Here is a 57,671-nt window from a genome sequence, read left to right on the forward strand (position 1 = left end):
CGACCTTCCAGGCGGCCAGCTGCTCCTCGAGGATGAACCGGTTGGTCTCGTTGTCGTCGACGACCAGGACACGCAGCCCGGCCACCGCGGCGGTACCGGGCGCGGGGCGGCGGGGGAGCTCGGCGGCGGGGGCGAACGTCGCGGTGAACCAGAAGGTGCTGCCCGACCCCGGCTCGCTGTTGACGCCGATCTCACCGCCCATGGCCGTCACGATCTGCCGGGAGATGGCCAGGCCCAGGCCGGTGCCGCCGTACTCCCGGGTGGTCGAGGTGTCGCCCTGGGAGAAGGCGGTGAAGAGCCGGGCCTGCACCTCGGGACCCATCCCGCTGCCGGTGTCGCTGACCTCGACGCGCAGGACCACCTCGTCGAGGGTGGTGCTCTCGACGGAGGCGCGCACGACGACCTCACCCTGGGCGGTGAACTTCACCGCGTTGGACGTGAGGTTGGCGACCACCTGCCCGAACCGCACCGGGTCTCCGCTCACGGCCTGCGGCAGGTCCGGCTGGCATGAGATGGCCAGCTCCAGGCCCTTGGACCGGGCCTGCTCGGCGACGATGGTGCTGTTCTGCTCGATCACGGCCCGGGGGTCGAAGTCGACCCGCTCGAGCTCGAGGCGCCCGGCCTCGATCTTGGAGAGGTCGAGGATGTCGTTGACCAGCGCCAGCAGGTGGCGACCGGCGGCGTCGATGCCGTCGGCGAGGCGGCGCTGCCGCTCGGTCAGGTCGGTGCGCCCCAGCAGCTCGGACAGGCCGATGACGCCGTTGAGCGGGGTGCGGATCTCGTGGCTCATGGTGGCCAGGAACTCCGACTTGGCCACGGATGCGGCCATCGCGTCGTCGCGGGCACGCGCCAGGCGCTCGCGGGTCCACTCGCGCTCGGCGACCCGGGCGAACAGGGCCGAGGCCTGTCCCATCGTGACCCCGTCGCTGTCGGACAGCACGGTCGTCGCCCGGGTGTCCATGGAGATGACGCAGGCCGCGCGGTCCTCGGCGACCACCGGCACGGCCACGAGCATCGTGCCCTCGGTGGTCGTGGACACCTCCGGCTTGCGCGACTTCACCGCCAGCCGGGTCAGCCGCAGCGCCTCGAGCCGGTCGGCCTCGGGCGCCTCGCGGACGTCGCCCGCGACCGGGCGCAGCTCGTCGTCGTGCTCGACCATCCAGGCCGCGACGGGGCGCCAGCCGGTGTGGGTGGCGACGTCGACCAGGATCCTCGGCACCACCTCACGGAGGCTGGTCGCCTCGTTGGCAGCGGTGGCCATGGCCGACAGGAGGGCGAGCGCCTGCTCGGCGTCCTTGGTCGCGGTGATGTCCTGGGCGGTGCCGCCCATGCGGACGACCGTCCCGTCGGCGTCGCGTACGACCCGACCCCGCCCACGGATCCACATGAGCGTGCCGTCCACGCGCACCACCCGGGCGTCGAACTCGAAGACGTCGGTGCCGGCCATGGCCGCGCCGATCGCCTGCGTGACCGCCTGGCGGTCATCGGGGTGGAGGTGGTCGATGAAGGACTGGTAGTCGGGCACCGTGCTGCTGCTGGGGTCGACCTCGTAGATCCGGTAGAGCTCGTCGGACCACGTCACGACGTCATGGGTGACGTCCCACTCCCAGCTGCCGATCCGCGCGATGCGCTGGGCCTCGGCCAGCTGCTGCTCGCGCCGTTGGAGGGTGTCGATCAGCCGGCGCTGCTGGCTGTACTCGGTGACCCGGTGCAGCCAGCCGACGTGCTCGCCCTCGTCGTCCCGGATCGGGGTGTGGCTGACCAGTGCCCACAGGCGCGAGCCGTCCTTGCGCAGCAGGCTGCACTCGAGGTTGTCGCCCGGCTGACGGCTCGTCCGCAGCTCCCGGAGGTGGTGGCGGAAGTCCTCCTTGCCCTGGTCGTCGAGGGTCTCGAAGACCGACAGGCCCTCCATCTCCTCCGGCGTCCGCCCGAGCAGCTCCGCGAGCCGCGTGTTGGCCAGGACGGTGCGACCCTCGGCGTCGAACACCCACAGGCCGTCCGGGGAGGCCTGGACGAGCCAGCGGCTGAGGTCCCGGGGCTGCGGATTCCCGGAGGCGAGATCGTGCACAGGGTCGATCTTCACCGATCAACGCCACCCAAGCACGGTCAAACACCCGAAATCGAGACCATAGGTTTGCACGACGCGAGTCTTCCGAGGCGCGGACCGGCGCCGCTAGCGTGGCCACCGGCCGCACGTGGCGGCATCCGACAGCACCGGGGGCGCCGATGAGCACCGACCAGAGCCCACCACTGGCCGTCCCCGAGCCGCTCGGCCGGCCCGAGGCCTACCAGGCCCCTCCCGCGACCTGTGACGTCGTCATGAAGGGCGGCATCACCAGCGGCATCGTCTACCCGTGGGCGGTGTGCGACCTCGCGACCCGCTACCGGCTGGTCAACGTGGGTGGCACCTCGGCGGGAGCGATCGCCGCCGCAGCCGCCGCCGCGGCGGAGTACGGGCGGCACCGTGACGGCGCCGGGTACCCCGTGCTCGCCGGCCTCCCGGGGGCGCTCGGGGCGACGGAGCAGGGCCGGTCGCGCCTGTTCACGCTGTTTCAGCCACAGCGCCGTACGGCTCCGCTGCACACGCTGCTGGTCGCCTCGCTCGCAGGCGGGGGTGGGGGGTCGCGGACCGCCCTGGCCCTGCGTGGCCTGCGGTCGGCGGCGATGGTGACGGGCGGGTGGTGGCGCCTGCTGCTCGGAGCCCTGCCGGGGGTGGTCCTGCTCGCTGCCGCCGGCGCCTGCGGTCGTGCATGGGTCGCGTGGGTCGTCGGCGTCCTCGGCGCGCTGCTCGTGCTGGTCGGGCTGCTGGCCGGGACCGTCTGGGTCCTGGGGCGGGTGCTCCTGCGCGACGTGCCCGACAACCTCTACGGGATGTGCAGCGGCATGGACGGAGAGGGTTTCGGCGGCGCGCCCGCCCTGACCCCGTGGCTCACCGACCTCCTCGACCGCGCGGCGGGTCTCGCGGAAGGCACGGCCGGGCCCACCGGGGGAAGCGGGACCGGGCCCCTGACGTTCGGCCACCTCTGGGCCGGTCCGGGCGCCCCTCGGCTGGAGGGCTCGGCCCGGCCCGCGTCGCCGGCCATCAACCTGGAGGTGATGACGACCTGCGTGACCCGCAGCCGGCCCTACCGGATGCCGTTCGAGTCGGTCGGGTTCTACGTCGACGCCGACGAGCTGCGGCGGCTGTTCCCCGCAGCGGTGGTCGACTGGGTCCTGGCGCACCCCGCCCCGGTGGGCGGCTCGCCGACCGACCGCCGTCGCCGCCGCGTCGCTGACGAGCTGCTCGCCCCGCTGGTGCCCTTCCCCGCCGCGGCCGACGTGCCGGTCGTCGTGGCGGCCCGGATGAGCCTGTCGTTCCCCGTCCTCATCAGCGCCGTGCCGCTGCACGCGGTGGACCGGGCCACCAACACCGGGCCGCTCGACCGCATCAGCGCCGTCCTCGTCGCCGTCGCGGCCGAGCAGGGGAGTGGCCGGGCGGCCGGGCCCGAGGAGACCGAGGAGGGCGACATCGTCCGTGAGGCCGTGCGCCGCCTCAGGGCAGAGGGTGTCTCGCTGCACGCCGACCGGGTGTGGTTCTCCGACGGCGGGATCACGAGCAACTTCCCGATCCACTTCTTCGACAGCTTCGCGCCCACGCGGCCCACCTTCGGCGTCAACCTGCGCCCGCACCACCCGGCGCACCCACCGGTGCCCGGTGACGAGGCGAGCTCGGTCTACCTGCCCGTAGGGAACGGCGCCGGTCGCGCCCAGGCACCCAACCTGTTCGACGCGGCCGGGCCCACGCTGCCGGGGTTCGGCAAGGCGATCCTCGACACCATGCAGAACTGGAACGACCTGCTCCAGCTCCCGCTGCCCGGCTTCCGCGACCGCATCGCCCACGTCAGCCTCTCGCCTGACGAGGGCGGCATGAACCTCGCCATGCCCCCGGCGCGGATCGCGGCCCTCGCGCGGCGGGGACAGCTCGCCGGCCAGGTCCTGCGCGAGCGCTTCTCGATGCCGGGGGACAACGGGTGGACAGGCTGGGAGAACCACCGGTGGCTGCGGCTGCGCACGAACCTCTCGCTCGTGGAGGTCGCCGGCGGCCAGGTGGCCAAGGCCCTCGGGCCGGCCGGGAGCCACCCTGACGGGTCCCACTCGTTCAAGGACCTGCTCGACCTGCCCGTCGGCGGGGCGCCGTCGTACAACTGGGAGAACCAGGCCCAGCGCCGTCGCGCCCGCACCGCCGTCGCGGCGCTCGCAGGCGCCTCCCCGGCGGGCGTCCCGGAGACCCAGCGGCTGGGCCACAAGGCTCCCCAGCCCATGCCGGCGCTGCGCATCGTCCCGCGAGAGTGACCTCGAACCCCGCCTCGCGCCCCTGACCCGTACCCCTCCGTTGGCGACTCAGCGGCGGCGCAGGACCGACCGCAGCACCAGGAACAGCACCATCGCGAGGACCTGGCCGCCGATGGCCACGCGGGTCACGTCGAGCGCCGGCTGCCACGAGACGTCGGGTCCCTTGACCACGAAGACGCCGATGGGTCGGGCGTCGACGCCTCCGCCGCCACCCGACCCCTCGTTGGCCTCGGCGGTGCTCGCACCGCCGCCCGCCCCTCCGCGGACACGGGCCACCGGGATGATCAACGTCCCTTCGTGCTCTATGGGCTCGCCGAACACGCGCTTCACGGAGAGGTCACTGGTGACCTTCGACAGCAGCTCCTGGAGGTCCATGGGGGTCACGCTAGGTCGGCTGGTCGGCCCTGCTCAGGGCCGAAGGGCCCTGTCCGCGTCAGGTGGCCGGTGAGGTCTGGCGACGGCCCAGGGCATGGTCGATGGCCAGCATTCCCGCTCCGATGAGTCCGGCGTCCGCGCCTGCGCGAGCCTGGACGATCTGGAGGTGCTCCGTGGCCAGGGGCATGGAGCGGGAGTAGACGATCTCGCGCACCCCGGCGAGCAGGTGTTCCCCCACTGCCGCGATCGACCCGCCGATGGCGACGACCGCAGGGTTGATCAGGCTCACACAGGTCGCCAGCACCTCGCCGATGTCGCGCCCGGCCTGACGAACGGCCTGGATCGCGACGAGGTCGCCGGCCTTGACGAGCTCGATGACGTCGGCGCTGGTCGTGGCGGGCACCCCTGCCCTCGCCAGCGACGCGGCGATGGCGGGCCCCGAAGCCATGGCTTCCAGGCAGCCGTAGTTGCCACAGTGGCAGGGGACGTCGGCGCCACGCGCGATCTGGACGTGCCCGAGGTCGCCGGCGATGCCCTGCGCCCCGCGCTGCAGCCGGCCCCCGGAGATGATGCCCGAACCGATGCCGGTCGCGACCTTCACCAGCATGAAGTGCTCGACACCGGGCCAGCTGTGTGACTGCTCGCCCAGGGCCATGATGTTGACGTCGTTGTCGACGAGCACCGGGACCTCGAGGTGCTGGCGCACCCAGCCCGGAACGTCGAACCGGTCCCACCCGGGCATGATCGGCGGGTTGATGGGGCGCCCGGTCGAGAACTCGACCGGGCCGGGGAGGCCGATGCCGACCGCGACCAGGTCCCCGGCGTCCCGGCGCACCTCGTCGAGCAGGGACTGTGCTGCTTCCACCATCCACCCGAGCACGCGCTCGGGCCCGTCGGCGATCGCCATGCCCACGCGCTTCCGGGCGACGATCGATCCCGTCAGGTCCGTGAGTGCGACCGCCGCGTGGCTCGCGCCGAGGTCCGTGGCCAGGGCCAGTCGAGCGGTGGGGTTGAAGGCGAACTGGGACGGCGGTCGCCCTCCGCTGGAGGCGGCGCCCTCGACCGGCCCGATGAGCCCGAGCTCCATGAGCCGGTCGATGCGCATGGCCACCGTCGCCCGGGAGAGCCCGAGGTGGGAGGCGACCTGCGCCCGCGTCCGCGGCTGGGCGTCGCGCAGGAGCTGGAAGACCTGGTCGGTGCCCTCGCCGTCGAGCAGGGCGGGGCTGCTGCGGACCGTCGTCGTCATCCTCGAACCCCCCTTCCGGCTGTGCACCACCACCTGGACTGCGTACCGCCAGCATATCTGCACCCCGCCCTCACGCAAGATGTCACTGAGCGAGCAACTTTTGCCTAACCTATTGACAAAAGTATCCGGGCGACCGTTCACTGGTCACGTGACACCGACGACGACGTCCCCAGCCACCGACCACACGCCCCGGACGGGGCAGCGGGCGGTGGTGGCCGGCGTGGTCGGCGGCGGTTTCATGGGCGAGGTGCACACCCGTGCGATCCGTGCTGCCGGAGCCACGGTGGCCGGTGTCGCGTCCTCCTCGGCGGCGAGCTCGGGCCGGGCCTCCGCGAGGCTCGGGGTGCCTGCCTTCGCCTCCACGGAGCAGCTGCTCCTCGACCCCGACGTCGACGTGGTGCACATCTGCACCCCCAACACCACGCACGCCGAGCTGGCGCTCTCCGCCCTCGCGGCCGGCAAGCACGTGGTCTGCGAGAAGCCGATCGCCACGACGGTGGACGACGCGCGTCGTATCCAGCGGGTCGCCGCCGAGACCGGGCTGACCGTGGCGGTGCCGTTCGTGTACCGCTTCCACCCCATGGTCCGGGAGGCCGCGGACCGTGTGCGTCTCGGCGGCCTGGGCGCCGTCCACAGCGTCCAGGCCTGCTACCTCCAGGACTGGCTGCTGGAGCCGGGCGACGACGACTGGAGGGTGGACCAGCAGCTCGGCGGTCCCTCGCGGGCCTTCGCCGACATCGGCTCCCACCTGTGTGACCTCGTCGAGTTCGTCCTGGGGGAGCGGATCGGCAGGCTGTCCGCGCGCACCCGGACGGTCCTGCCGCAGCGAGGCGGGCAGCCGGTGCTGACCGAGGACCTGGTCGCGCTGCTCTTCGAGACCGCGTCGGGGACGTTGGGCACCGCGATGGTCTCCCAGATGGCGGCCGGCAGGAAGAACCGGCTGGCGCTGGAGGTCATGGGCACCGAGGCCTCGATCGCCTTCGACCAGGAGGCGCCCGACACCCTCTGGCTCGGCCAGCGCCGCGAGTCGCGCACCCTGGTCCGGGACGCCGCGACGCTCAGCGAGGACGCCGCCCGGCTGGCGATCGTGCCGGTGGGGCATCCCATGGGTTACCAGGACGCGTTCAACGCCTTCGTCCGTGACGCCTACCTGACCCTCGGCGGCGGTGAGGCCCACGGCCTTCCCACTGCTGCAGACGGCGTTCGCGCCGCAGTCCTCACCTCGGCCGTCCTCACGTCGGCGTCGGCCGGCGGGGAGTGGGCCGACGTCTCCTCGCCGGACACCACCGCGGTCGAGCCGACCGTCCACCGCGCCGCCTCACCGACCTGAGGGGCAACCCCGACCGCCACCACGTGAGGCCGCGCCGCGACCGCACCAACCAGTGAAAACCTAGATCGGAGCCAGAGCAATGTTCTCAACGACACAGCGGGCCGGCCGCCGCACGGGAGCCGCACTCGTCGGCCTCTCCGCAGTGGTGGCCGTGTCCCTCACCGGATGCGCCTCGGCCGAGCAGTCCGGAGCGGCAGCACAGAGCAAGGGTGCTGTCCCTGCCCGCCTCGACCCCGCCCTCTACGCAAAGGCCGTGGCCGCCGCCAAGCAGATCGCGGGTGGCCAGAAGCTCGACAAGTCCCTCGAGATGATCGGGGTCAACGGTGGCGCGGAAGGTGACGTGCTCAAGGGCGTGTACAAGGCCTTCACCGACGCCACGGGCACCACGGTCAACTACACGGGGACCCAGGACGAGAACAACATCGTCCAGTCGCGCGTCGCGGCCGGCAACCCGCCCGCCATCGTCGACCAGGCGGTCGGCGTGGCCACCCAGTACGCCAAGCAGGGCAAGCTCGTCGACGTCGGCTCCGTGGTCGGGGCCGACAAGCTCAAGAGCACCTTCGGCGAGAGCCTCGTCAACGGAGTCACGCTCGACGGCAAGACCTTCGGCCTCTACCAGGGGTTCAACAACTTCATGGTCTGGTACAACCCGCAGACCTACACCGGGCCCAAGGACCCCAAGTCGTGGGACGAGCTCGTGAAGTACACCGACGAGCAGGCTGCCGCCGGCAAGCAGACCTGGTGCATCGCCGAGGACGCCGGCGGTGGGAGCGGCTTCCCGGGCGCGCAGTTCATCGAGAACATCTTCGCCAAGAAGTACGGGCCGGAGCTCCTGCGCCAGTGGGGAGCGAGCGAGCTGTCCTGGACGAGCCCGCAGGTCAAGGACGCGTTCGAGGAGTTCGGCAAGATCGCGACCGACGACAAGAAGGTCGCCGGTGGCCGCGCCGGTGCGCTCGCCAGCCCCATCGCCACCGGGTACAACGGAATCGTCGCGGCGAAGCCGACGTGCCAGCTCGCACTCTGGGGCGCGTGGGTCCCGGGCCTGATCGGCAAGGACGTCAAGCCGACCGAGAACCTCGACTTCTTCCGCGTGCCGGGCTTCGGCAACGGCAAGGAGGGCACCGAGATCTTCCAGACCACCGTCACCACCGCGTTCAAGGACTCGCCCACGACCCGGGCCTTCCTCAAGTACGTCGCGTCCGACGAGGCGCAGGCCCTGCTGGCCTCGGCCGACCAGTGGCCCGTTGCCGACGTCAACGTGTCGGCAGACACCTACAAGAGCCCTCTGCTGAAAAAGGCCGCCACGACCTACTTCGCCGACGCCAAGGACGTGCAGCTGTCCACCGGCCCGAACGTCATGGCCAACTCCGCGGTGCAGACCGCCTTCTACAAGGGAGTCGTGTCCTACCTGCAGAAGCCCTCGAGCCTGGACCAGGTGCTCAAGGACATCCAGGCCGCGGCCACCGCTCAGTAACACCCTTCCCCATAACCCAAGGGCGGACACCATGGACCCACTGACCAGCGTCCCGGCACTCATCCTCATCGGTGCCGTGGCCATCCCCGCAGCGGTCTACCTCATGCTCGGTGCGGGGGAGTCGATCCTCACCCGTTCCGGCCTGCAGCGGCACCGTGGTGTCCGCCCCTGGCTCTGGCTGCTCGTCCCGCTGCTGATCATCGGCGTGATCCTCCTCTACCCGCTGGTCGCCACCGTCGTGTACTCCTTCCTCGACGCCAAGGCGCAGAGGGGGGTCGGTGGGCAGAACTTCGCCTGGGCGCTCGGCAGCGACATGCGCAGCGTCATCGGCAACAACCTGATCTGGCTCATCGCCTTCCCCGTCGTCACCCTCGTGCTGGCCCTCGTCGTCGCGGTGTTGTTCGACCGGGTCAGGTACGAGCGCGTGGCGATGACCCTGGTGCTGCTGCCGACGGCCATCTCCTTCACGGCCGGCTCCATCATCTGGCGCCAGATCTACACCTACAGCCCACCCGGGCAGGCCCAGCGCGGGCTGCTGAACGCCCTCTGGACGCTGGTCCCGGGGAACGAGCCGGTCGCCTGGCTGCAGACGCCCTTCGTCAACACCCTCGCGCTGATCTTCGTCGCCGTGTGGTCGTCGCTCGGGGTGGCCGCGCTGATCCTGTCGGCGGCGGTGAAGAACGTGCCGGTGGAGCTGGTCGAGGCAGCGCGCCTCGACGGGGCGGGTGAGTGGCGGATCTTCCGGTCCATCACCCTGCCGTCGATCCTGCCGGCCGTCCTCGTCGTCGTGACGACGGAGGTGATCTTCGCCCTGAAGATCTTCGACATCGTCTACGTGATGACCAACGGCAACTTCAACACCAACACGATCGCCAACCGCATGTACTACGAGCTCTTCGCGGCCAACAACCTCGGCCACGCCAGCGCCATCGCGGTGATCCTGCTCGTCGTCGCCCTGCCGGTGGTCCTGATCAACATCCGCGAGTTCCGCGCAGAGGAGGCCACGGTATGACCGCCACGCCCGTTCTCCAGTCACCCACCCTCGAGCAGGGCGAGGCCCGGCCCGCCACGGGTGTGGCCCGTCGCAGGTGGCGCAGCCCGGCTCGACTGGTCGTCCACGTCGTGGTCGGACTGCTCTCGGTCATCTGGTTCACGCCGGTGCTGGCCCTGTTCGTGTCCTCGATCCGCACCCAGGGCGACAACGCCGCCACCGGGTGGTGGACGGCCTTCGCCCGGCCGCTCTTCACCGGGTTCAACTACCAGCAGGCCTTCTCCGTCATCGGTGTTGGCAGGAGCATCGGGACGTCCCTGGCCATCGCCGTGCCGGTCACCGTCCTCACGACGACGATCTCGGCCCTCGGCGCGTACTCCCTGACCCGGATGTCGTTCCGGGGGAGAACCGCCCTGTCGCTGCTCCTGGTCGCGTTGCTGGTCGTGCCGCCGCAGGTGACCCTCGTCCCCCTGCTGAAGCTGTTCAACGTCCTCGGCCTCAGCGGGTCGATCCCGGCGGTGTGGATCTACCAGGTCGGGTTCACGGTGCCGTTCGGCATCTTCCTGCTTCGGGGCTTCATGGTCGGCATCCCCAAGGAGCTCTTCGAGTCGGCGAGCATCGACGGCGCCTCGCCACTGCGCGTCTTTCGCAGCATCGTGCTGCCCCTGTCCGTGCCGGTGATGATGTCGCTCGCGATCATGCAGTTCCTCTGGTCGTGGAACGACCTGCTCATCCCCCTGCTCTTCCTCGGTGGCTCGGACCTCCCACCGCCGATCACCGTGCAGGTGGCCGGTCTGGTCCAGACCACCGGCCAGGGTGAGGGCACCCTCATGGCGGCCACCTTCATCTCCGTCGTCATCCCGCTCGCCATCATCGTCGGCCTCCAGCGCTACTTCGTCCGGGGCATCCTCGGTGGAGCAGTCAAGGGCTGACGCCGGCCGCCCCCGTCCCTCCCTCACGACAGGAAACCCATGACAGTCACGCGGTCGCAGGTCGCCCTCAACCCCATCCAGTGGATCAACCTCAAGCCGGCTCCCGGCCAGCCGCGGCTCTGGCGCTACGCCGACCCGACCTGGCGCGACGAGCAGCTCGACGTCCACCGGACCATCCGCGACGCGGGCTTCGGGGCCGCGATGATGGAGGTGCTCGGCACCCAGACCCTGCAGGCCTACAAGCGGATGCTCGACGAGGCCGGCCTGCGCCCGGCGCCCGGCTACATCCAGGTGGCGCCGCCGGAAGCCAAGGGGATGTCCCTCGCGAAGGGGAGCGCCGAGTGGGTGCACTGGTTCGACGGCGTACGGCGTCGAGCCGAGGAGTCGAACTTCATGGGCCTCGACACAGTGTTCCTGGCTGCGGAGATGGACCTCACCGCCCCCCGCGTCGTGCAGGCCACGGCCGTCGGGGCGTTCTTCGACCAGGACCTGCTCGACCGACAGGTCGAGTACCTCGCGGAAGCGGCCACCGTCCTGCAGCAGGAGGGCATCCGCGCCGGGCTGCACAACCACGTGGGCTCCCTCGTCGAGACGGAGCAGGAGATCGAGTACGTGCTCGGGCAGGTCGACGCGTCCCTGCTCGGGGCGTCCTTCGACATCGGCCACCTCGAGTGGGCCGGGATCCCCAGCGCCGACTTCCTGGCCAAGCACCAGGACCGGCTCGTGGACGTGCACGTCAAGGACCTCGACCTGACCATCGCCGCGGCGAGCCGTGAGACGCCGACCCCCTACTACGAGGTCTCCGACCAGCGCTTCTTCCTCGAGCCCGGGCTCGGCGACATCGACCTCGACGGGGTGGTGAAGGCGCTCGGTGAGGACTTCGGTGGGTGGGTGGTCCTGGAGGTCGACAGGGCGAGCATGGAGCCCGACGCCAGTGCCCGCTTCAGCTGGGAGTGGGTCGAGCGGACCTTCCCGGCCTGACCGCGTACCCGCCCGCCCCAGCGACCCGACCAGACCAAGGAGATCCCCGTGCCAGAACGAAGCACCCACCCGGTCACCCTCTTCACCGGCCAGTGGGCGGACCTGCCGCTGGAGCAGGTCGCCGAGCGCGCGGCCGCATGGGGGTACGACGGGCTGGAGATCGCCTGCTCCGCCGAGCACCTCGACGTGTGGCGCGCGGCCGAGGACGACGCGTACCTCAAGGAGCGGGTCGAGGTCCTGGACCGGCACGGCCTGAAGGTGTGGGCGCTGTCCAACCACCTCGCCGGGCAGGCGGTCTGTGACGACCCGATCGACTTCCGGCACCAGGCGATCCTGCGTCCACGGGTCTGGGGCGACGGCGAGGGCGAGGGTGTCCGGCAGCGGGCCGCCGAGGAGCTGAAGCTCACCGCCAAGGTCGCGCGCAAGCTCGGGGTCGACGTCATCACCGGGTTCACGGGGTCGAAGATCTGGCCCTACGTCGCGATGTTCCCACCGGTGCCGGCCCACGTCATCGACGCCGGCTACGAGGACTTCGCCGCGCGGTGGAACCCCATCCTCGACGTCTTCGACGACGAGGGGGTCCGCTACGCGCACGAGGTGCACCCGGGCGAGATCGCCTACGACTACTGGACCTGCGTGCGGGCGCTCGAGGCCGTCGACGGCCGCGAGGCGTTCGGCTTCAACTGGGACCCCAGCCACATGATGTGGCAGGGCGTCGACCCGGTCGCCTTCATCGTCGACTTCGCCGACCGCATCGTCCACGTCGACTGCAAGGACACCCGCCTGCGCCCGGGCAACGGTCGCGCGGGTGTCCTCGGCTCCCACCTGCCGTGGGGTGACCCGCGCCGCGGCTGGGACTTCGTCTCGACCGGCCACGGCGACGTCCCCTGGGAGGACGCCTTCCGCGCCCTTCGCCACGTCGGCTACTCCGGCCCTATCTCGGTCGAGTGGGAGGACGCCGGTATGGAGCGCGAGCACGGTGCGCGCGAGGCGCAGGAGTTCGTGCGATCGCTCCTGTGGGAGCTGCCGACCGCCTCCTTCGACACCGCCTTCAGCAGCAACGCCGACTGACACCGACACGCCACCGCGGGCTCCGTAGGGCCTGCACACCGAAAGGCCAGTGATGACACACCACCTCGACGCCGACGTCCTCATCGTGGGGAGCGGGCTCATGGGGGCCGCCGTGGCCCGCCGCCTGCGGGGCGAGCAGCCGGATGCCCGGATCCTCATGGTCGACGGCGGCCCGGTGATCGGGACCCTGCCCGGGCAGCACCTGCACGACGTGCCGGAGGAGGACATCTGGCAGCGCTACAACCAACGGGTGTCCTCGGGCATCCAGGGGTTCTACACCGGCACCGCACCGACGTCCGACGTCGGCAGCTCGCTCGTCGGTGTCGAGCCGGGGATGTACCACCTCAGCTCCATCGGGCAGGAGGCACAAGAGATGCCTGCGGCCGCCGTGGCCTGGAACGTGGGGGGCATGGGCGTCCACTGGACCGCAGCCACCCCGACGCCCTGGGGCGAGGAGGTGCCGCAGTTCCTCGCAGGCAGCCAGTGGGACGCCGACCTCGAGTCAGCCTCCGAGCTCCTGCACGTGACCGAGGAGCCGTTCCCGCCCGCGGGACCGGGGGAGGCGACGCTGGAGGTGCTGCATCGCATCTTCGACGGCGTCAGCGCGCCGGGGCGCACCGCGCGGCACATGCCCATGGCGGTGCAGTTCGACCAGGACGGCGTCCGGCGCCGTACGGGTCCCAACACGATCTTCCCGCCCATCGGTGACGGCCGCCTCGACCCGCACTTCTCCCTGCTCGCCGGCACCCAGGCCGTCCGGCTCCTGCACGGGGGCGGCGAGGTGCGCGGCGTCGAGGTGCGAGAGGTCGCGACCGGTGCGCTCCAGGAGCTCCGGGCCGCGGTCACCATCGTGTGCGCAGATGCCATCCGCACGCCTCAGCTGCTGTTCGCCTCGCAGATCCGCCCCACGGCCCTCGGTCGCTACCTCAACGAGCACGCCTTCCTCACGGGCCGGGTCCTCACCGACCTCGACCGGCTCGGGTTCGAGCTGGCGGACCTCATCCCAATGGCCGACGACGAGTTCATGAGCGAGCACCTCTGGGTGCCCCACAGCGGCCCGGAGCAGCCGTTCCACCTCCAGATCGGCAACCAGGTCCACATCGACGAGGACCGCCGCCCGCTGGCCTACTCGGTGGGGCTCGGGTTCTACGTGCCGACGGAGATCCAGCCGGACAACCGGCTCGAGTTCTCCGAGGAGCACGTCGATGCTGCCGGCATGCCGCGCATCTCCGTGCGCTTCTCGTACAGCGACGACGACCTGCGCCTGATCCAGCGTGCTCGGGAGATGCAGCAGGTGACGGCCGAGGCGCTGGGACCCTTCGATCCCGGAACCGAGTCGGCACTGCTGCCCGCCGGGTCGTCCCTGCACTTCACCGGCACCGTGCGGATGGGGCAGACCGACGACGGCGCGAGCGTCTGTGACCCGGACGGACGGGTGTGGGGCTTCGACAACCTCTACGTGGCCGGCAACGGCGTCCTCCCCACAGCGCTCGCCTGCAACTCCACCCTCACCGGCATGGTGACGGCCGTCCGCGCGGCTCGGGCCGTCTCCCGCCAGCTCGGCAGCGTTGCCCACCGTGAAGGTTCGGAGGCGGTGGCCCTGTCCTGACCGGGTCGTCCCCGGACCTGCGCCCGGGGCGGCGGGTTATGCGGAGCGGGGCCCCGGTTATGCGCGCCGGTCCCGCACCGCCTCCGATCGCCCTTCCGGCCCGTGCCTGCGGCTACCGTCGCCCGCGTCCCGAGTACGAACCAAGGGGGAACCGGGTGGACGACCAGATTCTTGCGGCCCAGAGGTGGCTGAACACGACCTACGCCGCGGCGAACGGCTGGGTAGCCGTCCCCGAGACGGGGACCACCGGCTGGGACACCATCTACGGGCTCCGCAGGGGTCTGCAGTGGGAGCTGGGGATCTCGCCCGTCGCCTCCGGCTTCGGTGACCAGACGAAGGCCGCGTACACCGCGCAGATCGGGCGGATCAACGCCACCAGCGCCACCTCCGCCAACGTGCTGCGGATCCTCAGCGGCGCGTTGTGGTGCAAGGGATACCCGGGGCTCTACGACGGTGCGACCGTGGCCTTCTCGTCGATGTCGACCTCGGTGGGGCGGGTGCGAGAGGACCTGGGCCTGGGCTCGGCGAACCCCTACGTCGACGTCAAGCTCATGGCATCGCTGCTGTCGATGGACGCGTACGTCGTGCCGTTCTTCGGGGACGGCTCACAGTCGGTGCGTGAGGTGCAGCAGTGGCTCAACGGCACCTACTCCGGCCGGCGCGACTTCGCCCTCGTCCCGTGCGACGGCATCTTCTCGCGGCAGGTCCAGACGGCACTGCTGTTCGCGCTCCAGTACGAGTTCGGCATGGCCGACGGGGTGGCGAACGGCAACTTCGGCCCCGGCACGCGCGACGGCCTGCGCACCCAGGCGCCGGTCGGACCGGGGAGCGTCGACGGCAGCAAGCACTTCGTCCGGCTCTACCAGGGGTCGATGCGCTTCAACCGCCTCGACGCCCCGTTCAACGGGAGCTTCGACGGCGACACCGGCACCCAGACGTCCTCGTTCCAGCAGTTCATGGAGATTCCGCAGACCGCGAAGGGCGACTACACGACCTGGTGCAACCTGCTCGTCTCCAACGGGGACACCACGATCGCGACGAAGGGTTTCGACACCAACAAGCAGCTCAACGCGACCACGGCGGCGGGAGCCCGGGCTCGCGGCTACACCCACGTCGGTCGCTACACCGTCGGGGCCGGCAAGTTCATCACCTCCGCAGAGCTCGACGCGATCAAGGCGGCCGGCCTGAAGCTCTTCCCGCTGCACCAGCGCTACAACAACGACACCTCGGCGATGACCAAGGAGGCGGGTCGCACGCAGGGGCTGGAGGCCCTCGAGCGCGGCCGGACCCTCGGCCTCCCCTCGGACAGCGTCGTGTTCTTCAGCGTGGACTACGACCCGGTGGGGGAGACCATTCACGGCCCGGTGCTCGACTTCTTCGACGGCGTCAACGAAGTGCTGGACTCAGCGCTCAACGGCACCTTCAAGCCCGGCGTCTACGGCACCCGGAACGTCTGCCAGGTCATCCTCGACGAGGGCAAGGCAGAGGGTGCGTTCGTGGCCGGCATGTCGACCGGCTGGTCGGGCAACATGGGCTTCCCCATGCCGGACCAGTGGCACTACAACCAGATCGTGGAGGTCACCGAGAGCCTGGGCGGCACATCGATCGCCGTCGACCACGACGTCGTGTCGTCCCGGGCCAGGGGGATCGACCTGTCCGGTGTCGTCGGTCCGCCCGCCGAACAGGACAGCTCCTACACCGACACCGGGTTCGACGTGGTCTTCGAGTGGGTGTGCCGGGCCGAGGTCGCGTGCGAGCGGGCCATCAAGGAGGCGGACAGCTTCTTCAACCCCGTCAAGCAGTGGGTGGTCGCGGTCCCCGACTACATCCTCCACCACCTGCGGGTCCCCGAGTACTGGGGCGGCAACGACAGCGGGCTCTGGGGCCTCTACACGCCACAGCTCGACGCCGACGACAAGGCGGCCCAGGCCAGGGCTGTCAGCGAGCAGGCGCTCACGAACCTCTACCCCACCAAGCCGGGCAGCAGGCGGGACGTCGCCCACTGGGCCGCGACCATGCTCGGCTACCGGACCTGGGGGGTGGACAGCGCGCGCGACGACTACTGCCTCGGCGACCTCGGTGGCTGGCCGCTGGACCTCCTGCAGGCCTGGGGCGTCTACGACCGCCTCACCACCAAGCCCGACCTGATGACCTGGATGACGTCCAACCTGGGAGCGGTCGACAGCTCCGGCTTCGGCTACAGCGACGTCGTCGCGGACGTCGACGCCTGGCTCATCGCCACCGCCCTGAAGGCGAGCTCCGGTGGGACCCTCTCCGGTGCGAGCCGTAGCCTGCTGCGCATGACGCCGTCGCAGCGCATCGCGAAGTTCTACGCCGACCGCTTCGGGTCCTCCGAGGCCAACATCGGTGCCGCCTTCGCGAAGGTCGTCGACGGGATCGACGTCGGTCCGGTGACCAACTTCCCGCTCACGGGGGGCAAGCTGCAGGACGCGTCGGGCGCGCAGAACATGCCTTCGCCCAGCCAGGCCAACACGTGCGGGCAGGCCTTGGGCCGTGTCCTCGCCCGGCTCGGCGGATGACCAAGGGCGTGGAGTCCTCGACCATGGAGTCGCCGCCCGCCGCACCATCGGGCGCCGGTCCGCGCCACCGCGTACGGGGCCTGGTCGCCGTCCTGCTCGGGTTCGCGCTCACCTTCGTGGGGGCGTTCTGGACCGGGTTCGGGGGTGCGCAGCTCGGGCACGTGCTCACCAGGCAGCGAGACATCGTCACCATGACCCAGGCACCCTCGTGGACCTGGGCAGTCCTCACGGCCCTCACGACAGCCGGGCTCGGCCTCCTGTCGTGGTCATCGGGGATGCGGTCGTCCTCGTTGCGGTCGGCGTCGCCGGCGGACGCCGGGACCGGCAGGCCGGTGGTGGCCGCCGCCGGCTCCCTGTGGACCCTCGCGTGGCTGGGCGCGTTCAGCCTGGTCGGTGCCCAGTTCGAGGTGACCGGGCCGCGGGACCGCTGTGCCCGCTCCTCCTGCTGGCCCCACGGCTGGCAGGAGCTCGCCGTGGCGACGCCGTTGCTTGTGGCCTCCCTCGTGCTCCTCGGTGCCGGTCTGCTCGCCCGGCGGGCACCCCGCGCGGTGGCGCTCGTGGCGCCGCCCGCGACGTACCTCGTCCTCACCCTCGTCCAGGTCGCGGCCTGGGACGGCATGGTCGTGCCGTTCCTCACCGGACCCCCACCCTTCTCGTCCTGACCCAGGAGGCACCGTGACCCACCCCGCCCGCCCGTCCTCGCGCCCCGTACCCCGCCGCCTCGTCCTCGGGGGAGCAGGCGCGTCGCTCGGGCTGCTGTTCGTCGCACCCGCCGCGCAGGCCGCCGGACCTGGATCTGCTGCGGGAGCCGGAGCCGGCCTCCAGGTCCTGCCCCCCGGAGAGGAGACGTGGGTCGCGACGGGCTCCGCCACCCAGGCGCGGCTGCCCGCCGTGCTCGGCGCACGCCTGCGCACGGGCACGCGGCACGCGGCCGGCACCGTGGTCAGCGTGTCCTGGGACCGCAGGCTCTACGAGCAGACGGTGCCGCAGCTGGTGGGCGACGACGGGCGCGCGGTCCGCGTCCAGGTCGTCGGGAAGCCCATCACCGACGCCGCCGGGCAGACGACGACCCGGGTCAAGGTCACCGACGCGCTGGTGGCCGGCACGGAGTACCTGCTGTCGCTGGGCGCCCGGCGGACGCTGCTGTACCCGCACGACGTGGTCACCGCGCCGCTGCCCATCACCGTGGTGGTGGGCGACGGGGCCGCCGCCGGGAGCCGGCACGCCCTCGCCGCGGCCGGTACCGCGTCCAGCGACCTGTGGGGTGCGTGCGTCGGAGCCGGGTGGCAGCAGGTCTCCTGGGGTCGTGACTTCCACAGTTGGACCCCGAGCGTGGTCACGGTTCGCGCGACCGGCCCGGGCGCGGTGCCTGCGGGCTCGGTGGTCGAGGTGCGCCACGACGAGCGACTCGTCGGCTCGGCGACGGTCGAGGACCTGGACGGCACCGTCCTGACCCGTTCCCACCGGGGCGCCGGCGGCCTCCTCGTCGTCAGGTGGACGCTGGCCGCGCCGCTGCTGGCCGGTCACCGGGTGTCCTATCGCGTCCAGGCGCGGCCGTCCGCACCCGCGGGCGCACTGCCGGGGCTGCAGGCGCCGACGGTCTCGCTGCGGGCCGCCAAGGCCTCGCCGGGCCAGCGCACGACCGGGCTGGAGTCACTCACCCGCACGGACAGTGCCTTCGACGATGCGACGGTCGCCACGTACGGCTTGGCGGCGCTCGCCGGCTGACCCGAGGCGTCCGCGTCCCACACACGCACGAAGCCGCAGTGCCAGACGGGTCTGGCCTGCGGCTTCTGTGGTGGCCAGGGGCGGGGTCGAACCGCCGACCTTCCGATTTTCAGTCGGACGCTCGTACCAACTGAGCTACCTGGCCGTGGTGGTGCTGGTGGATGCCCGGTGGCCGGACATGCATTTCGCGGCGATCCTGGGCCGTAGCCCGTGGCGGACCGTCGCGACTGCAGGATCATAGCGGATCCGGGCGACCCTCCTCACATCGAGGCGTTGCCCCGGAATGACGGCACGCGCGGACAGGTTGTCGTCGACATGAAGGCCATCACCTACGCCGAGTACGGCGACCCCAGCGTCCTTTCCCTCAACGACGTCCCGGACCCGAAGGTCGGTCCCGGTGAGGTGCTGATCCGCGTCCGCAGCGCCTCGGTCAACCCGGTCGACTGGAAGGTCGTTGCCGGCTACCTCGACCCCATGATGAACGTCGAGCTCCCCGCCATCCCCGGCTGGGACGTCTCCGGTGTCGTGGAGGCCGTCGGCTTCGACACCCCGGAGTTCAAGGTGGGCGACGAGGTCATGGCCTACGCCCGCAAGGACTGGGTCAAGGGCGGCACCTACGCCGAGCTCGTCGCCGCGCCCGTGCGCACGGTGGCCAGGAAGCCCGAGTCGCTGGACTGGCACCAGGCCGCAGGCCTGCCGCTCGCCGGCCTCACGGCGTACCAGCTCCTCACCCGGCTCGGCGCCAAGTCCGGCGACACCGTGCTCGTCCACGCCGCGGCCGGCGGCGTGGGGATCCTCGCGGTACAGATCGCCAAGGCGCTCGGTGCGCGGGTCATCGGCACGGCGTCGGAGAAGAACCACGAGTTCCTGCGCGGCCTCGGTGCCGAGCCCGTGACGTACGGCGACGGGCTCGCCGAGCGGGTGCGTGCCCTGGCGCCCGAGGGCGTCGACGTCGTCCTCGACTTCATCGGCGGTGTGCTCGACGTGACGAAGGCCGTGCTCGCCGACGGCGGGCGCCACGGCTCCATCGTCGAGGCGGAGGTCGCCGACGAGGGCGGCCTCTACCTGTGGGTGCGTCCCGATGCCGAGGACCTGGCCGCACTCGCGGACCTGGCCGACCAGGGCAAGCTCACCGTGCCCGTCGCCGACGTCTTCCCCCTGGCGCAGACGGCCGATGCGTTCACCGTCAGCGCCGGCGGGCACGTCCGCGGCAAGGTCGTCATCTCCGTCAGCAGCTGACCGGGCTGGCGCCGCGCCCGGCGGGGCGGGTGCGGCGCCAGACCTCGACGCCCGTGCCCCGGCACATGCAGAAGAGCCCCACACTCTCGTGTGGGGCTCTTCTGGTCTGGGCGACCCCGACCGGGCTCGAACCGGCGACCTCCGCCGTGACAGGGCGGCGCGCTAACCAACTGCGCTACGGGGCCTTTGGGTGGTGCATGTCGTGCTGGTGGTGCGTATCCCCAACGGGATTCGAACCCGTGCTACCGCCGTGAAAGGGCGGGGTCCTAGGCCGCTAGACGATGGGGACCCGTTCAACGGTCCCCCGCCGTTAGCGCCAGGCGCGGATCCGTCGAGGACTCGGAAAGCATAGGGGGTGACTGCCGCGATCTCCAAAACGGGGTCCGTGACCATTCCGGACGCGGCCCACCCGTCACCGCCGGGGGTCGTACCGGGCGTCGTTTCGGGCGTCGTTTCGGGCGTCCCGCAGGGCCGCGCGTACGGCGTCCACCGCCGTCGCGTCGTCCGCGCCGCTCGCCACCGCCTGCGTCGCGAAGACCCGGGCGGCGGTCCGCAGGGCCACCTCGGCCGACTGCGCCTGCGGGGCGACGACGGTGCCCGCGCGGCTGCGTGTGGTGACCAGCCCCGCCGCCTCGAGCTCCTTGTAGGCGCGGGCGACGGTGCCGGGCGCGAGGCCCAGCTCGGTGGCCAGGCCCCTGACGGTGGGCAGCCGGTCGCCCTCGGCCAGGGCGCCTGCGGCGATGAGGTCGCCCAGCTGCTCGCGCACCTGCTCGAACGGCGCCAGCGGGGAGTCGGCGTCGACGTGCAGCGCGGGCCGGCTCACGCGTCACCTCGTGCCCAGGCCAGCAGCTTCTCGACGTCCCAAGTGGTGACGATGCGGTCCCAGGGCACGCCGAGCCGCTCGGCGCGCTCGCACCCGTAAGCCTTCATCTCCAGCTGGCCGGGGGCGTGGGCGTCGGAGTCGACGGCGAACAGGCAGCCGATGTCGAGGGCCAGGGCCAGCAGGTCGTCGGGTGGGTCCTGGCGCTCCGGGCGGCTGTTGATCTCGACGGCGGTGCCGTGCTCGGCGCACGCCTCGAACACCGACCGCGCGTCGAACTCGGACTGTGGCCGCTTGCCACGGCCGCCCTCGACGAGTCGGCCGGTGCAGTGCCCGAGGACGTTGACCCTCGGGTTCGAGACGGCCGCCACCATGCGCTTGGTCATGGGCGCGGCGTTCATGCGCAGCTTGGAGTGCACGCTCGCGGTGACCAGGTCGAGCCGCCCCAGCATCTCCTCGGTCTGGTCGAGGGAGCCGTCGTCGAGGATGTCGACCTCGATGCCCTTGAGCAGCCGGAAGCCGTCACCGAGCGAGGCGTTGACGGCGTCGACGACCTTGAGCTGCTTGGTCAACCGCTCGACCGACAGCCCGTTGGCCACCCGCAGCTGGGGGGAGTGGTCGGTGAGCACGAGCCACTCGTGGCCCAGCTCGACGGCCGTGAGGACCATCTCCTCGATGGGGCTGCCACCGTCCGACCAGCTCGAGTGCGAGTGGCAGTCGCCGCGCAGTGCTGCGAACAGCTCCTCGCCACCCTCGACGAGCGGTTTCGCCTTGTCCTGCAACGTGTCCAGGTAGTCCGGGAGTCGGCCGGCGACGGCTTCGGCGATGACGCCGGCGGTGGACTTCCCGATACCGGGAAGGTCCTGCAGCGTGCCCGCCTCCGCCCGCTGCGCCAGCTCCTCGTCAGGCGTCTCCCTGACCGTGGTGACGGCCTTGCGGAAGGCCTCGACACGGTAGGTGCCGGCTCGTTCCCGCTCCAGCAGGAAGGCGATCCGCCGCAGCGCCTCGTCGGGCTCGACAGGGGCCGACAGCGGGGTGACGGTGGCAACCACGGGTGGAACCCCTGCTCACCAGGACGTGTGCAGCGGTCGGCCCTCGGCGAACCCCGCAGTGCTCTGGAGCCCGACGATCGCGCGCTCGGCGTACTCCTCGACGGTGCGTGCCCCCGCATACGTGAAGCTCGAGCGGACGCCGGCCACGATCTGGTCGATGACGTCCTCCACGCTGGGCCGGGCCGGGTCGATGAACATGCGCGCCGAGGAGATGCCCTCCTCGAACAGCGACTTGCGGGCCCGCTCGTACGCGGTGTCGGTCGCGGTGCGGTTGCGGACGGCGCGGCTGGAGGCCATGCCGAACGACTCCTTGTAGCGGCGGCCCCGCTCGTCGGTGTAGAGGTCGCCGGGGCTCTCCAGCGTGCCGGCGAACCACGAGCCGACCATGACGTTGGACGCGCCGGCGGCGAGCGCCAGGGCGACGTCGCGCGGGTGCCGGACGCCTCCGTCGGCCCACACGTGCTTGCCGTGGTTGCGGGCCTCTGCCGCGCACTCGAGGACCGCGGAGAACTGCGGACGCCCCACCGCGGTCATCATGCGCGTGGTGCACATCGCGCCGGGGCCGACGCCGACCTTGACGATGTCGGCGCCTGCCTCGATGAGGTCGCGGGTGCCCGCGGCCGAGACGACGTTGCCGGCGGCGACCGGGACCTGTGGGTCGAGCGCCCGGACCGCCTTGAGGGCGTCGAGCATCTTCTCCTGGTGACCGTGGGCGGTGTCCATGACGAGCAGGTCCACGCCCGCCTCGAGCAGGGCGGTGGCCTTGGCGGCGACGTCGCCGTTGATCCCGACCGCGGCGGCGATCCGCAGGCGTCCGCGGTCGTCGGTGTTGGGGGAGTAGAGGCGGGCGCGCAGCGCACCGGACCGCGTGATGATGCCGACGAGGTTGCCGGCGTCGTCGACGACGGGGGCGACGTGGTGGTGCGTTGTCGCGAGGAGGTTGAAGGCCTCCTCCGGGTCGGTCCCGTCGGTCACGAGGACGGGCTGCCCCGACATGACCTCGCCGACCTGCGTGAACCGGTCGACGCCGGTGAGGTCGCCCTCGGTGACGACGCCGATGGGCCGCTTGCCCGACTCGTCGACGACCACGGCGGCGCCGTGCGCGCGCTTGGGCAGGAGCCCGAGGGCCGCGCCGGCGGTGTCGTGCACCGACAGGGTGATGGGGGTGTCGTGCACCAGGTGGCGCTGCTTGACCCAGGAGGTGACCTCGGTGACCACGTCGACCGGGATGTCCTGCGGGATGACGGCGAGCCCGCCGCGCCTCGCCACCGTCTCGGCCATGCGTCGACCGGCGATGGCCGTCATGTTGGCGACGACGAGCGGGATGGTCGTGCCGCTGCCGTCGGCCGAGGCGAGGTCGACGTCAAGGCGGCTCGTGACGTCGGAGCGGCTCGGGACCATGAACACGTCGTCGTAGGTCAGGTCGAACTGGGGCTGGAGACCATTGAGGAACTGCACGGGCCCGAGTCTAGGCGCGGACCCGGGGCGCGCCGGCGGGTCAGGCCTTGAACTGCTGGCGCACGATGCCGTCCCACACGCGGTCGCCCCCGAGGGTGCGGGCCGCGATCATGGCGCGGGCCGCCGGGGTGACGACGTAGCGGGAGCGCGGCCGGCCTGACTCCACGGCCTTGAGCACGACCCGGGCGACGGACTCCGGGCCCGTGGCCAGCACGGGGTTGGCGTAGCCGCTGCCCGTGGCGCTCGCGCTCGCGGTGAGCAGCGCTGCGTACGGCGAGGACTGCGCCTCGGCGGCAGCCTCCGAGCCCATCGCCGTCCCCTCGAAACGGGTGCGGATGAGGCCGGGTTCGATGAGGCTCACGTGGATGCCGAAGGGACGGACCTCGTTGCGCAGCGCGTCGGTGATGGCCTCCACGGCGTACTTGGTCGCGTGGTAGTAGCCGCCGACGGGCCAGGTGAACCGGCCCCCCATCGACCCGATGTTGACGATGCGGCCGGTGCCGGCGGCGCGCATCGCCGGCAGGACGAGCTGGACCATCCGCGAGAGCCCGAAGACGTTGGTCTCGAACATCTGCCGGACCTTGTCGAGGTCGGTCTCCTCGATGGTGCCGTACTCGCCGTACCCGGCGTTGTTGACCAGGGCACCCACGCGGCCGTGCTCGGCCTCGACGGCGCGGACCGCGGCGGTCATCGACTCCTCCGACGTGACGTCGAGCGGCAGGACCCGCGCCCCGGCCGACTCGAGCTCGGTGAGGGTGTCGGTACGGCGCGCGGTGGCGTAGACGGTGTGGCCCGCCTTGACGAGCAGGTCGGCCGTGGCCGCGCCGATCCCCGAGGAGCAGCCGGTGACCAGGACCGGGCCCGTCGACGTGTGCTCGGGGTTGGTCGGGTGGCTCATGGGCGGATTCCGTTCTCGCGCTGGGCAGCTCGGCGCACCAGCAGGCGCTCGGCGATGGTGAAGACGGCCCAGCCGACGGCCAGGCCCGCAAGGAAGATGACCCAGTAGCTGACGCCCGGGAAGAGGCGGGGCAGCCCCTCGCGGACCAGCACCAGCGAGCAGAGCCCGAGGAGGAAGGGCACGAGGAACGGGCGCCTCGCGCTGCGCCGGCCGGTGTCGGGGCTCATGACCCCAGTGTGGCCGATGCCGGGTCGAGCAGGTACCGCACGACCCGGTCGCCGTCCCGCACCACGAGGGCGCGCGGCTCGAGCAGGAGCAGGGTGAGTCGCCGGGTGGAGACGATGCGCGCGACCGGTTCGGCGTCGGCTCCGTCACCGGTGCGGCGGAGCTCGACCACGTGGACGGTCTCGCCCCAGCGCAGGGGGTCGGTGTGCAGGGCGACCTCCCGCTGGGTGGCGACGAGCTCGTCGGTGCGCGCCACCTCTGCCGGGGCCTTGGGTGATGAAGGGCTGGTGGTGTCCTTGCCGGTGACGAGGTCGAGGGCGCGCGACTGCCCCGGCCAGTCGAGCCGGACGGCGGCGCGGGTCGCGGACAGCCGCGGCAGACCACCTCGGGGGCAGGGGCCCAGGACCCGCGTCCAGACCGGGTCGGCAGCGGTCGTCGCGGACACCACGCACTGCCCGTCCTGCTCGACGGCCACGACGACGGGTCCGTCGGGCACGGCGAGGAACGTCGAGCCGGGCTGGAGCAGCTGGCGGCCGGTCACCGGGTCGGTGACGAGCAGGCCGCCGCCGCGCACCTTCTCCGCGTGGGCCCGTGGCAGGGCCCCGCCGGTGGGCGCCGCCGGTCGGGCCATGCCTGACGACTGCGACTGCCAGGCCACGTGGCCGCGGGTGTCCAGCCCCACGAGCCGGCAGGACGTCGCGGACCCCTGCAGGCAGGTCGCGACCATGGTGCTGCCGGCGTTCGCGGCGAGCGGGACGACGGTGGCGCCCGCCGGTGCCCGCCACGTCCAGCGGGCCGAGGCATCGAGGCGCACGGAGTCGAGGCGGCCCGGGCTGGCGATGACGAGGCGCTCGTCGGCGACGTAGGGGGTGCCGCCGACCACCGACCCGAGGGTGACCTTGGTGCCGGTCCGCAGGTCGAGGGCCGTGTTGCCGCCGCTGACCAGGGCCCGGCCCGCGACCACGGTGCCGTCGACGGACGGCGCCGACCAGTCACCGGAGACACCCTCGGTGCGGGCGGTGAGGAGGTGCGCTGCCACGACGGCCGTGACGACGAGCAGCGCCACGCCCGAGAGTACGGCGACGCGCGCGCGGACGGACCTGGTCACGAGTCCCGGGTGTTGCGAGATGCGTTGCTGCGTGGGCGGATCCGTACTGCGGGGATCGCCGGGGCCGGCAGGTGCTGCACCGCGCCCTCATACCCCTCCACCTGGCCGAACCGGTCGGAGTGGGCCATCCACGCCTCCCGCGCCGCGACGATGTCCTCGTGGCTGCGGCCCACGAAGTTCCACCACATCACGACCTCCTCCTCGAACGGCGGGCCACCGAGCAGCAGGGCGCGTGCCGGCTCGGTGCTGTCGTTGGTGAGGGCGATCGTGGTGCGGCCGGTGGGGAGGTAGGCGAGTGCCGCGCTGGCGACCTCGGTGCCCTCGAGCCGCAGGCCCGGGGTGTCGGCAAGGACACCGTGCTCGTGGGTCGGGTCGACGTCGAGGGTGAGGGTGGCACCGGGGTCGAGGGTCAGCTCCGCCCCGAGCAGCGGGGTGAACGTCTCGACGGGGGAGTGGTGTCCCGCCAGCGACCCCAGGAAGACGCGCACCGTGGCCCCGCCGAGCCGCACCGCCACCGGCGCGTGGTGCTGGAACCGGCGAGGGGCGTCGAGGTGGGCCTCGGGCAGGGCCACCCAGAGCTGGGCTCCGTGCAGGACGGTCGTACCGGGCGTGGAGACCTCGGAGTGCGCGATGCCGGCCCCGCCGGTCATGAGGTTGACCTCGCCCGGACGCACCATGGCGTGCGTGCCCAGGCTGTCCCGGTGCTCGACCTCGCCGGTGAACAGCCAGCTCACGGTCTGGAGCCCGGTGTGGGGGTGGGGCGGGACGTCCATGCCCCCGGAGGCGGCGACGTCGTCGGGACCGTAGTGGTCGGCGAAGCACCAGGCCCCGATCATCGAGCGCTGTCGCTGGGGCAGGGTGCGGCGCACCGTCATGGCGCGCGGGCCGCCGAGGGGGACGTCGCGGGGTTCGAGGACCTCGACCGGGGGCGTCCCGGCCGCGGGGGCACCGGCCCCTGTGGGGTCGCCGTCGGCGCAGACGGTCTCCTGCGGGTCGGTCTCGACGTTGCTCACCCGAACAGTCTGCACCGCGGTGTGGAAGTGTGGCCGTGAGAGGGGTGGGCCTGTGGGTGCAGGAGCGGAGGGTGACGACGCGCGCGGTGAAGGCGCCGGTGTCGCCGAGGGCGAGCGCTGGGACGAGCTCCTGGGCGGCCCGGTGCGGTCCCTGGTCTTCTCGCCACAGGGCTGGGTCGAGCCGACCCTGCGTGTGGCCGTCTTCCCCGGGCTGGGGCTGCCCAACTACCTCCTGCCCCTGGCCCGGCGCCTGGCCGAGCTCGGGTGCGAGGTCGTCGTCTTCGACGCGTTGGCCTTCCGGGGCCGTCGGGCGAGGGTGCTCCCGACGATAGGCGGCCTCGCCGCGGCGGGCGCCGAGTGGCTGGCTGCCGTCGTGGCCCGCGACCCCGACACCCCCGTCGTGGTGCTCGGTCACTCGACCGGCGCGCAGGTGGCCCTGGAGAGCGTGCTGCACTCCCCGCCCCGGACCGGGGTGCTCGCGCTGGTGATGGCGGGCCCGACCTTCACCCCTGCCCAACGGCGCCTACACCGTCTGGCGGGTGCGGCGCTGACCGCGTGGCGCAAGGACCCGCCGACGGAGCTCGTCGTCCTGCGCAACCTCGCCCGCGTGCGCACCGACGTCGTCCGGATCGTGCTGTCCGGGCTCCGCCACCGGCCCGAGGTGCGGGTGGCCGCCCTGACGGTGCCGCTCACCGTGACTGCGGGCGAGGCCGACTCGTTCGCGCCCGCCCCGTGGCTGCACGAGCTCGCCGACGGCGCCGGTGGGCCCTCCCGCGTGGTCGTCCTGCCCGGCTCCCACAACAACGTCTTCCCCCATGCCCACGAGGTCGCGGCCCTCGTGGTCACGGCCGGGGACGTCGGACTCAACCCCGGGGGTCGGACCCCGTCCGCGACCAGGGCTCGCGACTGAGGTAGCGGTCCGCCTTCTTCGCGGCCTCGGACTGCTGCCACCAGAGCCTGCCCGGACACCGGCTCTGCACCCGAGCGGATGGCGGGCGCAGGGTGTCGTCCGGTCCGGGGCTTTAGCCCCGGTGACCACGCGGAGCAAGGGGTGCACGCTGGACCCATGGATACCGAGGCGCCTTCCTTGCGTCCGTCTGCCGAGGAGCTTCTGGCCGCCCTCGGGCACGCCGTGATCGCGACGGACACGAAGGGGACGGTGCTGTTCTGGAACGGCGCCGCCGAGCGGCTGTACGGCTGGCCTGCCGCGGAGGCCGTCGGACGTGACATCACGGAGGTGACGGTGCCGGAGCTCTCCCGGCAGGCGGCGGGGGAGATCATGACCGCCCTGCGGGAGGGCCGTCCATGGTCCGGCGGGTTCCCGGTCCGGAACCGCAGCGACGAGGTGCTGCACGCGCTGGTGACCGACAGTGGCGTGTACCGCGACGGGGAGCTGATCGGCATCGTCGGCGCCTCCCTCAACCTCGGTGACGCCGTCCGGCACCTGATGGAGCGCTCCAGCGACGCCGCGGTCCTGCTCGACGAGCGGCACGTCGTCAGCTATGCCAGCCCGGCGGTGGCGAACCTCTTCGGCTGGCCCGTCGACGAGGTCATGGGCACCCCCATCACGGACCGCATCCACCCCGAGGACCGCGAGGCCTTCGAGGAGCTGCTGGTGGCCGACCCGTCGAGCGCGGAGCGGGTGGGCGAGCTCCGGGTCCGCACCGACGGCACGTGGTCCTGGGTGGAGGTGGCCGTGACCGACCTCTACGCCCAGCCCGGGCCACAGGGCCAGGTCTGCAACATCCGGCGCAGCGAGCGCCTCGCCCGGCTCGAGGAGCGCGAGCGCATCCTGGAGGCGGTCCACTCCGAGGTCCTCCAGGACCTCTTCGCGGCCGCGCTCGAGCTCGACCGGGCGCTGGCGCACACGACATCCTCGAGCGCGGCCCGCATCCATGCCGCTCGTGACGACGTGGGGCGGGCCATGGAGACCCTCCGCGAGGTCGTCAAGCCGTTCTGACCCGCGCTCGAGGGGCCGGTCACCAGGTGACCGGCGCGCCACGTCCGGTGCGGGCCGTCCCACGTTCCTCAGTGGTCGTTCAGGTCGTCGGGGCTCATCCGTTCGGCTCCCCCTCCGCGGATCCCTCATGGGGGGACCGGTGGGCGGTGCTCTACTTCGGCGGGCCTGACCTGGGCTGATACCTGACAGAAAGCACCCCCACCTCCATGAGCTCACTTCGCTGTCGCCTGCTTGCTGCCGGTGTCACCGTCAGCACGATCACGGCCGCGGCTGTCATCGCGGCCACTCCGTCCTCCGCAGCCACCACTGACACGGTCCAGACCTTCTCCGCCACCGGGAGTGTCCAGAACTGGACCGTGCCCGCGGGTGTCACTCAGGTCTACGTCGACATCAGCGGTGCGCAGGGCGGCGCGGCATACGGCGGGGGCGGCGGTGGCGCCGAGCTGACGGGCACGATCTCCGTGACCCCCGGCGAGACGCTGCACATCATTGCCGGCAGCCTGGGCAGCAACGGCGCCGTGTACAGCCGGGGCGCTGGCGGTGGTGGCGGGTCGTTCATCTACCGGACCCCGGACCAGGCCGGCATCCTCGCTGCCGCAGGCGGCGGCGGTGGCGCGGGATCGAACACGTTCCCCTCCGCAGGGAGCACCGGCACCTCGGGCATGGCAGGTGGCAACGGCGGTGGCGCGGGCGGCACGGGTGGCAACGGCGGCGCTGCCGGCACGGCCGGCGGTGGCGGCGGCCTCCTCAGCTACGGCGGTACCTGGAGCGGCGGTGGCGGCCAGTCCGTCGCGGCTGGTGCGGGTGGTGGCTCGGGCGCGAGCGGCTACGGCGTCGGTGGTTTCGGCGGCGGTGGCGGGACGTCCGGATACGCAGGCGGCGGCGGTGGCGGCTACAGCGGCGGCGGTGGCGGCCGCTTCAACAGCAGCAACAACGGAGGCGGTGGCGGTGGCGGGTCCTTCTTCGCGGGCTCGCTGACCGGTGCAGTCTCCGGGCACGGCGGCAACGGCGTCGTCACCCTCTACTACCCCGCGCACCTGACCGCGACCTCGCCCGCATCCGGGCTGCCCGGCAGCTCGGTGACCATCGACGGCACCGGCCTCGCGGGAGCGACGGTGAGCATCAACGGGTACGCCGCGACGGTGACGTCCTCGACCGACACCCAGGTGGTCGCCACGGTCCCCATGCCCCAGCCGCCCCCCAACGGGCCACAGTCGGTCAACGTGACCACAGCAGGCGGAGTGACCCTCCCCGCCGTCGGCGCGTTCACCTTCCTGAAGGTCCCGCCTGTGCTCACCGCTGCGGGCGCGCCTACCACCGGCACCGTGGGCCAGGCGTACTCGTACACCTACACCGCGACCGGGTACCCGGACCCCACGTTCACTGTGTCCTCCGGGACGCTCCCGGCGGGGCTCACCCTGACCAGCACCGGGGCGCTCTCCGGCACCCCGACCCACAGCGGGACCTACACCTTCACCGTCACCGCGAGCAACGGCGCGGCCCCTGACGCGGTCAGCACCACCCAGACGATCACGGTCGGTCAGGGTGCGCAGGCCATCACGTTCACCACCACCGCTCCCAGCGCTGCCGCGACGGGAGACACCTACACGGTGGCGGCCACCGGTGGGGCATCGGCGAACCCCGTGACGTTCTCCATCGACGCCGCCAGCACCTCGACGTGCTCGGTCAGCGGTTCGACCGTCACGTTCGACCACTCCGGCACCTGTGTCGTGGACGCCGACCAGGCGGGCAATGCCGACTACCTGAGCGCTCCGCAGGCGCAGCAGACCATCGCCGTCGGCGTGGCCGCCCAGACCATCACCTTCGCTCCGGTCCCTTCCACGGCGACCGTGGGCGACACGCAGGAGCTCAGCGCGACCGGTGGCCCCTCGGGCAACCCCGTCACCTACTGGGTCGACGCTGCCTCGAGCCCCCAGACCGCCTGCTGGACCAGCGGCACGACCCTGACCTTCGACCACGCCGGCACCTGCATTGTCGTGGCCCAGCAGGCGGGCAACGCCGACTACGCCGACGCTACGCGCGTCAGCCAGACGATCACGGTCGTCGCCAAGCCGACGACCGTGTCGGTCTCGCTGAGCCCGGCCACGTCTGTCTACGGCCAGGCCCCGACGGTGACCGCCACCGTGCCGGGGGGCGCGGCTGGTTACGTCCAGTTCTCCGTCGACGGCATCGACCTCGGCGGTCCCCGCATCGTCGAGAACGGCCAGGCGACCAGCCCGGCGCTGGGGACCCTTGCCCCCGGCGCCCACACGGTCGGAGCGACGTTCACGGCCCTCGACCCGACGGTCTACGCGTCCTCGACGGCCACGCCGCAGACGCTCGTGGTCGACCAGGCCGCGACGACTCCGTCCATCACCGTGCGTGCGGGAAGCATCTCGGCCAGCGTTGCCCCGGTGGCGCCTGGCTCGGGTACCCCCACCGGCAGCGTGGTGTTCAGCGTCGACGGCAGGCCGGTCGGGACCGCGACCCTGACCGCAGGCGTCGCCACGCTGGGCTACTCGCTTCCCACGAGCAAGTCCGACGAGGTCGCCGTCCAGTACCAGGGCGACTCGAACTTCCTCGCCTCGTCCGCCACCACCACCCGTCACAACCCGGCGATCACGGCGACGCTCACCAGCGCCAGCCCGAAGAGCAAGGCTGGTTGGTACCGGAGCGCTGTCACGGTGAGCTTCACCTGCACGCCGAACGGCGCCGCGCTGGTGGCCGCCTGCCCGCAGCCCGTCACGATCGGCCGGAACGGTGCGGCGCAGTCCGTCTCCCGGACCATCACGGCCGTCGACGGTGGCGCTGCAACGGTTTCGGTCACCGGTGTCAACGTCGACCAGACGCGCCCGTCGGTGGCGGTCACGGGGGTCTCGACCACGACCCCGTACTTCGCGGCCGCTCCGGCCGGGGCATGCTCCGCCCGCGACGGCCTCTCGGGAATGGCGTCCTGCACGATCAAGCGGACCGTCAGCGGTGCCAGCACGGTCTACACCGCGACGGCGACGGATAAGGCCGGGAACGTCTCGACCACCCGGCTCACCGCGAAGGTGTCCACGTTCGTGATCCAGGGCGCCAGCTACAGCAACGGCATGTACACGGTGCGGGCGGGCCACACGTACACGATGCTGGCCGTCGCCAAGAGCCAGCCCCGCTACGTCGACGCGATGCCCTACCCCAAGGCGCCGCGCGGCCTGGACAACAAGTTCGTCTGGACCGGTCCGAACCGCTGGGCACTGGGCGTGACCTTCAGCAGCGCGATGGTCAAGCAGCGCTACTGGAACATCGGCATGCGAGTGGGCACCCAGACCCAGGTGCTGAAGGTCCAGGTCGTCCGCTAGACCTCGCTCCCAGCCGATCCACCGCTGACCCTCGGCTCCCCGTTCGGAGTCGGGGGTCAGCTGCGTCCGGGACGGTCTGGGCAGGCAGGCGGGCGGACTGCGTACTGGTGGGCCCCGTGGGGCTCGAACCCACAACCTACGGAGGGCCCGTCAGCCGTCGTGATCAGAGCTCCCGTCTGTGGCAACGCTGAGGGCAACCCGGAGCTCATCGGCAAGTCGGTGGATCTTCTGCGGTCGCCCCGCGATGTGCGGAAGATCAACGGCGCTTTCATCGACTCGGATCCACAGCATGGTGAAGGCCTTGGATCTGGACCACCGGTTGTACCCGCCGCTGTAGCCGGTTGCGCCGGCTCCGCTGATGCTGGGACGGGGGTAGCGGCGTGTCAGGAACCATCCGCGGGAGATGACGTGGTCGGGGGTGACAGTGACTCCCAGCCTGAGCACACGAACGAGGAGGACCAACTCAAACGCCACCACCAGCGTCCCTGGCATGAGTGTCGGCTGGTCCGGACCCGGCGTGGGGTCGAACATTCCACCAAGGGTGGCCGCTACAAGGAACCCGAGAAAGATAGACCCAAGTATCCGACAGCCCCAGTTGTGTACGCGGGTGCGCGCAGCGGGGTTCGTCACGCAAGCATGTTGCCCTAATGGTCGGCGGTGCGGGTCGGGTTGACCACGGGTGGCCACCGAGCCGATAGCGGAGAGTGGAGCGCAGGGTCGGCGGCTCGTAGGTGACCTACGCGTGCATACTCGCAACATGGGGAGCTCGTACGTGACCACGTCGCCGCTGTCGCTGGCAAGGCTCTTGTGGTTCTACGGAGAGGACTCGCTCTGGGAACGGGCCTTGGCTCCATCTCCGCGTGCTGTGGCGGACCTAGCACCTCTCTTCGGCGAACTGAGACTTGATGGAGCCCGTCTGCACCTGCTTCGGCCCGATGGTCCGCGGGACTCGTACCTGTTGCTGCCAGTCATCGAACTACTCGAGGGCGTAGCTCGGCCCGCCGCCAGGACGAGACGCCGTCCGAAGAAACAGTTGCCTGACGTGCTGGACGTCGCTGAAGAAGTTCGCTGGAGCGATCCGCAGCTTCGCGAGGTCAGCCGGCTTGTCGACGCGCTAGTACACGGCACGGCCTAGAAGCCATGTGAAGAAGGTCCTCACCGACCGGAATCCGTTGTGGCCGCACTTCGGCGGGGGAACCGTGCACTCGCTGGGCGCGACCGGACTGCGGGTGTTCCGGACGTCATGGGAGTCGCCGCTCGTAGCGTCGAAGCGTTGGGTGCGGCGGGAAGGTGGTCCGCGTGGTCGTGTCGGTTCGGACCCATCCGCGCCGGAGGTAGAAGCGGGTAGCGCGCGTGTTCTCGTCGAAGACCCTCAGGAAGATCTCCCGATGCCCTCTCGCCCGCAGGTGCTCTAGAAGCTCGGTGTGGGCGAGGCCGGCAAGCCCGCTGCCCCAGGTCGACACAGCCGTACCAAAGTGAAGCAGTTCATCAGCTCGCGTCGCGGCGAATCCAGCCACTCGTCCGGCGTCCTTGATGACGAAGCAGTCAACCCCAGGGTCAGCGATCTCACGCTTCCACCCGTCAAGAACTTGCTGCTCAGGGAAGGGGTGCGTCTCCTGCGGGAAGATATGTCCGAGGCCCGCGATCGCGCCCTCTCGCTGCACTGCCATCAGGGTTTCAAGGTCTGCTGGGGTGAGCGGTTGGAGGACCGACATGTTGAAGGCTTTCTGTGGGGCAGTGAACGGGAAGACCTGATCGCTCGGCCGCACCACCGTCAGCGGCATGGAGGTGCGGGCGCCCGGCCCGGCCTTGCCCTCGATGTGTGGCAATGGGGTCCTTGTGTTGGGCGGCCGTTGTGTCAGGAGTTCAGCTGGTGGAGGCCGGGCGGCGACGAGCCGAGTGCTCCGCCAGTACGGACTGCAGATGGATCTGCACGTTCTCGGCGACCTGCTCGAGTGGTTCGGGCGGTAGGTAGGCGTGGGCGCCCGCGTCGAGCAACCGGCCGACGGGGCCAGGGATGTCGAGGCCGAACTCGGGGTCGAGGATCTCGGTGACGATGATCTGTGCGTGTGGGAAGAGAAGGGTCCACTGTGGGTGAGCCCTCGAGGACTTCGGAGGAGTATGTGAGGGTGCCGATGGTCTGCCCGTCGCGGCGAAGGAGCACCGGTCCGGACGTTGCCAGGCTTTCCACCCATGCCAGCAGACCGGAGTCGAGGTGCCCGAGGTCGACGACGGCTGGCGCCGTCATGGCGACTCGAGGACAAAGAACAAGAAACAGATGAAGCGGCGCCCCTCAGGCGGTAGGAGCTCGGTGGGCGTGCCTGGGTCCGCAGCAGGCTCGGTGACACTGGTGATGACGAGTCCGGCGTCGAGGAAGGTGTTGATGACGTCCTGCAGTGGTCGGTGCCAGTAGGTGAGGGTGAAGGCGTGGCCGTCGTGCTGGTGGTCCTCGGAGTACCGGGTCAGGGCGAAGTAGTCCTCGTCCTGGTAGCAGAACGCGTAGACGAAGGGGTGGATGATCGAGACCACCAACCGACCGCCGGGCTTGAGCACCCGACGCAGCTCGGCCAGGGCCGGTGCCCAGTCCTGGACGTAGTGCAGAGCCAGTGAGCAGGTGACGAGGTCGAACTCGTCGTCCTCGTAGGGAAGCTGTGCGGCGAGGTCTGCGACCTTGATGTCGGCGGTGTTGCCGAGGCGGTCCGTAGCGAGGTCGATCATGGCGGGGCTGAGGTCGAACCCGGCCACGTCGGCGCCACGGTCGCGCAGCGCAACCATGAGGGGACCATGCCCACAACCTGCGTCCAGGACCCGTGTTCCCTTGACGTCCCCGGCGAGGCGGAGCATCTCGGGTCTGGCGTACCAGGCGTTGAACAGGCTGTTGTCGTTGGCGGCGGCGTACGTGGCCGCGAAGTCGTCGTAGTCAGGTGCGCTGGAGGTGACGGCGTCGGTGCTGGTCATTGCTGCTGCTCCTTGTGAGGTCCATGAGTGGTGGCGCCGATGTCCTGGACGAGGGCGGCCATGACCACTCCGTAGTAGGCGCGGCGCTCTACGCCGTCATCGACGTCGTTCAGGGCGCGAGAGGTATCCGTCCAGCGGTCGAGGAGCTCCGCGAACTCGCCGCGCATCTGCTGGAGCTCGGCGTCGCTGAGGCGCACCGCGAAGTCGTCGCTGATCGTGCGTTGCTGGCCGCTGGGGACGTCGACGGCGGACGGTGGCACCTGGACGGCGCGATGGAGCGCGAGGACGTGGCCTTCGGCGACGCGGCGAAAGACACCCACCGCCGCCTCCCCGCCTTCGAGCTGCCGCATCGCATCGAGGTCAATCTCGAAGCCTCGGTCGGATGTCATGCGCCACCAACGTTCCCGCCCGTTCTGGGACCGCTCCGGGTTCTCCTCGATCAACCCGTACTTGGCCAGCTGTCGCAGATGGAAGCTGACCGAGTTCGCCGGCTCGCCAAGGCCACCAGCGAGGTCCACGACGCGAGCCGTACCCCGCCGCGACAGCTCGCCGAGCAGTCGCATCCGGAGCGGGTGCGTGACCGCGAGGACCGCTCTGGGATCGAAGATCCTTGTGGGGGACATGCGCGAAGGGTCCTGTGGCACGCCGCCAACCGTGCCCCAAGCGCCTGGAAAGCGCAAGTGAATTTGCGCAATCGTGCTTGCGAATTGGGTGGGCGAGCTGCACGACCTGACGTTCACCCGCTGCGGGAACCGGCGGGGGGACACGTGCGAGACCTGCTCCCGCCTATACGCGGCGGACTCGTTCCAGCTGATCCGGGCCGAGATCGCTTTCGGCTGGTCGAGCCGCGCGCCTACCGGAAGACCGTGGCCACCCTGCTTGAGGGAAGCGGAGCCACGGTTCGGATCGTCGCCGACCAGCTGGGACCATGTCCTGCTGGCCGCTCGGCGCGCAAAGTACAGCCGATTTCAAGGCTCGGACCTGCGTACTGGTGGGCCCCGTGGGGCTCGAACCCACAACCTACGGATTAAAAGTCCGCAGCTCTGCCAATTGAGCTAGAGGCCCGCGGGGTCAGGGATTTAGTCGGGACAACCCTCAGGACAACCATCAGGAAAACCGGCCCGTGAGCCCGGACGTTCACCCTAGTGGACCGTCCGCGGGCGGCTGCGCCCGTCACGCAGGTCGCTCCGTCCCTTCGGCGCGGAACTCGTCGTAGGTGCCGGACAGGTAGTGCAGCAGCGTGGCCTGGAAGTCGGGGTTGGCGAAGAAGAGGTCGAACAGGACGCCGTTCTTCTCGTGTCGATCCAGGAGGAGGTCCTTGATCTTCTGCTCGAGGACCATCTGGTACTGGGAGCGGTCGTTGTGCTGGGCTACGGCTTCCATGTCGGTGTCGCCCATGACGACGGTCCACTGCTGGTCCACCCAGACCTTGTCGGCGTCGCCGAGGTCGGCGCCGTACCTGTCGTTCATGGCGGCGATCAGAGCAGATAGCTTGTCGAGGACCGGTTCGGTGACGGCTCCCTTGCCTTCGCCCGGAAGTGCAGTGCCAGGCTCGTCGGCGCCAGTCAGCTCGATGGCGGTCTCGGCAGCGACGGCGATGCGCAGGTGAGTCATCTGCACCGACTTGCTCAGCTGCGGCATGGGGTCGTTCTCACGCGCCGGCAGGTCGAGCAGGAGCAGCCGACCGTAGAGGAAGAGCCGTTCGAGGTCGGTGTCGGTGAAGGGCATGACCTGAGCGATGAAGGCGTAGCCGCGGCAGAAGCTCTGCAGGGTGCCGCGGAAGGCCTCTTGCCCGTCCTCGTCGAGGGAGGCGAACCGACCGACGGCTGGCAGGAGATTGGCGTAGAGAACCGCCTGCTGCGCTGGATCCTCTGACAGCAGAGCGGCGACCGCGGCCTCCATCTCCGGCATCGACAGCACCCCGGCGGCCAGGAGGTCGTGCTCCATCGCGTACAGCGCGTTCGGTTGCGTAGGCGCCGCGAACGACTCCTCGTAGAAGGGCTCGAACGCGTCCTGGATCTCCTCGCTCGTGTTGGCGAAGTCGAGAACGAAGGTGTCCTCCTTGCCGGGGTGGGTGCGGTTGAGCCGGGAGAGGGTCTGCACGGCGGCGACGCCGCCAAGCTTCTTGTCGACGTACATCGTGTGCAGCAGCGGCTCGTCGAACCCTGTCTGGTACTTCTCGGCGACGACGAGCACTTGGTAGTCGTCGCCGCGAAAGCGCTCGGGCAGCTGGCCGTCAGGGAAGCCGTTGATGCCGGCCTCGGTCAGCGGAGTCGACTCGGGCGCGTCGGGGTCGTTCAGCGGCCCGGAGAACGCCACGAGGGTGCGTAGTGGGTGCGCGCCTCCGGCGTATCCCTTGCGGGCGATGTAGGCGTCCAGGGCCTGCTTCATCCGCACCGCGTGCAGCCGGGAGCGGGTGACGACCATCGCCTTCGCACCCCCGTCGATCTTGCCGGCGGTCTTGGTGCGGAAGTGCTCGACGATGACCTCGGCCTTGGCCTCGAGCTGGTACGGGTGCAGCGAGGCGAACCGGGCCAGAGCCGCGCGACCCTTGCCAGTCTCGAACTCGGGGTCGTTGCGCGGGTGCGCATTGGCGAGCTTGTAGTAGACCGAGTACGTGGTGTAGTTCGCCAGCACGTCGAGGATGAAGCCCTCGGCGATGGCCTGGCGCATCGAATACGTGTGGAAGGGCCGCTTGTGCCCGTCGTCGTCGAGTTGCCCGAACGTCTCGAGGGTCTTGGGCTTCGGAGTCGCGGTGAACGCGAAGAATGACAGGTTCTTCTTCCTGCCCCGGTGCTGCGCACTGGCCAGCAGCGCCGCGTCCGGCTCGTCCGCGGCTTCTGCGGCTTCTGCGGCCGCCTCGTTCGCTTCCGCCTCTGCGAGAGCCGCGTCGCCGGTGAGGACCTTCTTCAGCTTCGCGACCGAGTCCCCGCTGGTCGATGAGTGCGCCTCGTCGACGATGACGGCGAACCGGCGCCCCACCACCCCGCGCGCGTCGCCCTCGGCGGCGGCCTGCGCGGCGAGCGCTGCGACGACAGGGAACTTCTGCAGCGTGGTGATGATGACCCGGGCCGCGTTGCCCTCCAAGGCCTCCTTCAGCTGTTGGGACTTCTCGTCGATCCGCACGATGGTGCCCGGCGTGTGCTCCAGCCCGGACACCGTGGCCTGCAACTGCCGGTCGAGCACCTTGCGGTCGGTGATGACAACAACCTTGTCGAACACCGGCTCCTCATCCGGCCCGTGCAGCCGCGAGAGGGAGTGCGCGGTCCACGCGATGGTGTTCGACTTCCCCGACCCGGCCGAATGCTGGATGAGCCGGTCCACGCCGGCGCCGTCGCGGTAGGTCGCCTCCAGGATGGAGCGCACCGCGTGCCACTGATGGAAGCGCGGGAAGAGCACTCGCCCGTCCTCGACGTGGACGAATGAGCCGAGCAGGTCCAGCCACGCGTCGCGCTGCCACACCCGCTCCCACAGGTAGGCCGTCTGGTACCCGGACGCGGGCGGGTTGCCGGCCGTCCCCGGACTGCCTGCCCCGGCGCTGCCCTGGTCGAACGGCAGGAACACCGTTTCCTGACCGGCAAGCCGGGTCGTCATCGCCACACGGTGCGGGTCGACGGCGAAGTGGACCAGCGCCCGCTTGGCGAAGATCAGGTCATGCGGGTTCCGGTCAGCCCGGTACTGCGCCATCGCCTGCTCCAGGCCCTGCCCGGTCAACGGGTTCTTCAGCTCGGCTGTAGCGACCGGTATGCCGTTGACGACCAGCGCCAGATCGAGGGAGTCCATCGGGCGTGACTCGGAGTGGTGCAGCTGGCGCACCACCGACAGTCGGTTCGCGCTGTAGCGCTGCGACTGCTCCTCGTTCAGCGTTGACGCCGGCTTGAAGAAGCACAGGCGCACCGAGACGCCAGTGTCCTTGACGGGTGAACGGAGCACGCTGACCACGCCGCGATGGTCGAGCGCGTCAGCAACGACCTTGAGGAACCGCTCCCGCGCCATGCCCTCTCCGCCGTGCCGGGCCACCAGCTGCCCCCACGCCCTCGGCTGCGAAGCCTTCACGAAAGCGATGGTCTCGTCGGGAAACAGCCCGGCTTTGCGGTCGTACGAGGTCGGGGCAAGCTTTGTCCATCCTGCGCCAAGAAGGTGCCCCTCGATATTTGCTTCGAAGGCCGACTCTTGCGTGATGTTCATTCTTCCCTTCCCCCGATATTGCCGCGCGCCGTCGTCACGTCGAGCTCACCCGTCACCGCGGCCGTGATCAACGACTGCTTGTACTCCAAGAGCAACTCAACAGATCGCCGAAGCGAATCGTCGGCGATTGCATGAAACTGAAGCACCTTGCTTGCCGTGGCAGCCCGCGAGCGCTGTTCGCCCAGGGGCAAAAGGGGCATCTGAAGGCGAGACATGCCCTCAGAGCCAAGATGAAGAATGCTCGCACCTCCGGCAAATACGCGTGCAGCACCTGCGGCATGGGATGCTCGCGCCCACACAGCAAGGAAATCAGGAGAACAGTTCGGTCGAGCGCGAAGCCGAATCAACGTGTTCTGGAAGCAAACGGCGCCACCGATGTCCCCTTCCCACGTTGCGCTCGCGCCTACCGCGTCTGGACTCGCGGACCCCTCGGTCACCAGGATGTCTCCTGGCTGCAGGCCAAACACTCGCTGCTCATCCGGGGTGAAGTTCATTCGCTTGACGTCTCCAAGGTCGATGCGGCCGTCACCTACGTTTGCCGATCGGAGATAGGGGACCATGTGGTCCCCCGATTCGTGCTGCGGTGACCGCTGCCGACCCAGGCGGATCTCGGAAAGCTGGCTGCATGGAACAAGTCGATCGCGGTCGTGGAAGATCGCCTCCACCAGAGCGCCGCGCCGATGTAGCTCAAGTTCCTTCCGTTGGCCCGAGCGTGCTTCAGTTATCCGGTCGATGCGGGCGACCCGGTCGTCGAGGAAGTCCGCGATCCGTTGTTGCTGGTCGAAGGGTGGGAGCCAGAGTGGGAGTTGGTCCAGGTCGTCCTGCTGGATCCGCCGGTCGAACGTGGTGTTTGCACGCACAAACAGGTTGTACTGGTCCATGTATGGCTTACTTCTGAGCAAGTGATGCAGGTAGCGCGGAAGGACTCCGGGAGGACAGCCGAAGACCCGATAGTCCGGACTCACAGCGCCGCTCTGTTCTGAAATGGCGACGCTGCCGCCGGTTAGCCACATGGGGTTGATGACCAGCTGATTCCGGTCGATGCGCAGGCTGCGCCGCTCAGTGGACTCCGATGCGTGTTGGCGGTCTGCCGCGCCCTCGCGGGCGTACAAGTACCCAGCGCTCGAAAGGGAGAGACGTTGGATGTCGCTGGAGTCACCTACGCGATCTTCGCGCCGCGATAGTAGTCGCCCAAAGCGATAGGCTAGGCGACCAGACGATCGCGCGAATGCGGCGTCAATGGCGAGGTTGCTCACAACCCCAGGCCCTTCATCCAAGTTTGGATGTGGACTTCCATACTCTTGATCTCGTTGGCGATCTGCTCGACGGGTCGGGGCGGGGTGTAGGCGTAGAACTGGCGGGTGAAGGGGATCTCGACGCCGACCTTGGTCTTGGTGTGGTCGATCCAGGCGTCTGAGATGTAGGGGTGGATCTCGGCGGCGAGGTGGTGCTCGGCGTCGGCTTCGAGGGTTTTGAGGCGGGCGTCCTCGTCGAGGTCGAACCAGCCTGCAGGCAGGGGCACGTTCTCGGCGTCGCGGAGGTCGGGGTCAGCCTCGATTTTGTCGCCGCGGCCAGTGACGATCGGCGCATCGGGGTCGGCGATTGCGCAGGCTTTCGCAAACACCTTCTTCTGGGCGGTAGTCAGCCCGGGCGCGGCGGCGAGGAGGGCCTTCTCGGTGTCGAAGACCTGACCGACGAGACCGACGTGCGCAGTAAACGGGTGGGCTGCGACAGCATGCGGGCTGACTTCCCAGCGGCGGCGCAGGGGCCGCTCGACAGTGATGCGCTGGAACCCGAACGCCTCTCGAGGCAAGACTTTGACCCGGGCGTCGTCGACGGACTCGCCGAGCGCTCCGAGGTAGAGCTGGACGATGTCGTCGATCGCGACCGGGGTGAGCTCCTTGCGCTTCTCGCCGAGGGACTTACGCATCTTGCTGCCGAACTCCCGCGCATCGACGAGCCGGACCAGCCCTGTGACTTCGGGGGCCTTGTCGTTGGTCAGGATCCAGACGTAGGTGGAGATGCCAGTGTTGTAGAACATCTGATCTGGCAGGGCCACGATCCCTTCGAGCCAGTCGTTCTCCAGGATCCAGCGTCGGATCTCTGACTCCCCGGAGCCGGCCTGCCCGGAGAACAGCGGCGAGCCGGACAGGACGATGCCGACGCGGGAACCGCCGGGCTTCATGTGGCTGAGCATGTGCTGCAGGAAGAGGAACGATCCGTCGGAGACGCGCGGGAGGCCAGCACCGAAGCGGCCAGCGTCACCGAGCCGGGCGTGCTCGTCCTTGATGGGGTTGGCGTAGGCCTTCCAGTCCACGCCGTAGGGCGGGTTGGCGAGGATCAGATCGAACTTCTCGGTGGCGAAGGCGTCCTGGGTCAGGGTGTTGCCGTTGCGCATCCGGCCGGGGTCGATGTCCTGCATCATCAGGTCGGACTGGGCGATGGCCCAGGTCTCGTCGTTGAGCTCTTGACCGGCGACGTTGACGATGGCTTTGTCGTTGAGCTCCTTGATGCGGGCCATCGCGGTCATGAGCATCCCGCCCGTGCCGGCGGCGGGGTCGTAGACGGTGCGGACGGGGACGGGGTTCTCCTGCAGCTCGACGGCGGTGGGTCCGCTGACGAGGAGGTCGACCATGAGGCGGATGACTTCGCGCGGGGTGTAGTGCTCACCGGCGGTTTCGTTGCTCATTTCGGAGAACTTCCGCAGGAGTTCTTCGAAGATGTAGCCCATGGCCTCGTTCGAGACGACCGACGGGCGCAGGTCGAGGTCGGCGAAGTCGGCCAGGACGGCGTACAGGAGCCCGGCCCGGTCCATGCGCTCGATGCGCGGGTCGAGGTCGTAGGCCTCGATGACTCGGCGTGCGGCAGGGGAGAGCTGGGTGACGAAGTCACGCAGGTTCGCGGCGACGTTTTTGTCGTCGCTCAGCAGGGTCGAGAACGTGAAGCGCGAGGTGTTGTAGAAGCGGTGCCCCGCGGCTCGCTCGAGGATCGCTTCGCGCCCGGGACGTCCTTCGGGGTGTTCGTGAGCCTTGGAACGGACCTCGTCGCGCGTGGGTGCCAGTACAGCGTCCATCCTGCGCAGCACGAGCAACGGAAGCATGACAGCGCCGTACTCGTGCTGCTTGAAGGTCCCGCGCAGCTTGTCGGCGACCTTCCAGACGAACGCGACCTTGTCCTCGAAGCCCACCGGTGCCATGTCATCCCTTCGTTCGTACTGGGGGGCGCAAGGCTAGCCCGTTTTGCCCCAGCCGCTTGCCGGGGCACGGGGTGCTATGAGTCAAGGCCAGGTATGCCCGTTGTTGGCAACTAGTGGGTGCCTGACATCGAAACGGCGCCGGGAAGGTGTCTGTCACCTCCGTCTTTCCCGGTGGTTGGCCGTGCGTCTGCCGATGTCCAGTCGGTCCGTGGTGTGCTGGGCGCGGGTGTCGCGTCCGTTGATGCCCGCTGCCCCGTTGTGGGGTGTTGGATGTCCTCCGTTCTGTCGTTGGTGAGGGGGGCTCTCGTTGCGCTGTGGAGTTGTCAAGGTGCTGCCCCAGGGCAGGGGCACGAGGGATAGGTCCGTGGCGAGTCGGCGGCCGCAATCCCCCAAAGTCAGGGACGCGGACCAACGAGCATGCGTGCGCGGCCTTCTGTGGTCGCGCTGGTGAGCGCGCGGTGCGTCAGCGTCGCCGGTGCCACAGGGGTGCACGCGTGAGCGTGGGCTGCGAAGGCCGATTGGGCTGTCAGTCGAGGAAGGAGGTCTCCAGCAACTCGTGGGTGTTCACCGGGGTGGGGTGCGGAAGAGCATGGTCAGCATCTGCTCTGGCGTGGACCTCCCGGAGACCTGCCATGCGATGTCGGTGCCGTGCTCCGCCCACGTGCTGTGGACGCGCCACAGGGTGATGCTGGAGGCCGTGACGTCGGTGTTGGCTAGGCCGACTTCGGAGAGCATCCGGTCCAGGACGCCTTGGGCGGATGCACTGGCGGCGGCGGTGCCGGGCAGGTTGGTGCGCGGGGTGTAGGTCAGGAGAGTGGTGGGTGCGGTGCCCTTGATCGTGGCGGAGGTGGCGCACCGGAACAGGAGCTGCTGTCCGAAGCCGTCGAGGGGCAGGAGCCGGCACTTGAGGTGCCCGTTGCCCGGTGCGAGGACCTCGGCGGGGTCCTTGACGTCGTCGAAGTCTCCGAGGGTGAAGCTGGTGGTCTCGCCCGGGGTGAGGCCTGCGTCGGTGAGGGTGTAGATGTTGGCGCGCTGGGAGTCGGGGTTGTGGAGTGACTCGATGGCTGCTTGGACGCGTGCGAGCAGGATCTCGTCGTCGGTGAACGGTCGCTGCAGCTGGTGCGTGCGAGCCCGGAGGCGGACCGAGGAGCGGTAGACGGGCTCGGTCGAGGCTCCGATGGAGGCGGCCGCGGCCGCCACCATCGCGACGGTGACGTTGCGGTACTCGTGCAGTGGCCCGGCGATGTCGCTCTTGAGGAAGGTGGTGAGGTTGTCCCGGCCGATGCCAGTCAACGCTGCGAGCAGTTCCTTCTGGTGGGTCAGCAGGCCGCTGGCGTCGTCGATGCCGATCTGGTTGGCAACGGTGACGACGTCGGCGGTGAGCCGGCTCATCCTCTCCCTGGCCGGGCGAGGGGCCACGGCGAACTGGTTGTCGAGTGCGGCGAAGGCGTCGAGGGTGTCGGCGAGGCTCATGGTGCGCAGCGCCGGACTGATCGGGGTCTTCTTGCTGCGGGTCTTGCGGGTCTTGGTGGTGGCGGTGGTGCTCATCGGCTTCTCCCGTTGCTTGCTGTAGCAGGACGGGAGGACTGGTCCGGTGCGGGGGTGGGAGCGCAATCGGCCACGGCCCGGACGGCTGTGATCCAGGTCACGTCCGATCTGGGTGGCCGACGACGTCCCGGCGTCGAGGTGGTGAGGGTGCGCCGCCACCACGGCAGAACGCCGAGAACCCACCCCTGCTGGGGTGGGTTCTCGGATGTTGACCGTCGTGGGTCAGCGCTGTCGGTTGCTCCACGTGATCGAGTTGTTCACCAGTGCTGCGGTGAGGAAGTCGAGCTCTTGGCCGGCGAGGTGTTGGGAGGTGGCGCGGCCGTAGTGCGGCAGCGTGTTCTGGAACCAGTTGTTGAAGCTCTCGGCGTCGTTGCGCCGGGAGAAGAAGTCCGAGAACCGATGACCGTCGCTACGGCTCAAGGGTCGTAGCGCGAGGCCGATCCTGTCCGAGGGGGACCGGTCGCCGTCCTTGCTGTCGGGGTGATAGCGGGTGCCGTCGGGCTCCCAGTCGCGCTGGAAGGTGAAGTCACCCTCGCTACAGGGCACCTCGAACGTGCGGTAGGCGCCCCACCGGCCGTCGGGACGCTGGTACGGGGTGGACGTCACGCAGGGGACGTGGGACACCTTCACCGGGTACCCGTCCAGCGGGTGGTAGTCGAGGGTGAACAGGGCCCCGTCATCGACGACGAGCTCATGCTCGCAGGTACCCCGGCCCGTGGGGTGGGTGACCGGTCCGTACCGGTGGTGCTGGCTGCGGACCACGTCGAAGCCGCGCTCGGTCTTGTACAGGCTGGTGCCGACGGGCTGGGGCTCACCGCTGTAGAACATCTGGCTCAGCAGGTCGCGACGCAGGATCTGCGCTACCGCCGGGGTAGCGGCGGCACCGTACTCGACGGCAAGGCGCAGCACGCGGTCGTCGTCCTTCTCGTCGGTGGTCTCGACGTGCGGGGCCCGTTCCCGCCGTCCGACGGACTTTCCGAAGACCTGGATCCGGTGATGTGCCATCAGGTGGTCCAGGTGCCAGCCCTGGATGGCGCGGTCCCAGATCACGTTGTGGACCCCGTCGCCGGCCAGCGCGGCCAGTGACTCGATCAGTTCCAGGCCCGCCCACTGTTCGGCTCGCAGGGCCACCCCGGTGCCGAGGGTGACGCGACCCGCGCCGGTCCAGGTGTGCAGGGCGACGAAGTTGACCCCGCGGGCCTCCTTGAAGTCCTCGCTCAGGTCGCTGTACGTCCGCTGAATGCGCGCACTGGCGGCCGACTTTGCCCGGCTACCAACCGCAACCGGCTTCCCGGTGAGGGGGTGCTCGACGGTGGTGACGTCGCTGAAGGGGGCCAGTACGACACCGTCTCCGTAGACGGTGTTGCGTTCGTCGGGGGTCACCCAGTCCGGTGCGCTGCCCGGCAGGAGGTTGCCGTGCCGGCGTGCCTGTCCTAGGGCGACCTTGCGGAACCCGTTCTGCAGGGCTGCCATGGCTTGCGGGGTGCGGCTGATGCGGTCGCGGAAGTACTGGACCTGCTCGCGGTTGGGCGCCGTGGCGGGCAGGACCCGGCCGTGGGTCATGGTCGCGTAGGTTGCGCGGCACTCGTCCCAGACGGCTGGCTCACGGAGGAGCTTGAGCCCCTCGGAGGTCGAGCCGGCGATGCGAGCGACGCTGGTGGCGGCGAGGAGGGCGTCGCTGCCGTAGGAGGGCTTTCTGCCCCGGGCGCCTGGCTGGCGAAGGTGCGGTCCGAGGATGTTGCCCAGGTCGTACAGGGCGGGGAATGCGAAGAGGTTCACGATCTGTCGGGTGTCGACGATCTTGCTGGTGCCTGCTGCGTCCTGCCGTCGGGTCTGGGGTGCGTTGGGCATGGCGATCTCCTGGGGTCGGGGTCGGGCTCTTGAGCGGCGGGGGTGGCCGTGCCTCAACGTTCCGATCCGGAGGGGTCACGCCGCGTCGGGAGATGGCGGGGTTTCGACGTAGGGAAATCGGGGGACCTGGAGGGTCGGGGCCCCATGTGTGGGACCCCAGTCCCTCCGCAGGTGTCACTGGATCCCCACGGACGCTGGCTCGGTCAGGCGGCGCGGGCGGTCAGGGTGGCCGAGGTATCTGGTTGGGCCAGTGCGGCGCGGTAGGCATTGGTGGCGTTGTGCAGCAGCCCGTAGCACAGGACGTCGAGGAGTTGCCGCTGCCCGCCGAGGCTCATGGCCCGGTCGACGAGCAGGCTGCGCTTGAGCTGGGAGTTGAAGGACTCGGCGTCGTTGCGCAAACCGTAGAGGCGTGTGAAGTCGTCCTCGCCTTCGGCGATGACCCGCACAGCGTCGGCGCGCCTGTGGTTGGTGTCTCCTGGTTCGCCGTGGGGTGTGACCCAGGCCAGGAACGGGCTGGCGGGGCAGGGGACCTCGTAGGCGACGCTGAAGTGGTACTTCCCGGAGGCGCGGCGGGGACGCTTGACCTGTCTGCGGTCGAGCCGGGACAGCACGACAGGCTGACCGGCCTCGTCGAGGCCGACCTCGCTGACGGCTCCGTCGATGGCGCCCAAGGTGTGGGTGCAAGGCCCGTCAGGGGCGTCGTGTTCCCAGGCGCCCAGGGCGAACCAGCGGGGTGTTGCAGCGTGCTTGCCACGGCGGGCGGCGGTCTTGGCCGAGGCGTGGACCTTGTTGATAACCAGGAGCCCCTGGTGGGTCATGAGGTCGTCGATGTGCACGCCGCGCATGGCGCCGTCGTAGACGATGGCCTGGATCCCGGCGCCGGCCACGGCGTGCAGGCGCTTGATGGCCTTTACGGCGGTGTCGGCCTCCAGCCCGGGGCGGGGAACCCGGTCCACGGCAAGGACAACCCGCTGGTGCGCGTTGTCGCCGCGGGCGTAGAGGGCAACGAAGTTCTGTCCGTGGACCGAGCCGGTGTGGCCGTGGTAGTCGGCCGCGTCGGGGTCGAACCGGCGGGTGGGCGCCTGCGTTGGCTGGCCATCGGGGGTGAGGTAGGTGATGGTCGTCTTTCCGGTGCCGGGGGACGTGGTCCGGGTCGCCGCGGGTGGGCGGTACAGGGGTCGGACGACGGTGCCGTCCCCGTAGACCACCCGGGATCGGTCGGGCCGGGACAACGACCCTGGACCGGTGGGGTTCAACAGCCCAAGCTCGCGGGCTTGAGCCACGGCGAACTCGGTGAACAGGTCCTGCATCTGGTCAAGCACCTCGGGGTCGGACAGGTACCGGTCGCGGGCGTACCGGAACGACTCCCAGCTCGGCGGACGGGCCCCGGGGAGCCGGTCCACCAGCTCAGGTCGTGCCTGTGCCATCGTGGCGACTGCGTCTTGGACGACGGTCCAGGTGCTGGCGTCGCTGAGCTCGGTTTGGACGCGGATGCCGGAGCGGTAGAGCCGTGCCAGGACGCCGTAGCCCAGCAGAAGGTATCCGGGGTGGTGGGCGGGCCGTCCCACGGGCGACTTGGCTGGGACCAGCCGGCCGAGCTCGTACAGGGCCGGGTGGGAGAAGATCGCGCTGATCTTCTCGTTGGTGGTCAGCGGCTGGTCGCGGACGATGCGCAGGTGCCTCATGCTCGGTTCCTCCCGGGTGTGGTGTCGGTGGGGGTGCGCCAGGTCAGCGCGATGTCCTCGGCGGCGGCGTCCAGGGAGCGGTGGCCCAGGAGCCGAGCGACACCCTCGATCGGGGTGCCAGTGTCGTGGGCCGTGCGCCCGGCCCAGTGCCGCAGCGAGGCCGGCCGGACGTCGGGTTCGGCGGCCAGGCCTGCGGCGTCCAGGACATGCCGCAGTGCGTTGCAGACGCTGGCCTGGGCCTTGGCGTCGCCGGCGGGGGCGCGCCCGCCGTAGGCCAGGAGCGTCTGCGGTCCGCAGCCAGCCAGGTCGCGGACCCGATGGGCAATGACTGCGGCGCCCCAGTGGGTCAGCGCCGCCGTGCGCGGGTCGTGCCGGCGGGTGCCGGGCAACCGCACCCATGTCGGATTCAGGGGGTCGTCCAGGTCGGCCACGGTGATCGCGGTGATCTCGCTGGAGACCGCGGTGGCTTCGCCCAGCGCCCACGCAACGCAGCGTGTCGAGGCACGCCGTCCCGGTCTCAGCTGCGCGCTCGCTCGGCACAACGTGATCTCGTCATCCGTGAGGGGTCGAGCCACGAGCTCACCACGAGGCGGCAGGTCCAGGTCCAGCGTGGGGTCCCCGTCGGCCAGCCGAAGACTGCGAAGGGTCCGGTAGAGGGTGCGCAAGGCGGTGCGACGGGCATGCCGTGTCGCCAACTCGGGCGGCCTTCCTTTGATGGTTCGAGCTGAGACGAACGCCTGCGCCGTCTCGGGGCGAACATCCGCGAACGCGCCAATCCCGATAGCGGTCAGGCGACCAGCGAATCTTTGGGCGGTCTCGGTCATCCGAAGCATCGTCTGCTCGGAGTGGGCGCCGTCGGCGGCCCACCGGCGCGTCACAGCCTCCAGCTCGGCGGCAAGGCTCAGGGTGCGCGGCGTCGCTCCTGCGGGAGCTGGGCGCCGGGGTGCTTCATGGTCAGGCAGTCTTCGGGGCAATGGGGAGAAACCTCCGGTCCGGGACTCAGGGCGTTCCCGGCCAGCACCCACCGTGACCCCACGACCTCCGCTGACATTCACCCCGAGCCGGTTCGGACCCCATGGGTGCGGACGGCGCGGGCCCTCGAACGCAGGAACCGTCCCCGCTGCCAGATCCTGAACGGTCGGCATGGCGCTTCTACGCCTGATCAGTGACAAAGGGAACAGCCCTAAGGTCCAGCGGCGGTTCGCAGCGGGGGAGAAGGGCGATGTTGCCTCCTTCTGGGGTTGCGCCCGGCTGGGCACCCAGCCGCCACACCCGAAGGCATCCAGCGCATGAGTGCGATTAGTTCATAAGCGGAGCAGATCGGGTGTCGCCCTTGTGGGGGACCCGCGAGCCTCAAGTGGTGGTCGCGAACGCCGGAGAGCGTTCCGCGTCACGACCGCGGCAGCCGAGTCACGGGAGGACGCCAAGACCCTTCGGAGGGTCATGACCACAACCAATACGCACTTCCAGCCCGCTGCCTTGGCCGACGAGGTCGTCGGCCAAGGGGTGTCGTCTCTGGGCGCGTTCAAGCGCCGCAAGCGCCTGCATGCGCTCGAGGCGACCAGAAGTCACCTCGCCTCCATGGCTGCCCAGCAACGCAGCCATGGCCTCGAGGATGCCGAGGAGAGCTTCAGTCTCCAGCTCATCGTGGAGGCCGCCATCCGAGACGAGTTCTCCGCCGAGTTCGAGGAACTCTTCCCCGGCTGGTTAGAGAACGACAACGAGCTCGAGCACCCAACTGGGACCCTCACCGCCGGGTGCGGCATCTGCAGATCCATCGCTGCTGCAACCCGAATCAACCTCGACCCGCCAGAGGCGGCCTGAAAGCCCTGGCAGAACCACCGCCCGCCATCCTCACCACGTTGCCGCCGAGACCTACTTCGTCTCGGCGGCAACGCGCGGTGCCCCATGGCTGATCCGCAGCTCGCTCGCACCTTCACGCCACGACCTTCAGGCCACGACCTTCACGATGACGACGCAGACCGTCATCGTGATGATGATTGCGATCAGCCGCCCGGTCCGCCCTTTCTCGACGATCGCGGTGCGGACCGTCTGACACACCTCCCCGACCACCCACCTCATGAGCGACACCTCCTCCTCATCTCGGGCCCTCGGGCCTCGTCGCAAGGGCCACTATCCGTAGTGCGCCCGCCGTCCTACAACTCGCCCGGGACACGTAAGAGCGGCTCGTTGGACACGCATTGGCGGGACACTGATAAAGGGTCATCGCCCCATCTACGGGTGTACCGTCAACACATGAACCGCTCAACCGTGACGATCGGAGGACTGGGTGCCAAAGTTGCGCATGACACCGGTCGATGCTGACCAGATGCGCCGAGAGCGGCGGCGCTCGGAATGGCGACAGGGTGCCGAAGAAGGCGCCCAGCGGCTGCGACACAAGCGATTCACCGACCTTGAGCGGCGACAGCCCGCGATCCAGGCTGCGGTCGACCAGTACCGACGACTGCCGAACACCGAAGCAGATGTCCGGCTCAGGACGTCCGGCCTGCGCATCGACCCCCCTCGACCGCTCCCTCCTGCACTTGGAGGGCCGCCCTGGCCCGACGGGAACACGCGCGCGCAGATCCGTGCGTACGACCTGAGAACAAGGCGCCCCCTGGCCAGACTGGTCGGCTCCAAAGGGCCAAGCCTCAACACATATCTGGCGATGATCTACGTCCTGCAGGCTGAGGGTGGGGAACCAGTCAGCCGACACCCCTTGGCGGTCAGGGAGTACAGCGGTGACGTCCCATGGTCCGTGCTCTGTGGCCGCCACGACGGAAGCGTCCGAGCCAGGCGGGAGCGGATGCGCAGGGATCTTGAGGCGCTCGAGGGTGCAGCGTTGTTGCGACGCGAGTCGCCCACTGCCGACCGCCACGTCGGAGGTTTCGCCCTCCTCCGCGAGGACGGGACTGCGCAGCCCTACACCGTGCCCGAGGAGACAGCCGCTGAGCCCGTGCTCATCTTGCCCGGGAACTTCTTCACCAACGGATGGCACCTCGTGCTCACCCCTCAGGAAATCGCCTTGTGGCTGACGATCGCGGATGCTTACGCGCAGACGAGGGACGCTCGAGCCGACTGGGCTGAGGATGGAGTGCCACTGACCCAGCACACGCGCTGGAGCCACTACGGGATCAGTGGAGAGACGTACGGTGCCCTACACGAACTCGAGGAGTTCGGCCTGATCAGCGTTCATGACGCCATGCCCACGCGGATGAGCGGCAAGTTCACCCCTCCCACCGCGGCAGACCGAGATGCCTACAAGGCGGATGGACACGCTTTCAGTCCCGTCCCCTACCAACTGCGGCCGATCGAGAACCCCTTCGGAAGACCAGCGATCTACACGGTCTCGCACGTCCTCGATGGCTCACCGCTGCCACCACGGATGCTGACTTCTGAGCTCACCTTTGAGGGCCTCACCTCCAAGGCCTGAGTGGGCTCTTGGTTCGTTCGCCCATTGCACGGAGTTCGAGGGTCTCGGGCAGGTTCGTGCTGTCAGCCTGTCCTGGTCGAGGATCCGTCGCATTTGCCGGAGTCGTAGTCGCTACGTGCTCCGGACGTGTTTGCCGCACGAGCCCGGGGTCAAATGGCTGGGACCGTCAAGCTTCGTCGATGACGTCCTGAACGGTGCGGCGCTCGGCTTCCAACTCGTCATCGTCAACCTCGGGCTCCTCCTCGGTATCCGCGACTGGTGTGCGCCAGGCTTCGTCGGCTTGGGTCAAGGCTTGCTCGCTTTGACTTTCGAGGAGGGACGCGAGCACTTCCCTTAACGCCGCGTCGCGCGCTATCCGCGAGTTCCGGTCGCTCGCGGCCCTGGAAACGCCGGCCCAATAGCGGCTGGCCACTTCCCCGAGCGGATCCTCGAGAACCGCTGCCCGCGCTTCTACATCATCTCCCGCCCTCCTGTAGTCCTGGATGGTCTCACCGAACTCCTTGAGTCGCTCCAGCAGTTCCCCGGAGAGTGCCTCCCCGTCGCCTAGCTTTTCGGCGTTCATCCCTAGGCAGTAGAGGAGCGTGTACAGGTCGGACTTGTTCCGGAACCGCGTCTTTCTAAGGGCGCTTGCGATGGGCCCGAGAGTTCGAAGGCCGCGTCCCATGCGTCGCGCAAGTTCGTGTTCAGTGTCGCTGGGAAATCCGGAGCGCTCGAAGGTGGCATACGCCTCGTCCAGGTCTTCCTTCTTGTTGGGGAGTGTTCGAGCGTTCAGCGCGAAGTAGACCTCGCCGATGAACTCGTCGTTATGCCGGCGCAGGTAATCGCGCGCTGAGAAGACTCCAATCGAGCCGAAGATGTCCAAGGCGGCCGTCTGTTCAACCAGTTTGATGAAGGGACCGGTGTAGGCCGCGTGCCGAAGTTCCTGGGGCTCGAGCGCCTCGACAGTCATGTTCAGCCGGCTGAAGATCGCCCTGATGGCTGGGTCATCAACATTTTCTGGCAGTTCACGAGCGATGAACTTGAATGCGCGGAACTTCGCGCGGAGGTTGCCTGGGAGAGTCGAGAACGTCTTGTTGGCCCATTCGGACCGGCTCTCCGGTTCGCCCAGCAGGGCGAACTTCCCAGCGACAAAATCCAGACAGGCTGAGATTCGTTGCTGCCCGTCGACCACCACGTGCTCTTCCTCCCCGTCTGGGCCCGTGGTCGTCTTCATGTAGATCTCTGGGACGGGAACGCCTCGCAGCATTGAGTCAATCAGCAGTGCCTGCTGACGCTCAGTCCACACCATGTTTCGCTGAAAGGCTGGCTGCAGCACCAACGTTTCGCTCGCCTGACGACTCAACAGATCGTTGACGCTAACGGCGGCAGCCGTAGTGCCCAGTTGGGTCGTGTAGTACAGATCTTGGCTAGGCACCGATACTCAACCTTTTCGCTTGACAGACGTACAGGCTCTTAGCAACCGAGTTGTGCACGCTCCAGTAATCGCGGTAGATGAAGAAGTTCATCTTCACTTGGCGCCCGAGCGCATCTTGGGCGATTCCTCGGAGTGCCGGCAGGGTCGAGATCCACTCAGACCGAAACCCTAGCTTTGAAATCTTGTCTCCCAAGATCGCGCCATCGAAGAACTTCCTACGTTGAAAGTCCAAGTCCGCCCTCTGTCCTCGGGTCGTCGTGCGGCGCGCTAGCCACTTCTGTTCGGCGGCCCTGAGTTCGCGCCAAGCCGACTCAAAGTGAGTCTCTGAGACGAACGCCATGTCGAGGTCCGATGCGCGGTCGAACGGCTTCAAATCGGATCCGAGCATCTTCTCCGGATTGAGTGACCAGCCGATGGCGCCGGAGCCGAGGCAGTAGATCCCGTTGGCGCCGATGCCTAGACCCTTAGACGCGGTGCGTCGAAACTCGTCGAAGCGCGTGGCACCGAAAGCTAAGGGGTCGTGACGGAGGTACGTAAAGTCGATCCATTCCGCAACCTCCTTCGCGCCAACCGCTAGAACTTCTGCGCTGGTGGGATATGGCGCGGTCACGTCCACCCGCACGGAATCGGGGCCTGCGGGCGCCGGCGCCCTACTGCCTTTGCTTGAGCCACGTCGACCGCCCAACAAGTTCCACAGATCTGCCCCCAGCTTTCAAGCAACGCGTATCTGCCGACGCCTCCGGACGGCATAAGAACGAACTTACCGGTTCAGTCGCATCGAGCCGTGGGTCACGAGTTCGGCGAGTCGGCGATGATCGACGACCGACGGGCCACAAGCGTTCGAAAACCTGGGCATGGTAGGGAAAGACTGTGCGCGTCACCGCCGGCGGGTCCGGGGTCATCAGGACGGCCCGCCGCGTGCGCTTGGAAGGCTCCTTTGCCAGTCCAACCGTCGTGGCGGCGCGTTGGGCGGCTGGGCCTCAGAGCCGGCCGTTCGACTCAACGAAGCTCGCTCAGCAGCCGGCACGGCCTGACGAGCGACGCTCGACTGCGCCGAGGACGAAGACGAACGGGTGAGTTGCCGGCGGATGTTGGCATGAGATCGGGCGGTATGCCGTACTTTGCGGCTGGAGGGCTTAGACGGCGCCCCGCAGCCTGAGGGGAATGGGGATGTGAGCACCACACCACGACACCCGATCCGCGCTGCCGCGAAGGGCCCGGCCGCATCCACCGAAGTCTCCACGATGATGCGTGTCCAGATGTACGGCGAGGAGGGTCCCCTACCGGACCGTCCCCAGGTTCTGGCTCGTTTGGGGAGTGCAGCCTCGGCGACGGCCCTGGCGGCAGTTGAGGTGATCCGCTCGATCACATCGAGCGAGGTGGCCTCGTTGTGTCGAGCAACGACCGCAGAGCTTGAAGAAGGGCTGCTCAGGATCCGTGGCGCGGACGCGCAGGTCAGGGTTGCTCTCATGGGTAGAACGATGGCCGGTAAGAGCACGTTGTTCGAGGCTCTGACAGGGGGTGACGGAAGCCGCATCGGTGAGGGCGCCCAGAGAACGACTCGGGAGACTTCGGAGCGACCGATTCAGGCCCTCCCCGGGGTGGTACTGGTCGACACGCCCGGTGTAGGCGCGAAGGACGGTCACGAGGACCGCCTGCTCGCCTTCGAGGCCATGTTGGGCTGTGACGTCGTCTTGTGGGTAGCGGCGAACGACAGCACCCAGCGGGAGACGGCGGAGGCCCTGGTGTCCATAGCCGATGTCGGCAAGCCACTCATCGTGGCGATGAACTGTCGCCAAGGCATCGGCACGGAGGCGAAGAGGCGGCGACTGCTTCGGGACCCGCAGCGGCCGTTTCGTGACCTCGAGGGCCACGTCGCACGACTGCAAGCCTTCCTGGAGCCACTGGGAGTCCGCCCAGGCGCCGTAGTCGCAGTTCACGCCTTGGCGGCCTTCGAAGGGGCCAAAGGCGACCCCGAACTTCTGAGTGTCAGCGGGCTGGAGAGCCTGCGCTCAGCCGTGAAAGACGACGTGGACGCGGTCGGGCCGCAGCGGCAAGCGCTGACGGTAGCCGACGCGTGCAGGGGCCCCCTCAGCGATGCGGTCGAGTCGTTCCGCCGCGTGGCGGATGAGCTGCACGACCTGTCGCAGTTGAAGGTCAGAGCAGCGGCCGAGTACCTGGTGCGGATGACGCGCGCCCTGGCGTCCGCCCAAGCTGAGGGCGCCCTCCTGGTGGAGACGCGCATCGCGGCCGGGCGAGACTGGCATCTGCGCGCGGACCTCGATGGGGACCTGAACAAGCAGATGCATGAACACCACGGTCAAGTCGCGAAGGCTGTGGAGTCCGCCCTGGAGGAAGCCGACCAAGACATGTGTGAGGCGCTCACGGACGAGCAAGGCCTCTTCGCCGACGACTGGACGCTGCCGCCGCTCCGCGACCAACAGCACGTCGCGTTTGACGATGCAGGTGCATGGGGCAACCGGGCGGCCAAGCTCGCAACTCGGGCGTCCTTCGGTCTAGCGACGGCCCTGATCGTCATGTCGAATCCAGTGGGCTGGGTCACCGCGGCGGTAGCACTGGGCGGCATACTGGTCGACCGCACAGTGGTACAGCCGGCCACGAAGAAGGGTGGCTGGATCGATCGCGTCCTTCCCAGTCGTCAACAGAAGGTGCTGCTCCTCCGAGAGCAGGTCTCCGCTGCCAACAGGGAGAGTCTCGATCAGATCCGTCACAGTGCTCTTGAAGCGCTGGAGCATCGTCGCCAGGAATACCTGAAACTGGTCGAAGCCAACCACCGGGCGCAGGAAGCGGAAGCAGAGGGACGACTCGCCACGGCCTCCGCCAGCGCTGCCTCCGCGCTGAACCTGCAGTCGCTCGTCCGACAGCTGGATGCAGAGACCGCCGGCGCGGTCCTCGCCTTGGCCGGGCGCGGGCGCGGCTCTGCGGCCGTCCGTGAGTGTGTGCGACAGCCGGGCCGTGCGATGGCGGTGGGCATGGAGGGACCGGCAGCAGACGAGGAGGCTCTGTTTCCGTCCACAGTGCCAGAGCCGCTTCACCCCTTCCCGGCCGAAGCTCCGGTGCCCTCAGCACGCCGAGCGCTTCACGTCATCGCCGCCGTCTACCCGCCGCCCTACCACGCCGTCTTGCGCGGAGCCTGTCTGACCGTCGCGTTGGAAGCAGACGACTGGCCGGGTCGACGCGAGCGGGTGCAACAGCTGGCCACAGGAGCATCTGGCCTGCAGGTCATGTTGCACGAGCTCGCAGCCCACCCTTCGAGAGGATGAGACATGAAGACCCTGCTAGTGCACCGACTTCCCGAGCGGTCTCAACAACTGGCCGCGACAGCAAAGGATCTGCTGCGCTCCGGGCCGGACACCGTCCGAATGCTCGCCGACGATCTCGACGGGAGCCCGACCGGCCCGACACGACTTGTCTTCACCGGTCAGTACAACGCTGGGAAGTCCACGCTGATTCAGGCGCTGACCGGGCGCGAGGACATCCGGATCGACTCCAACGTGGCGACCACTGAAGCCACTGAGTATCGGTGGGGTGCCGTCGTATTGACTGACACCCCGGGCGTGCAGAGCGGGCACCGGGAGCATGACGAGGTTGCCGAAGCTGCCTTGCGACAGAGCGACCTAGTCGTGTTCGTCGTGACGGTCGACCTATTTGACGACGCGGGGGTGCGCCACCTTGACCGGGTAGCCCACGAACTCGGAAAGCGCCGGAGCATGGTGGTCGTCATCAACAAGATCGGCACCCTGGACGCCGACCCACGCCTGCGGCGGACAGCCGTGCTGGATGCTCTCGGGCCAGGCATGGAAGTCCCGATCGTGCTAACGGACGCCAAGGACCACCTTGACGCCGCCGAAACGTCCGACCCCGACGATGCCGCGGACCTTCTTGAGAGCGGCAACATCGCCGAACTCGAAAGGGCGCTCAACAGCCTGATCGCCCGGGCCGGCCAAGAGGGCCGACTGCGCCGCCCTTTCGATGAGATCATCGCCGTCTGTGCGCAGGCGCTTGAACTGCTCACCGACGACCCGGCGGACGCCGTCGCCAGGAACGTCATCAACCGGGAACGGCGTCTGGTCACCGGCTCGCGCCGACGGTTGGAACGGGCCTTCGACGGCCGCATGCTGGAGTTCAAGCGCTCGATGGCCGACTTGGGTGAGGAGCTCGCCGACGCGCTCGACCGCCTTGACGGCCTGGGGGACAGCGAGCGCGACTCCCAGGTGGACAGCGCCGAGCAGCGGTTCCGCGAAGAAGCCGGCGCACTGACCCAAACTCTGGTTTCTCAACTGCGCCACGACGTCGAGCGCGAAGCCACACTAGGAGCGCAGGAAATGGCTGAGCTCGCTGGCAGCCCTCAGGTTGAGCTGCTTGTCTCGGATGGGCTGGCCGACCGGATGGCAGTCCAGCCAGGCACCTCCCACATTGACCCGCAACGGAATCGACCGAGCGCGTTTGCTGACACCCTCCGAAACGTCGGGCAAGGTGCAGGCGACTTGTCCGCCTGGTGGGGGAAGGGCCAAAAGATCAGCGAGTTCGCAGGCTCCAACGGCCACAAGCTCGTGTACGACCTGGGCAAGTTCCTCGGGAAGGACTTCAAGCCCTGGGAGGCGGTGCGATACGCCAAAGGCGTCGGCCAAGCAGCCCAGATTGTCAACAAGGCCATGCCATACGTCGCCGTCGGCGTCGACGTCCTGGTAGCGGTGCAGGCGGACCGGGCTGAGCTGGCGTTCCTGAGACAACAGCAGAGCCGACGACGAAGCATTGCGGCACGGGTAAGGCGGAGCGCGACCGAGGTGGAAGGTGAGGTGCGGGCACGCATGGACAGCGCCGTAGCTGACTTCTACGGGCAGGCGCTCAAGGGCATCGAAGAGCAGCAAACTGCCCTGGACGCGGTCCTTGGTGGCCGGGCCGACCTGCACGAGGCCCTGGCCGCAGTCGCACGCGAGGCGGCCATGGAACTGGCCCTGCTCGAAGGTGCGGCCAGCACTGAGAGCCCCGGCCGCATCGACGCCGTGCAGGTTCTGGGTCATGTGGACGAGGTGGGGCGAGATCACCTATAACGGGCCGACCAGGCTCGTGCACCGCGGCGAAGGCGCGGGGGCGGGCAGACGGACGCCGACGGTGCCCACGTTGACCGTGCTCTGGCATTCCAAAAGTGTGAAGTTCGCGTTCCGCGAGGGGCGACTCACCGTCCCGAGCCAGGCGGACCCGTCGCACACACAGGGCCGCGTTCTGGCTGGTCAGAGTTAAAGTCCTGATCCCCCAGAGGCCCCAGGTGCCCGCACACGACGACGACGCCTCCAGGAACCTGCACGGAAGTATGCCGCACGCCTCTGCCGGCGGCGGGCGGGGCCACCGCGCCGCGACGGCTAGTTGAGGAACCATGTTGACGAGCCGCGTTCACGGGCCGACGGACCGTGCCGCGCAACGCATTCCACGGCCAGGCTCATCCCTTTGGTCGGACCTGTCCGGGGTTTGCCCGGTTCTCGACCTGAGCCCGGTACGCGTGCCACTACTTTCGCCACACCATGAACTCTCACGCGCGCGCTCGAGCCTTCTTCCGCCTGGCCCCTTTCACCCTCGTCGCCGTGGCCGCGGCCGCCATGGGCGTCACCGCCGTGGGCGGCTCGGCCCAGGCGAGCCCCGTGCTGGCCGCG

General features: G+C 69.5%; 44 protein-coding genes, 4 tRNA genes and 1 pseudogene (2 of these 49 only partly in view). 21 read left to right on the forward strand and 28 right to left on the reverse strand.

Annotated elements, in window-relative coordinates; all coding sequences use genetic code 11:
* A protein-coding gene (locus ABEA42_RS09995) for a response regulator (protein WP_345502944.1) crosses the window boundary here: on the reverse strand, positions 1-2,083 show its 5' portion. The gene continues 1,202 nt to the left of window position 1, outside the view; only the first 2,083 of its 3,285 coding nucleotides appear in the window; it begins with the start codon at positions 2,081-2,083; its stop codon lies beyond the left edge, outside the window.
* 143 nt (positions 2,084-2,226) lie between these two features.
* On the opposite strand from ABEA42_RS09995, the gene ABEA42_RS10000 reads away from it, so the two are divergent.
* Complete coding sequence (locus ABEA42_RS10000) at positions 2,227-4,332, forward strand: hypothetical protein (protein ID WP_345502945.1); 2,106 nt, start codon at positions 2,227-2,229, stop codon at positions 4,330-4,332.
* Positions 4,333-4,380: 48 nt separating this feature from the next.
* Here ABEA42_RS10000 and ABEA42_RS10005 read toward each other — a convergent pair whose 3' ends face one another.
* Together ABEA42_RS10005 and ABEA42_RS10010 are read right to left on the reverse strand one after the other, a co-directional pair.
* Positions 4,381-4,707: a spore germination protein GerW family protein gene (locus tag ABEA42_RS10005; protein WP_345502946.1), complete on the reverse strand. Its 327-nt coding sequence runs from the start codon at positions 4,705-4,707 to the stop codon at positions 4,381-4,383.
* 58 nt (positions 4,708-4,765) lie between these two features.
* Positions 4,766-5,953 (reverse strand): ROK family transcriptional regulator, encoded by a 1,188-nt coding sequence (locus ABEA42_RS10010; RefSeq protein WP_345502947.1) that lies wholly within the window; start codon positions 5,951-5,953, stop codon positions 4,766-4,768.
* 148 nt (positions 5,954-6,101) lie between these two features.
* Between ABEA42_RS10010 and ABEA42_RS10015 the strand changes: the two genes are divergently transcribed.
* From ABEA42_RS10015 to ABEA42_RS10060, 10 genes are all read left to right on the forward strand, one after another.
* The gene (locus ABEA42_RS10015) at positions 6,102-7,283 is read left to right on the forward strand and encodes a Gfo/Idh/MocA family protein (protein ID WP_345502948.1); all 1,182 of its coding nucleotides are present in this window, start codon (positions 6,102-6,104) and stop codon (positions 7,281-7,283) included.
* Between the two features lie 79 nt (positions 7,284-7,362).
* Complete coding sequence (locus tag ABEA42_RS10020) at positions 7,363-8,757, forward strand: ABC transporter substrate-binding protein (RefSeq protein ID WP_345502949.1); 1,395 nt, start codon at positions 7,363-7,365, stop codon at positions 8,755-8,757.
* A gap of 31 nt (positions 8,758-8,788) precedes the next feature.
* Positions 8,789-9,769 (forward strand): carbohydrate ABC transporter permease, encoded by a 981-nt coding sequence (locus tag ABEA42_RS10025; RefSeq protein WP_345502950.1) that lies wholly within the window; start codon positions 8,789-8,791, stop codon positions 9,767-9,769.
* Entirely contained in the window at positions 9,766-10,680 is a 915-nt protein-coding gene (locus ABEA42_RS10030) for a carbohydrate ABC transporter permease (protein WP_345502951.1), read from the forward strand. Before ABEA42_RS10025 ends, ABEA42_RS10030 begins: the two co-directional genes overlap by 4 nt.
* Positions 10,681-10,719: 39 nt before the next feature.
* A complete protein-coding gene (locus ABEA42_RS10035; RefSeq protein ID WP_345502953.1) occupies positions 10,720-11,661 on the forward strand; it encodes a sugar phosphate isomerase/epimerase family protein in 942 nt (313 codons plus the stop codon).
* Positions 11,662-11,709: 48 nt separating this feature from the next.
* A complete protein-coding gene (locus tag ABEA42_RS10040; protein WP_345502954.1) occupies positions 11,710-12,732 on the forward strand; it encodes a sugar phosphate isomerase/epimerase family protein in 1,023 nt (340 codons plus the stop codon).
* Between the two features lie 52 nt (positions 12,733-12,784).
* The gene (locus tag ABEA42_RS10045) at positions 12,785-14,341 is read left to right on the forward strand and encodes a GMC oxidoreductase (protein ID WP_345502955.1); all 1,557 of its coding nucleotides are present in this window, start codon (positions 12,785-12,787) and stop codon (positions 14,339-14,341) included.
* Positions 14,342-14,496: 155 nt separating this feature from the next.
* On the forward strand, positions 14,497-16,881 hold the full coding sequence (locus tag ABEA42_RS10050; protein ID WP_345502956.1) for a glycoside hydrolase domain-containing protein: 2,385 nt from the start codon (positions 14,497-14,499) through the stop codon (positions 16,879-16,881).
* Positions 16,878-17,543: a hypothetical protein gene (locus ABEA42_RS10055; protein ID WP_345502958.1), complete on the forward strand. Its 666-nt coding sequence runs from the start codon at positions 16,878-16,880 to the stop codon at positions 17,541-17,543. The genes ABEA42_RS10050 and ABEA42_RS10055 overlap by 4 nt, the downstream gene beginning before the upstream one ends.
* Positions 17,544-17,556: 13 nt before the next feature.
* Positions 17,557-18,609, forward strand: a complete 1,053-nt coding sequence (locus ABEA42_RS10060) for a hypothetical protein (RefSeq protein ID WP_345502960.1) — start codon at positions 17,557-17,559, stop codon at positions 18,607-18,609.
* Between the two features lie 68 nt (positions 18,610-18,677).
* Here ABEA42_RS10060 and ABEA42_RS10065 read toward each other — a convergent pair.
* A tRNA-Phe gene (locus tag ABEA42_RS10065) sits at positions 18,678-18,754 on the reverse strand.
* Positions 18,755-18,924: 170 nt separating this feature from the next.
* Between ABEA42_RS10065 and ABEA42_RS10070 the strand changes: the two genes are divergently transcribed.
* Positions 18,925-19,848, forward strand: coding sequence for an NADP-dependent oxidoreductase (locus ABEA42_RS10070; protein ID WP_345502962.1), 924 nt, complete (start codon positions 18,925-18,927; stop codon positions 19,846-19,848).
* Between the two features lie 111 nt (positions 19,849-19,959).
* Here the strand turns inward: ABEA42_RS10070 and ABEA42_RS10075 are convergent.
* From ABEA42_RS10075 to ABEA42_RS10115, 9 genes are all read right to left on the reverse strand, one after another.
* Positions 19,960-20,033: transfer RNA gene (locus tag ABEA42_RS10075), tRNA-Asp, on the reverse strand.
* Between the two features lie 31 nt (positions 20,034-20,064).
* Positions 20,065-20,137: transfer RNA gene (locus ABEA42_RS10080), tRNA-Glu, on the reverse strand.
* A gap of 123 nt (positions 20,138-20,260) precedes the next feature.
* Positions 20,261-20,671, reverse strand: a complete 411-nt coding sequence (locus tag ABEA42_RS10085) for a GntR family transcriptional regulator (protein ID WP_345502964.1) — start codon at positions 20,669-20,671, stop codon at positions 20,261-20,263.
* Positions 20,668-21,720, reverse strand: coding sequence for a PHP domain-containing protein (locus tag ABEA42_RS10090; protein ID WP_345502965.1), 1,053 nt, complete (start codon positions 21,718-21,720; stop codon positions 20,668-20,670). The genes ABEA42_RS10085 and ABEA42_RS10090 overlap by 4 nt, the downstream gene beginning before the upstream one ends.
* Positions 21,721-21,735: 15 nt before the next feature.
* Positions 21,736-23,178: a GuaB1 family IMP dehydrogenase-related protein gene (locus ABEA42_RS10095; RefSeq protein WP_345502967.1), complete on the reverse strand. Its 1,443-nt coding sequence runs from the start codon at positions 23,176-23,178 to the stop codon at positions 21,736-21,738.
* Positions 23,179-23,218: 40 nt separating this feature from the next.
* Entirely contained in the window at positions 23,219-24,076 is an 858-nt protein-coding gene (locus ABEA42_RS10100; RefSeq protein ID WP_345502969.1) for an oxidoreductase, read from the reverse strand.
* Entirely contained in the window at positions 24,073-24,303 is a 231-nt protein-coding gene (locus ABEA42_RS10105; RefSeq protein ID WP_345502970.1) for a hypothetical protein, read from the reverse strand. Before ABEA42_RS10105 ends, ABEA42_RS10100 begins: the two co-directional genes overlap by 4 nt.
* Positions 24,300-25,409: a hypothetical protein gene (locus ABEA42_RS10110; protein WP_345502971.1), complete on the reverse strand. Its 1,110-nt coding sequence runs from the start codon at positions 25,407-25,409 to the stop codon at positions 24,300-24,302. Before ABEA42_RS10110 ends, ABEA42_RS10105 begins: the two co-directional genes overlap by 4 nt.
* Positions 25,406-26,422 carry a pirin family protein gene (locus tag ABEA42_RS10115; RefSeq protein WP_345502972.1) on the reverse strand — a complete coding sequence of 339 codons (1,017 nt, stop codon included), beginning with the start codon at positions 26,420-26,422 and terminating at the stop codon, positions 25,406-25,408. The genes ABEA42_RS10110 and ABEA42_RS10115 overlap by 4 nt, the downstream gene beginning before the upstream one ends.
* A gap of 52 nt (positions 26,423-26,474) precedes the next feature.
* Between ABEA42_RS10115 and ABEA42_RS10120 the strand changes: the two genes are divergently transcribed.
* From ABEA42_RS10120 to ABEA42_RS10130, 3 genes are all read left to right on the forward strand, one after another.
* Positions 26,475-27,332, forward strand: a complete 858-nt coding sequence (locus ABEA42_RS10120) for an alpha/beta hydrolase (RefSeq protein ID WP_345502974.1) — start codon at positions 26,475-26,477, stop codon at positions 27,330-27,332.
* A gap of 177 nt (positions 27,333-27,509) precedes the next feature.
* On the forward strand, positions 27,510-28,382 hold the full coding sequence (locus ABEA42_RS10125; RefSeq protein WP_345502975.1) for a sensor histidine kinase: 873 nt from the start codon (positions 27,510-27,512) through the stop codon (positions 28,380-28,382).
* A 206-nt stretch (positions 28,383-28,588) separates the two neighbouring features.
* On the forward strand, positions 28,589-31,726 hold the full coding sequence (locus ABEA42_RS10130) for a beta strand repeat-containing protein (protein ID WP_345502977.1): 3,138 nt from the start codon (positions 28,589-28,591) through the stop codon (positions 31,724-31,726).
* A gap of 150 nt (positions 31,727-31,876) precedes the next feature.
* On the opposite strand, the gene ABEA42_RS10135 is transcribed toward ABEA42_RS10130, so the two are convergent.
* The 4 genes from ABEA42_RS10135 to ABEA42_RS10150 form a co-directional block, all read right to left on the reverse strand.
* A complete protein-coding gene (locus ABEA42_RS10135) occupies positions 31,877-32,257 on the reverse strand; it encodes a hypothetical protein (protein ID WP_345502978.1) in 381 nt (126 codons plus the stop codon).
* A gap of 710 nt (positions 32,258-32,967) precedes the next feature.
* On the reverse strand, positions 32,968-33,555 hold the full coding sequence (locus ABEA42_RS10140; RefSeq protein WP_345502979.1) for a GNAT family N-acetyltransferase: 588 nt from the start codon (positions 33,553-33,555) through the stop codon (positions 32,968-32,970).
* A gap of 415 nt (positions 33,556-33,970) precedes the next feature.
* Positions 33,971-34,684 carry a class I SAM-dependent methyltransferase gene (locus ABEA42_RS10145; protein WP_345502981.1) on the reverse strand — a complete coding sequence of 238 codons (714 nt, stop codon included), beginning with the start codon at positions 34,682-34,684 and terminating at the stop codon, positions 33,971-33,973.
* Positions 34,681-35,307, reverse strand: a complete 627-nt coding sequence (locus tag ABEA42_RS10150; RefSeq protein ID WP_345502983.1) for a helix-turn-helix domain-containing protein — start codon at positions 35,305-35,307, stop codon at positions 34,681-34,683. The genes ABEA42_RS10145 and ABEA42_RS10150 overlap by 4 nt, the downstream gene beginning before the upstream one ends.
* 88 nt (positions 35,308-35,395) lie before the next feature.
* On the opposite strand from ABEA42_RS10150, the pseudogene ABEA42_RS18515 reads away from it, so the two are divergent.
* A pseudogene (locus ABEA42_RS18515) lies at positions 35,396-35,509 on the forward strand (replication initiator); the annotation flags it as partial.
* Between the two features lie 164 nt (positions 35,510-35,673).
* On the opposite strand, the gene ABEA42_RS10155 reads toward ABEA42_RS18515, so the two are convergent.
* The 8 genes from ABEA42_RS10155 to ABEA42_RS10190 form a co-directional block, all read right to left on the reverse strand.
* Positions 35,674-35,749 (reverse strand) — tRNA-Lys (locus tag ABEA42_RS10155).
* Positions 35,750-35,857: 108 nt separating this feature from the next.
* Positions 35,858-38,872 carry a type I restriction endonuclease subunit R gene (locus tag ABEA42_RS10160; RefSeq protein ID WP_345502985.1) on the reverse strand — a complete coding sequence of 1,005 codons (3,015 nt, stop codon included), beginning with the start codon at positions 38,870-38,872 and terminating at the stop codon, positions 35,858-35,860.
* Positions 38,869-40,128 (reverse strand): restriction endonuclease subunit S domain-containing protein, encoded by a 1,260-nt coding sequence (locus ABEA42_RS10165; RefSeq protein ID WP_345502986.1) that lies wholly within the window; start codon positions 40,126-40,128, stop codon positions 38,869-38,871. Before ABEA42_RS10165 ends, ABEA42_RS10160 begins: the two co-directional genes overlap by 4 nt.
* Positions 40,125-42,068 (reverse strand): type I restriction-modification system subunit M, encoded by a 1,944-nt coding sequence (locus ABEA42_RS10170; RefSeq protein ID WP_345502987.1) that lies wholly within the window; start codon positions 42,066-42,068, stop codon positions 40,125-40,127. The genes ABEA42_RS10165 and ABEA42_RS10170 overlap by 4 nt, the downstream gene beginning before the upstream one ends.
* Before the next feature lie 564 nt (positions 42,069-42,632).
* Positions 42,633-43,616 carry a hypothetical protein gene (locus ABEA42_RS10175; protein WP_345502988.1) on the reverse strand — a complete coding sequence of 328 codons (984 nt, stop codon included), beginning with the start codon at positions 43,614-43,616 and terminating at the stop codon, positions 42,633-42,635.
* Between the two features lie 222 nt (positions 43,617-43,838).
* Complete coding sequence (locus ABEA42_RS10180) at positions 43,839-45,467, reverse strand: hypothetical protein (protein WP_345502989.1); 1,629 nt, start codon at positions 45,465-45,467, stop codon at positions 43,839-43,841.
* 203 nt (positions 45,468-45,670) lie between these two features.
* A complete protein-coding gene (locus ABEA42_RS10185) occupies positions 45,671-47,152 on the reverse strand; it encodes a hypothetical protein (RefSeq protein ID WP_345502991.1) in 1,482 nt (493 codons plus the stop codon).
* Positions 47,149-47,976: a tyrosine-type recombinase/integrase gene (locus ABEA42_RS10190; RefSeq protein WP_345502992.1), complete on the reverse strand. Its 828-nt coding sequence runs from the start codon at positions 47,974-47,976 to the stop codon at positions 47,149-47,151. The genes ABEA42_RS10185 and ABEA42_RS10190 overlap by 4 nt, the downstream gene beginning before the upstream one ends.
* Positions 47,977-48,595: 619 nt before the next feature.
* On the opposite strand from ABEA42_RS10190, the gene ABEA42_RS10195 reads away from it, so the two are divergent.
* A complete protein-coding gene (locus ABEA42_RS10195) occupies positions 48,596-48,976 on the forward strand; it encodes a hypothetical protein (RefSeq protein WP_345502993.1) in 381 nt (126 codons plus the stop codon).
* Positions 48,977-49,102: 126 nt separating this feature from the next.
* On the opposite strand, the gene ABEA42_RS10200 is transcribed toward ABEA42_RS10195, so the two are convergent.
* Complete coding sequence (locus tag ABEA42_RS10200) at positions 49,103-49,234, reverse strand: hypothetical protein (RefSeq protein WP_345502995.1); 132 nt, start codon at positions 49,232-49,234, stop codon at positions 49,103-49,105.
* 586 nt (positions 49,235-49,820) lie between these two features.
* Between ABEA42_RS10200 and ABEA42_RS10205 the strand changes: the two genes are divergently transcribed.
* Positions 49,821-50,585: a hypothetical protein gene (locus tag ABEA42_RS10205; protein WP_345502997.1), complete on the forward strand. Its 765-nt coding sequence runs from the start codon at positions 49,821-49,823 to the stop codon at positions 50,583-50,585.
* A gap of 166 nt (positions 50,586-50,751) precedes the next feature.
* On the opposite strand, the gene ABEA42_RS10210 is transcribed toward ABEA42_RS10205, so the two are convergent.
* Together ABEA42_RS10210 and ABEA42_RS10215 are read right to left on the reverse strand one after the other, a co-directional pair.
* Positions 50,752-51,999, reverse strand: coding sequence for a DUF262 domain-containing protein (locus tag ABEA42_RS10210; protein ID WP_345502999.1), 1,248 nt, complete (start codon positions 51,997-51,999; stop codon positions 50,752-50,754).
* On the reverse strand, positions 51,992-52,615 hold the full coding sequence (locus ABEA42_RS10215; protein ID WP_345503001.1) for a hypothetical protein: 624 nt from the start codon (positions 52,613-52,615) through the stop codon (positions 51,992-51,994). Before ABEA42_RS10215 ends, ABEA42_RS10210 begins: the two co-directional genes overlap by 8 nt.
* A gap of 736 nt (positions 52,616-53,351) precedes the next feature.
* Here ABEA42_RS10215 and ABEA42_RS10220 point away from each other — a divergent pair.
* The 3 genes from ABEA42_RS10220 to ABEA42_RS10230 all read left to right on the forward strand — a co-directional run.
* Entirely contained in the window at positions 53,352-55,283 is a 1,932-nt protein-coding gene (locus tag ABEA42_RS10220; RefSeq protein WP_345503003.1) for a GTPase domain-containing protein, read from the forward strand.
* Positions 55,284-55,286: 3 nt separating this feature from the next.
* Positions 55,287-57,074, forward strand: coding sequence for a GTPase (locus ABEA42_RS10225; RefSeq protein WP_345503005.1), 1,788 nt, complete (start codon positions 55,287-55,289; stop codon positions 57,072-57,074).
* 468 nt (positions 57,075-57,542) lie between these two features.
* Positions 57,543-57,671, forward strand: the 5' end (the start) of a protein-coding gene (locus tag ABEA42_RS10230) for a PKD domain-containing protein (protein WP_345503007.1). 2,745 nt of this gene lie beyond the right edge of the window; 129 of the gene's 2,874 nt are visible here — the first part of the coding sequence; it begins with the start codon at positions 57,543-57,545; its stop codon lies beyond the right edge, outside the window.

The organism is Pedococcus ginsenosidimutans (assembly GCF_039544395.1).
Lineage (GTDB): Bacteria > Actinomycetota > Actinomycetes > Actinomycetales > Dermatophilaceae > Pedococcus > Pedococcus ginsenosidimutans.

What these genes read in the sequence shown, in the direction of transcription:
- ABEA42_RS10000 (WP_345502945.1), top strand. Translation starts at nt 2,227, where the DNA reads ATGAGCACCGACCAGAGCCCACCACTGGCCGTCCCCGAGCCGCTCGGC.
- ABEA42_RS10005 (WP_345502946.1), bottom strand. Translation starts at nt 4,707, where the DNA reads ATGGACCTCCAGGAGCTGCTGTCGAAGGTCACCAGTGACCTCTCCGTG.
- ABEA42_RS10010 (WP_345502947.1), bottom strand. Translation starts at nt 5,953, where the DNA reads ATGACGACGACGGTCCGCAGCAGCCCCGCCCTGCTCGACGGCGAGGGC.
- ABEA42_RS10020 (WP_345502949.1), top strand. Translation starts at nt 7,363, where the DNA reads ATGTTCTCAACGACACAGCGGGCCGGCCGCCGCACGGGAGCCGCACTC.
- ABEA42_RS10025 (WP_345502950.1), top strand. Translation starts at nt 8,789, where the DNA reads ATGGACCCACTGACCAGCGTCCCGGCACTCATCCTCATCGGTGCCGTG.
- ABEA42_RS10030 (WP_345502951.1), top strand. Translation starts at nt 9,766, where the DNA reads ATGACCGCCACGCCCGTTCTCCAGTCACCCACCCTCGAGCAGGGCGAG.
- ABEA42_RS10035 (WP_345502953.1), top strand. Translation starts at nt 10,720, where the DNA reads ATGACAGTCACGCGGTCGCAGGTCGCCCTCAACCCCATCCAGTGGATC.
- ABEA42_RS10045 (WP_345502955.1), top strand. Translation starts at nt 12,785, where the DNA reads ATGACACACCACCTCGACGCCGACGTCCTCATCGTGGGGAGCGGGCTC.
- ABEA42_RS10055 (WP_345502958.1), top strand. Translation starts at nt 16,878, where the DNA reads ATGACCAAGGGCGTGGAGTCCTCGACCATGGAGTCGCCGCCCGCCGCA.
- ABEA42_RS10070 (WP_345502962.1), top strand. Translation starts at nt 18,925, where the DNA reads ATGAAGGCCATCACCTACGCCGAGTACGGCGACCCCAGCGTCCTTTCC.
- ABEA42_RS10100 (WP_345502969.1), bottom strand. Translation starts at nt 24,076, where the DNA reads ATGAGCCACCCGACCAACCCCGAGCACACGTCGACGGGCCCGGTCCTG.
- ABEA42_RS10105 (WP_345502970.1), bottom strand. Translation starts at nt 24,303, where the DNA reads ATGAGCCCCGACACCGGCCGGCGCAGCGCGAGGCGCCCGTTCCTCGTG.
- ABEA42_RS10130 (WP_345502977.1), top strand. Translation starts at nt 28,589, where the DNA reads ATGAGCTCACTTCGCTGTCGCCTGCTTGCTGCCGGTGTCACCGTCAGC.
- ABEA42_RS10135 (WP_345502978.1), bottom strand. Translation starts at nt 32,257, where the DNA reads ATGTTCGACCCCACGCCGGGTCCGGACCAGCCGACACTCATGCCAGGG.
- ABEA42_RS10145 (WP_345502981.1), bottom strand. Translation starts at nt 34,684, where the DNA reads ATGACCAGCACCGACGCCGTCACCTCCAGCGCACCTGACTACGACGAC.
- ABEA42_RS10150 (WP_345502983.1), bottom strand. Translation starts at nt 35,307, where the DNA reads ATGTCCCCCACAAGGATCTTCGATCCCAGAGCGGTCCTCGCGGTCACG.
- ABEA42_RS10160 (WP_345502985.1), bottom strand. Translation starts at nt 38,872, where the DNA reads ATGAACATCACGCAAGAGTCGGCCTTCGAAGCAAATATCGAGGGGCAC.
- ABEA42_RS10170 (WP_345502987.1), bottom strand. Translation starts at nt 42,068, where the DNA reads ATGGCACCGGTGGGCTTCGAGGACAAGGTCGCGTTCGTCTGGAAGGTC.
- ABEA42_RS10175 (WP_345502988.1), bottom strand. Translation starts at nt 43,616, where the DNA reads ATGAGCACCACCGCCACCACCAAGACCCGCAAGACCCGCAGCAAGAAG.
- ABEA42_RS10180 (WP_345502989.1), bottom strand. Translation starts at nt 45,467, where the DNA reads ATGCCCAACGCACCCCAGACCCGACGGCAGGACGCAGCAGGCACCAGC.
- ABEA42_RS10185 (WP_345502991.1), bottom strand. Translation starts at nt 47,152, where the DNA reads ATGAGGCACCTGCGCATCGTCCGCGACCAGCCGCTGACCACCAACGAG.
- ABEA42_RS10190 (WP_345502992.1), bottom strand. Translation starts at nt 47,976, where the DNA reads ATGACCGAGACCGCCCAAAGATTCGCTGGTCGCCTGACCGCTATCGGG.
- ABEA42_RS10195 (WP_345502993.1), top strand. Translation starts at nt 48,596, where the DNA reads ATGACCACAACCAATACGCACTTCCAGCCCGCTGCCTTGGCCGACGAG.
- ABEA42_RS10200 (WP_345502995.1), bottom strand. Translation starts at nt 49,234, where the DNA reads ATGAGGTGGGTGGTCGGGGAGGTGTGTCAGACGGTCCGCACCGCGATC.
- ABEA42_RS10205 (WP_345502997.1), top strand. Translation starts at nt 49,821, where the DNA reads ATGATCTACGTCCTGCAGGCTGAGGGTGGGGAACCAGTCAGCCGACAC.
- ABEA42_RS10225 (WP_345503005.1), top strand. Translation starts at nt 55,287, where the DNA reads ATGAAGACCCTGCTAGTGCACCGACTTCCCGAGCGGTCTCAACAACTG.